Annotated in this window: 52 protein-coding genes and 1 pseudogene (1 of these 53 only partly in view); 32 read left to right on the plus strand and 21 right to left on the minus strand. The window is 31.0% G+C overall.

The features are described from left to right. From BUC09_RS04785 to BUC09_RS04810, 6 genes are all read right to left on the minus strand, one after another. Positions 1-190 carry the 5' end (the start) of a DUF5606 family protein gene (locus BUC09_RS04785; RefSeq protein ID WP_073309224.1) on the minus strand. The gene continues 296 nt to the left of window position 1, outside the view, so only the first 190 of its 486 coding nucleotides appear in the window; its start codon is at positions 188-190; its stop codon lies beyond the left edge, outside the window. A 24-nt stretch (positions 191-214) separates the two neighbouring features. After that, complete coding sequence (gene def / locus BUC09_RS04790) at positions 215-805, minus strand: peptide deformylase (protein WP_073309227.1); 591 nt, start codon at positions 803-805, stop codon at positions 215-217. A 117-nt stretch (positions 806-922) separates the two neighbouring features. Next, positions 923-2,419: a malate:quinone oxidoreductase gene (locus BUC09_RS04795; protein WP_073309229.1), complete on the minus strand. Its 1,497-nt coding sequence runs from the start codon at positions 2,417-2,419 to the stop codon at positions 923-925. A 95-nt stretch (positions 2,420-2,514) separates the two neighbouring features. Continuing rightward, the gene (ruvX, locus tag BUC09_RS04800) at positions 2,515-2,931 is read right to left on the minus strand and encodes a Holliday junction resolvase RuvX (RefSeq protein WP_073309231.1); all 417 of its coding nucleotides are present in this window, start codon (positions 2,929-2,931) and stop codon (positions 2,515-2,517) included. A gap of 196 nt (positions 2,932-3,127) precedes the next feature. Further along, complete coding sequence (locus tag BUC09_RS04805) at positions 3,128-3,409, minus strand: hypothetical protein (RefSeq protein WP_073309233.1); 282 nt, start codon at positions 3,407-3,409, stop codon at positions 3,128-3,130. A gap of 187 nt (positions 3,410-3,596) precedes the next feature. Beyond that, positions 3,597-4,049: an Hsp20/alpha crystallin family protein gene (locus tag BUC09_RS04810; RefSeq protein ID WP_073309235.1), complete on the minus strand. Its 453-nt coding sequence runs from the start codon at positions 4,047-4,049 to the stop codon at positions 3,597-3,599. Positions 4,050-4,549: 500 nt separating this feature from the next. Between BUC09_RS04810 and BUC09_RS04815 the strand changes: the two genes are divergently transcribed. The 3 genes from BUC09_RS04815 to BUC09_RS04830 all read left to right on the plus strand — a co-directional run bounded on the left by BUC09_RS04815 (position 4,550) and on the right by BUC09_RS04830 (position 6,665). Continuing rightward, on the plus strand, positions 4,550-5,251 hold the full coding sequence (locus BUC09_RS04815; RefSeq protein WP_073309237.1) for a gasdermin: 702 nt from the start codon (positions 4,550-4,552) through the stop codon (positions 5,249-5,251). A gap of 327 nt (positions 5,252-5,578) precedes the next feature. Continuing rightward, on the plus strand, positions 5,579-5,758 hold the full coding sequence (locus BUC09_RS14625) for an META domain-containing protein (RefSeq protein ID WP_159432936.1): 180 nt from the start codon (positions 5,579-5,581) through the stop codon (positions 5,756-5,758). A 91-nt stretch (positions 5,759-5,849) separates the two neighbouring features. Beyond that, a complete protein-coding gene (locus BUC09_RS04830) occupies positions 5,850-6,665 on the plus strand; it encodes a 2,3,4,5-tetrahydropyridine-2,6-dicarboxylate N-succinyltransferase (protein WP_073309241.1) in 816 nt (271 codons plus the stop codon). A gap of 33 nt (positions 6,666-6,698) precedes the next feature. Here the strand turns inward: BUC09_RS04830 and BUC09_RS04835 are convergent, their stop codons facing one another. Next, positions 6,699-7,463, minus strand: coding sequence for a glycosyltransferase family 2 protein (locus BUC09_RS04835; RefSeq protein ID WP_073309243.1), 765 nt, complete (start codon positions 7,461-7,463; stop codon positions 6,699-6,701). Positions 7,464-7,545: 82 nt separating this feature from the next. On the opposite strand from BUC09_RS04835, the gene BUC09_RS04840 reads away from it, so the two are divergent. Continuing rightward, positions 7,546-8,610: a glycosyltransferase family 9 protein gene (locus BUC09_RS04840; RefSeq protein ID WP_073309246.1), complete on the plus strand. Its 1,065-nt coding sequence runs from the start codon at positions 7,546-7,548 to the stop codon at positions 8,608-8,610. A gap of 3 nt (positions 8,611-8,613) precedes the next feature. Here the strand turns inward: BUC09_RS04840 and BUC09_RS04845 are convergent, their stop codons facing one another. Then, positions 8,614-9,375, minus strand: coding sequence for a Kdo domain containing protein (locus BUC09_RS04845; RefSeq protein ID WP_073309248.1), 762 nt, complete (start codon positions 9,373-9,375; stop codon positions 8,614-8,616). A 72-nt stretch (positions 9,376-9,447) separates the two neighbouring features. On the opposite strand from BUC09_RS04845, the gene BUC09_RS04850 reads away from it, so the two are divergent. After that, entirely contained in the window at positions 9,448-10,506 is a 1,059-nt protein-coding gene (locus BUC09_RS04850) for a glycosyltransferase family 4 protein (RefSeq protein ID WP_073310368.1), read from the plus strand. Here the strand turns inward: BUC09_RS04850 and BUC09_RS04855 are convergent. After that, entirely contained in the window at positions 10,499-11,404 is a 906-nt protein-coding gene (locus tag BUC09_RS04855) for a hypothetical protein (protein ID WP_073309250.1), read from the minus strand. The two genes, BUC09_RS04850 and BUC09_RS04855, sit on opposite strands and share 8 nt — an antisense overlap. A 44-nt stretch (positions 11,405-11,448) precedes the next feature. Here BUC09_RS04855 and BUC09_RS04860 point away from each other — a divergent pair, with 44 nt between their 5' ends. The 9 genes from BUC09_RS04860 to BUC09_RS04900 all read left to right on the plus strand — a co-directional run bounded on the left by BUC09_RS04860 (position 11,449) and on the right by BUC09_RS04900 (position 20,237). Beyond that, complete coding sequence (locus tag BUC09_RS04860) at positions 11,449-12,390, plus strand: WaaS/CpsH family glycosyltransferase (protein ID WP_073309252.1); 942 nt, start codon at positions 11,449-11,451, stop codon at positions 12,388-12,390. 1 nt (position 12,391) lies between these two features. Beyond that, on the plus strand, positions 12,392-13,360 hold the full coding sequence (locus BUC09_RS04865; protein ID WP_073309254.1) for a glycosyltransferase family 2 protein: 969 nt from the start codon (positions 12,392-12,394) through the stop codon (positions 13,358-13,360). A 20-nt stretch (positions 13,361-13,380) separates the two neighbouring features. Continuing rightward, positions 13,381-14,202: a glycosyltransferase family 2 protein gene (locus tag BUC09_RS04870; RefSeq protein ID WP_073309256.1), complete on the plus strand. Its 822-nt coding sequence runs from the start codon at positions 13,381-13,383 to the stop codon at positions 14,200-14,202. A gap of 18 nt (positions 14,203-14,220) precedes the next feature. Then, complete coding sequence (locus tag BUC09_RS04875) at positions 14,221-15,393, plus strand: glycosyltransferase family protein (protein WP_073309258.1); 1,173 nt, start codon at positions 14,221-14,223, stop codon at positions 15,391-15,393. Further along, positions 15,390-16,466: a DegT/DnrJ/EryC1/StrS family aminotransferase gene (locus tag BUC09_RS04880; RefSeq protein WP_073309260.1), complete on the plus strand. Its 1,077-nt coding sequence runs from the start codon at positions 15,390-15,392 to the stop codon at positions 16,464-16,466. The genes BUC09_RS04875 and BUC09_RS04880 overlap by 4 nt, the downstream gene beginning before the upstream one ends. Continuing rightward, entirely contained in the window at positions 16,460-17,107 is a 648-nt protein-coding gene (locus tag BUC09_RS04885) for an acetyltransferase (RefSeq protein ID WP_073309262.1), read from the plus strand. The genes BUC09_RS04880 and BUC09_RS04885 overlap by 7 nt, the downstream gene beginning before the upstream one ends. 1 nt (position 17,108) lies before the next feature. Continuing rightward, positions 17,109-17,681: an L-threonylcarbamoyladenylate synthase gene (locus tag BUC09_RS04890; protein WP_073309264.1), complete on the plus strand. Its 573-nt coding sequence runs from the start codon at positions 17,109-17,111 to the stop codon at positions 17,679-17,681. 55 nt (positions 17,682-17,736) lie between these two features. Further along, complete coding sequence (locus tag BUC09_RS04895) at positions 17,737-19,155, plus strand: CCA tRNA nucleotidyltransferase (RefSeq protein ID WP_073309266.1); 1,419 nt, start codon at positions 17,737-17,739, stop codon at positions 19,153-19,155. 74 nt (positions 19,156-19,229) lie between these two features. After that, positions 19,230-20,237, plus strand: coding sequence for a COX15/CtaA family protein (locus tag BUC09_RS04900; RefSeq protein WP_073309268.1), 1,008 nt, complete (start codon positions 19,230-19,232; stop codon positions 20,235-20,237). Positions 20,238-20,243: 6 nt separating this feature from the next. Here BUC09_RS04900 and BUC09_RS04905 read toward each other — a convergent pair whose 3' ends face one another. The 8 genes from BUC09_RS04905 to BUC09_RS04940 form a co-directional block, all read right to left on the minus strand. Continuing rightward, a complete protein-coding gene (locus tag BUC09_RS04905; RefSeq protein WP_073309270.1) occupies positions 20,244-20,996 on the minus strand; it encodes a LytR/AlgR family response regulator transcription factor in 753 nt (250 codons plus the stop codon). A gap of 21 nt (positions 20,997-21,017) precedes the next feature. After that, a complete protein-coding gene (locus tag BUC09_RS04910; RefSeq protein WP_084127109.1) occupies positions 21,018-21,404 on the minus strand; it encodes a 2TM domain-containing protein in 387 nt (128 codons plus the stop codon). Between the two features lie 2 nt (positions 21,405-21,406). After that, complete coding sequence (locus tag BUC09_RS04915; protein ID WP_073309272.1) at positions 21,407-21,709, minus strand: 2TM domain-containing protein; 303 nt, start codon at positions 21,707-21,709, stop codon at positions 21,407-21,409. After that, positions 21,709-22,041 (minus strand): 2TM domain-containing protein, encoded by a 333-nt coding sequence (locus BUC09_RS04920; protein ID WP_073309274.1) that lies wholly within the window; start codon positions 22,039-22,041, stop codon positions 21,709-21,711. The genes BUC09_RS04915 and BUC09_RS04920 overlap by 1 nt, the downstream gene beginning before the upstream one ends. Further along, positions 22,032-23,369, minus strand: coding sequence for a 2TM domain-containing protein (locus BUC09_RS04925; RefSeq protein WP_073309276.1), 1,338 nt, complete (start codon positions 23,367-23,369; stop codon positions 22,032-22,034). Before BUC09_RS04925 ends, BUC09_RS04920 begins: the two co-directional genes overlap by 10 nt. Positions 23,370-23,394: 25 nt before the next feature. Next, positions 23,395-24,018, minus strand: a complete 624-nt coding sequence (locus BUC09_RS04930; protein WP_073310372.1) for a hypothetical protein — start codon at positions 24,016-24,018, stop codon at positions 23,395-23,397. A 243-nt stretch (positions 24,019-24,261) separates the two neighbouring features. Next, positions 24,262-25,950, minus strand: coding sequence for a T9SS type A sorting domain-containing protein (locus BUC09_RS04935; RefSeq protein ID WP_073309277.1), 1,689 nt, complete (start codon positions 25,948-25,950; stop codon positions 24,262-24,264). Positions 25,951-26,038: 88 nt separating this feature from the next. Next, complete coding sequence (locus BUC09_RS04940) at positions 26,039-28,180, minus strand: TonB-dependent receptor (protein WP_073309279.1); 2,142 nt, start codon at positions 28,178-28,180, stop codon at positions 26,039-26,041. Between the two features lie 160 nt (positions 28,181-28,340). Here BUC09_RS04940 and BUC09_RS04945 point away from each other — a divergent pair, with 160 nt between their 5' ends. The 9 genes from BUC09_RS04945 (at position 28,341) to BUC09_RS04985 (ending at position 34,624) form a co-directional block, all read left to right on the plus strand. Further along, the gene (locus BUC09_RS04945; RefSeq protein ID WP_073309281.1) at positions 28,341-28,799 is read left to right on the plus strand and encodes a YciI family protein; all 459 of its coding nucleotides are present in this window, start codon (positions 28,341-28,343) and stop codon (positions 28,797-28,799) included. A gap of 1 nt (position 28,800) precedes the next feature. Further along, positions 28,801-29,151 carry an MmcQ/YjbR family DNA-binding protein gene (locus BUC09_RS04950; RefSeq protein WP_073309283.1) on the plus strand — a complete coding sequence of 117 codons (351 nt, stop codon included), beginning with the start codon at positions 28,801-28,803 and terminating at the stop codon, positions 29,149-29,151. Positions 29,152-29,246: 95 nt separating this feature from the next. After that, entirely contained in the window at positions 29,247-30,524 is a 1,278-nt protein-coding gene (locus BUC09_RS04955; RefSeq protein ID WP_317041193.1) for a chloride channel protein, read from the plus strand. 3 nt (positions 30,525-30,527) lie between these two features. Next, positions 30,528-31,142, plus strand: a complete 615-nt coding sequence (locus BUC09_RS04960; RefSeq protein WP_073309286.1) for an HPP family protein — start codon at positions 30,528-30,530, stop codon at positions 31,140-31,142. Between the two features lie 16 nt (positions 31,143-31,158). After that, on the plus strand, positions 31,159-31,548 hold the full coding sequence (gene gloA2, locus BUC09_RS04965; protein ID WP_073309288.1) for an SMU1112c/YaeR family gloxylase I-like metalloprotein: 390 nt from the start codon (positions 31,159-31,161) through the stop codon (positions 31,546-31,548). Position 31,549: 1 nt separating this feature from the next. Further along, a complete protein-coding gene (locus tag BUC09_RS04970; RefSeq protein WP_073309290.1) occupies positions 31,550-32,431 on the plus strand; it encodes a tetratricopeptide repeat protein in 882 nt (293 codons plus the stop codon). A 78-nt stretch (positions 32,432-32,509) separates the two neighbouring features. Beyond that, the gene (locus BUC09_RS04975; RefSeq protein WP_073309291.1) at positions 32,510-33,046 is read left to right on the plus strand and encodes an IS1096 element passenger TnpR family protein; all 537 of its coding nucleotides are present in this window, start codon (positions 32,510-32,512) and stop codon (positions 33,044-33,046) included. A 79-nt stretch (positions 33,047-33,125) separates the two neighbouring features. Beyond that, entirely contained in the window at positions 33,126-34,184 is a 1,059-nt protein-coding gene (locus BUC09_RS04980) for a nucleoid-associated protein (protein ID WP_073309293.1), read from the plus strand. A gap of 188 nt (positions 34,185-34,372) precedes the next feature. Continuing rightward, entirely contained in the window at positions 34,373-34,624 is a 252-nt protein-coding gene (locus BUC09_RS04985) for a hypothetical protein (protein ID WP_073309295.1), read from the plus strand. Between the two features lie 104 nt (positions 34,625-34,728). On the opposite strand, the gene BUC09_RS04990 is transcribed toward BUC09_RS04985, so the two are convergent. From BUC09_RS04990 to BUC09_RS05000, 3 genes are read right to left on the minus strand one after another with little or no spacing between them, the layout of a single operon-like run. Next, positions 34,729-36,657: an OmpA family protein gene (locus tag BUC09_RS04990; RefSeq protein ID WP_073309296.1), complete on the minus strand. Its 1,929-nt coding sequence runs from the start codon at positions 36,655-36,657 to the stop codon at positions 34,729-34,731. A gap of 11 nt (positions 36,658-36,668) precedes the next feature. Then, a complete protein-coding gene (locus BUC09_RS04995; RefSeq protein WP_234972523.1) occupies positions 36,669-37,592 on the minus strand; it encodes a PorP/SprF family type IX secretion system membrane protein in 924 nt (307 codons plus the stop codon). Between the two features lie 32 nt (positions 37,593-37,624). Next, positions 37,625-43,579: a gliding motility-associated C-terminal domain-containing protein gene (locus BUC09_RS05000; protein ID WP_073309298.1), complete on the minus strand. Its 5,955-nt coding sequence runs from the start codon at positions 43,577-43,579 to the stop codon at positions 37,625-37,627. Positions 43,580-44,141: 562 nt separating this feature from the next. Between BUC09_RS05000 and BUC09_RS05005 the strand changes: the two genes are divergently transcribed. From BUC09_RS05005 to BUC09_RS05035, 8 genes and pseudogenes are all read left to right on the plus strand, one after another. Continuing rightward, positions 44,142-45,569: a sensor histidine kinase gene (locus BUC09_RS05005; RefSeq protein ID WP_073309300.1), complete on the plus strand. Its 1,428-nt coding sequence runs from the start codon at positions 44,142-44,144 to the stop codon at positions 45,567-45,569. Beyond that, positions 45,559-45,945: a response regulator gene (locus tag BUC09_RS05010; protein ID WP_073309302.1), complete on the plus strand. Its 387-nt coding sequence runs from the start codon at positions 45,559-45,561 to the stop codon at positions 45,943-45,945. The genes BUC09_RS05005 and BUC09_RS05010 overlap by 11 nt, the downstream gene beginning before the upstream one ends. An 83-nt stretch (positions 45,946-46,028) precedes the next feature. Further along, the gene (locus tag BUC09_RS05015) at positions 46,029-46,937 is read left to right on the plus strand and encodes an ABC transporter ATP-binding protein (RefSeq protein ID WP_073310376.1); all 909 of its coding nucleotides are present in this window, start codon (positions 46,029-46,031) and stop codon (positions 46,935-46,937) included. Between the two features lie 14 nt (positions 46,938-46,951). Further along, a complete protein-coding gene (locus BUC09_RS05020; RefSeq protein ID WP_073309304.1) occupies positions 46,952-47,788 on the plus strand; it encodes an ABC transporter permease in 837 nt (278 codons plus the stop codon). Positions 47,789-47,818: 30 nt separating this feature from the next. Next, a complete protein-coding gene (locus tag BUC09_RS05025) occupies positions 47,819-50,104 on the plus strand; it encodes a T9SS type B sorting domain-containing protein (RefSeq protein WP_073309306.1) in 2,286 nt (761 codons plus the stop codon). 158 nt (positions 50,105-50,262) lie between these two features. Further along, a pseudogene (locus BUC09_RS15000) lies at positions 50,263-51,459 on the plus strand (IgGFc-binding protein); the annotation flags it as partial. Positions 51,460-53,061: 1,602 nt separating this feature from the next. Further along, positions 53,062-54,513, plus strand: a complete 1,452-nt coding sequence (locus tag BUC09_RS15005) for a T9SS type B sorting domain-containing protein (RefSeq protein WP_394333001.1) — start codon at positions 53,062-53,064, stop codon at positions 54,511-54,513. A gap of 106 nt (positions 54,514-54,619) precedes the next feature. Beyond that, positions 54,620-54,868 (plus strand): GlsB/YeaQ/YmgE family stress response membrane protein, encoded by a 249-nt coding sequence (locus tag BUC09_RS05035; protein ID WP_073309310.1) that lies wholly within the window; start codon positions 54,620-54,622, stop codon positions 54,866-54,868. 54 nt (positions 54,869-54,922) lie between these two features. On the opposite strand, the gene typA is transcribed toward BUC09_RS05035, so the two are convergent. Beyond that, positions 54,923-56,722, minus strand: a complete 1,800-nt coding sequence (gene typA, locus BUC09_RS05040; protein ID WP_073309312.1) for a translational GTPase TypA — start codon at positions 56,720-56,722, stop codon at positions 54,923-54,925. Between the two features lie 187 nt (positions 56,723-56,909). Here typA and BUC09_RS05045 point away from each other — a divergent pair, with 187 nt between their 5' ends. Then, complete coding sequence (locus tag BUC09_RS05045; RefSeq protein ID WP_073309314.1) at positions 56,910-57,659, plus strand: DUF5995 family protein; 750 nt, start codon at positions 56,910-56,912, stop codon at positions 57,657-57,659. Positions 57,660-57,671 lie beyond the last annotated feature (12 nt).

Consider the following 57,671-nt stretch of genomic DNA (forward strand, 5'->3'; position numbering starts at 1 on the left):
CAACTAGCGGTTTCTCTTCATTGTAAGTATACATAGATATTTCAGACAATAAACTTACATTACTACGTAAACCTACTGTGATTTTCTTTCCATCTACTAATGATTCAGCAACAAACCCAGTTCTTGTTTGCAATTTTAATGAGTACAATCCTGGTTTACCAGAAATCGCTAAAATTCTCTCTAAATTCATTTTTTATATATCTTATTTGTTAGTTTATCTTCCTTTTTTTGGCCCAGCAAAACGCATTCTATAATCTGGTCTTGCTTTTCCGTCCATTATATTTTGAAGTTTCTTCTTAATTAACGTCTTTTTTAGTGACGATATTTTATCTGTAAACAAAACTCCTTCAATATGATCATACTCGTGCTGAATAACTCTTGCAATCAATCCGTCGTAAACATCAGTTTGCTTGTTAAAGTTTTCGTCGTAGTATTCAATAGTAATTTTTTCGTGACGATACACATCTTCTCTTACATCTGGAATACTTAAACAACCTTCGTTAAAAGCCCATTCTTCACCTTCTTCTTTAAGAATTTTGGCGTTTATGAAAGTCTTTTTAAAACCCTTTAATTGTTCTGCTTCTTCTTTAGCTAAATCATCACTATCACTAAAAGGCTCTGTATCTACAATAAATAAACGAATTGCCAAACCTACCTGAGGTGCAGCCAAACCAACACCACACGCATTGTACATCGTGTCGTACATATTAGCAATTACATCGCTTAAATTAGGATAATCTTTAGCTATATCTTCCCCTACTTTTCTTAAAACAGGATCGCCATAACCAACAATTGGATAAATCATTCTACTTCAATTTGGGCGTTCCCACGCCTGGGCGTGGTCAGGCTATTCGCGGTGCACGGCACCTTGCTTCTATCCTTAACGCATTTAATTTAGAGTGCAAAAGTAATTAAAATTGCTTTATACTTTCAATTTTAATACTTCATTTGTTTTTTTTCTTACTTGGTCACACAATTTGGTATTCTGACACAGACTTTGCCCGTATGACGGAATCATGTTTTTAAGTTTATTTTGCCAAGCTTCAGATTTCATTTTCTCAGGGAAACACTTATCCAACAACTCAATCATAATCGAAGTAGCTGTAGATGCTCCTGGCGAAGCTCCAAGCAATACTGCAAGAGAACCATCATGAGCAGCAACAACTTCGGTACCAAATTCAAGTACTCCATTTCCGTCCTTGTCTTTTTTGATTACCTGAACACGTTGTCCAGCAGTTTCTAGAACCCAATCTTCTTTTTTAGCCGAAGGAACATACTCTTTCAAAGCTTTCATTCTATCATTTGACGACTGGAAAACCTGTTCGATTAAATACTTGGTTAACGGAATATTTTTCATTCCAGCTCCCAACATTGGTTTTATATTGTCTAATTCTATTGATTTGATTAAATCGAAGTACGAACCATTTTTTAAAAACTTAGTCGAAAAACCTGCATAAGGTCCAAAAAGTAATGCTTTTTCACCATCAATCATTCTGGTATCAATATGCGGAACCGACATAGGTGGTGCTCCAACAGAAGCTTTTCCATATACTTTCGCTGCGTGTTTTTTAATAACCTCTGGATTTGTACATTTTAACCACTGACCACTTACTGGGAATCCTCCGTAACCTTCTCCTTCAGGGATATTGGCTTTTTCTAAAAGTAACAATGATCCTCCTCCTGCTCCAATAAATACGAAAGGTGTATATACTTTTTTCTTTTCACCAGAAGCTAAATCTTTCACTTTAATTCTCCAGATACCAGTATCTCTTTTCTTAAGCGAAGAAACTTCATGGTTAAAATGAACCGTAACTCCATCAAGCGTTTCTAGGTATTTAAAAATACTGCGAGTTAATGCTCCAAAATTAACATCGGTACCATATTTCATGGTCGTTGCTGCAATTTTGTCTTTGGTTTTACGACCTTCCATTACTAAAGGCGCCCATTCTTTAATTTGATTGGCATCATCAGTAAATTCCATTTCTTTAAACAAATGAAATTTTTGAAGTTCGTTAAAACGTTTTCTTAGGTATTCTACATTCTCATCACCCCAAACAAAGCTAAGATGCGGAACGCTTTTTATAAAATTTTCTGGATTTTGAAGTACGTTTTTTTCAACAAGATATGCCCAAAACTGACGAGAAACTTCAAACGATTCTGAAATTTTAACCGCCTTTTTTACATCAACAGAACCATCTTCTAGCTCAGGAGTATAATTTAACTCGCAAAAAGCGGCATGACCGGTTCCTGCATTGTTCCAAGCATCTGAACTTTCTGCAGCAGCGACATCTAATCGCTCAAATATTTCGATTTTTAAATCAGGTTGTAATTCTTTTAGAAGTAAGCCTAACGTGGCGCTCATAATTCCAGCTCCAATTAGTACTACATCTGTTTCGATTTTTTGTGTTGTTGTTGTCATTTCTTAGAATTGTGCCACAAAGATACTATCAAAAAATGCAAAATTTATCTTAATTTTCAACCCTTTAATCGAATTTTAGATATTAACAAAAAAACCTATATCATTTTTCGAGAAAGATAATCTCTTAGCATTATTGTTGCCGAAATTTCATCAATTAACGCTTTATTTTGACGTTGTTTCTTTTTTAAACCACTATCAATCATAGTTTGAACAGCTATTTTTGAAGTAAATCGCTCATCTACCCTAACTACTTGTATTTCAGGAAAATTTTCTTTAAATTTTATAACAAAAGCTTCAATGATTGGAGCACTTTCAGATGGCATACCATTCATTTGTTTTGGTTCACCAATAAGTACTTTAATTACTTGTTCTTTTGAAAAATATTCTTTCAAAAAAGGAATAAGTTTTTCTGAAGGAACCGTTTCTAAACCCGAAGCAATAATTTGCAGTTCATCAGTAACCGCAATTCCTGTGCGCTTCATTCCGTAATCTAATGCTAGTATTCTTGGCATATTATTTTGTTTTAGCAAAGGTAAATCTTATTAGTGATTTTTGTTAGATTTTTTCGAAATAGACGGTAAGCACGAATTAAACCCAAGCGAAACAAATTAACGAAGTAAATCCACACTATCTGATTATAGATGATTAATTAAGTTAAAAATTATAAAACTATTAATAATGAGTAACCATTACAAAAGTGATTAAAAGTTAAAGATTAAGATTTTTAAATATTTCACGGGTTATAACTTTAGTATTATAAACTACTTCCTGAAAGGTACAATCTAACATGGTGATAGGAAATGGGATTCCATCTCTCATTTCAGTAAAATCCATGGTCAAAACAGAATGTTCAGATATGTTAGAAGAACCCTTGAGTAGATTAAAGATGGCTATAGCCTTTTCTTTATCCTCTCCTAAACTATAAGTCGCATAGGAATCTATCCCTGAAACCGCTTTAATATTGACCGATATATAATATAAACTTTCCATTTTTTTCGTTTTTAAATATCATGTACTGGTAAACATTAAAAAATGATTATTATTTTCTCAAGCTCCGAAACAACAATGAACAGCGCATACATCTCTGAAAATAATTGCTATGAATAAAAGAATTTTTTACAATCGAAAAGCTGTCCACTTGGACAGCTTTTTATGCTTGACTGTGAAAGAACCGTGATTAAGAAATCTCAATCATTCTTGGTGGCTTCTGCTTAGCTTCCTCTTTTTTTGGAACAGTTAAAAGCAACAGGCCATTTTCATAGCGTGCAGTAATGTGCTCATCATCGACCACATTTTTAGGCAACTCAAAGCTACGTTGAAAAGATTGATAGCTAAACTCCCTACGTGTAAAGTTTAATTCCTCTGTAATTTCATTTTGTTGTTTTACAGACGAGATAGTTAATAGATTTCCGTCTAAGGTGACATTGAAATCATTTTTGTCCATCCCAGGGGCAGCTACTTCTACTTCGTAACTGTCGGCTTTTTCTTTGATGTTTACCGATGGCAAAGTAGTGCTTGTAGATGAAAAATTGGTGTTTTCCCAATTGAAAAGCTCACGGCCAAAGATGTCATCAAAAAACATACGTGGAAAGCCAGGTATTTGACTTTCGTTTCTTTTAATTAGATTCATAACTGTTTACTTTAAAATTGTTAGACATTAATTTTATGAACGTTAACTCTGTTACCAGAGACATCAAATAAAAAAACGAAAATTGTGCCAATCTATTAAAATGACATTTTTTCAGATTCAAAAATGAAAAAATGTCATTTATTATATGAGAGTAAGTTAAGACATGTTTTTAAAATTAACGGCATTCTAATATAGGGATGGAAGCAACATAACGTGTTCATCTTTTTATTTTCAATCAAAACCCTAGAAAGATAATCCAAATGTTATACTATTGAGATTAGGTTGAATAGCTTTTTAAACAAAAAATAAATTTTAGTATATACTGAGGATCATTATAGTTATAAAAAGATGTAAGTTTCAGATTAGTCATATATAAAGGCTAAACAAGATCGAATAGCTGATTGGACACTCATTAACAAAAGTATTTTCAATTTATTAATTTTATAATTCACTTTACTTTTTTATAGTCATTATATGTATATTCGTACAAAACTAAAATTATGAAACTTACCAAGTATTTAAGCGACCAAGGGTATGACTTGATTGAAGGACCAATACGCAATCACAAACCTTTACAATTGTGGGTTAAAAAAGCTTTTAGTGAAGCAGAATTGTATTATGCTACCTTAAAACATGCGTTTAAAAGTGAAGAAGTATTGACAGAAATCGAAAATCAGGCATTATCAGTTAATACATCTAACACTAACGAATATGGTTTTAATATTGGGATTACTTTACTAGAGGAAATACTGAGTTCACTAGGACTAGGAGCTGTAGAAATTTCGGCAGCGGTTAAGACTGGGAAAAAAGTGGTAATTAGTTACGACAATTCGATTACAAAAGAGTACGCCATAGGGAATATTGAAAGTTATTTATCAGCAGCAGATTTTGTACACCCCAATCCCCAATTACTAAAAAACGCTAATAAAGACAATATCTTAATTATTACTGGAACTGTTTTTGCCAAAAATCTTGTTGTAGAAATAGAAACAGATTTTACCATCGATGTCTCTTTAATTGCTAAACTTAACAACATAGCAGACGGCAAAATTGATTTTACAGCAAAAGATAGCAACACCTTAAAAATGGTTTCGGGAGGAAACAACTTTTTCCCTATTGCAGTAAAAGCAAGTCGCATAAAATTTGACCGAAGTATTTTTAAAAAACTTACCTTGGTTACAGATGATAGAAATATATTCTAAATTTAAAATTTACTATTTTCCGTATCAGACTAAAACTTCATAATTTTATTTTCAAGCTATAATCCACAATGAAGACAACCAAATACATTTCACTGTTGCTTACAGTTTTTATTTACGCTCTACTTATTAGTTGTGGTTCTCAAAAAAACATAACAAATTATAAGAGACAATGGATGTTGGTTACATTTAAAGATTATAGCAAAGAACTCCTCACTGAAAAGAAAGCAACATTAAATCTTACAAATATTCAAGGGGAGAATAATCCCGAATCAGGTTCTGCTTACATGGGCTGCAATACGATAAGATTGAAAGCTAAATTTTCTGATGATGAAAAAGTCATATTCTCTGATTTTTATAAGTACTCGTATGTTTTGTCCAGGAAATCTTGAAAATGATTTTTTAGCAACATTAAGGAAAACAACACATTATAAAATAGAAGGTCATTTTCTTTATTTATACCATGAAAAAGAGTTGCAAATGAAGTTTATTGCCGCAGATTGGGACTGATATTACTAATTTTTAACAAAAATAAGTTTTTTAGTGTATCTGTAGTTTTAGCACTTTCAAAACTTTATCTTTGCCTAAATAGATTTATTTTATGCAAAACTTACAATCAACTATAGAAGAAGCTTGGGGAAATAGAGCTTTATTACAAGAAGAAGCAACTCAAAATGCCATTAGAGAAGTTGTTAATTTATTAGATGCAGGAACACTTCGCGTTGCTGAACCAACAGCAAATGGATGGCAAGTAAACGAATGGGTTAAAAAAGCTGTTGTAATGTACTTCCCTATTCAAAAAATGGAAACATTCGAAGTGGGTATTTTTGAATATCATGATAAAATTCCTCTAAAACGTGGTTATGCCGAAAAAGGAATTCGTGTGGTTCCTCATGCAGTGGCTCGTCATGGTGCATACATTAGTAAAGGTGTTATCATGATGCCAAGTTATGTAAACATTGGTGCTTATGTTGATGAAGGCACTATGGTTGACACATGGGCAACTGTGGGTAGTTGTGCTCAAATAGGTAAAGATGTTCACTTGAGTGGAGGTGTAGGTATTGGTGGAGTTTTAGAACCTTTACAAGCGGCTCCAGTAATCGTTGAAGATGGTGCTTTTATTGGTTCACGTTGTATTGTGGTAGAAGGTGTTCGTGTAGAAAAAGAAGCCGTTCTAGGTGCTAATGTATGTTTAACAGCATCGACTAAAATTATAGACGTTACTGGTCCAGAACCGGTAGAATATAAAGGAGTTGTGCCCGCACGTTCCGTAGTGATTCCTGGAAGCTATGCTAAAAAGTTTGAAGCAGGAGAATACCAAGTACCTTGCGCTTTAATCATTGGAAAACGCAAACCTTCAACTGACTTAAAAACGTCATTAAATGATGCTTTACGTGAATATAATGTAGCTGTATAGTTATTGAAATTATATAATAATAAAAAAGGCAAGTTAATTACTTGCCTTTTTCTTTTCTTCATTTTGCAATTTTATCAATTTTGCATATTTCATATGGGAAAAGAATCCTTGAATCAAAGCGATGGTTACACCATCTATCCCATTAAAAATTCCTTTTTTAAAGAAGTAACAACGAATAAAGGCAACTAATCCGTTTAAAACTGGTTTGAAAGGCCCTACTCTTTTTCCTTGATCAAATAATTGTTGGGCATGCCAAGTTGAGTATTGATTCTTTTTAGCAATAATTTGATCGAAAGAATCCCAACCGTAATGCAATATGTGAACTGCTACCTTTTTCTCGTTAGTAGTTACAATTTTCTGATGTACTTTCGCTTCAGAAGGTGAAGCCGTTTTTTTATTAAAAAAACGCACCTTATGGTCTGGATACCAGCCCGAAAAATCAATTAATTTATCTGCTAAAAAGTTCTTTACTCTAAAAGAAAAAGCATCGTAATTTCCCTCAAGATATTTTTCTTTTAAAAGAAAATCTTCAGCATCAGTATCTAAAAACTCATCAGCATCAAGGTTCAAAATCCAATCGTTTTTACAATATGGCAATCCCACGGTACGCTGTGGTCCATCGCCCAAAAACGCTTGAGAAATAACTTTTGCTCCTTTGCTCTCAGCAATTTCAACTGTTTTATCTTTACTAAGCGAATCCACTATAATAACTTCATCACAAACTTTAAATAAAGCATCGATGCATTTACCAATATTCTTCTCTTCGTTGTAAGTAATCACTAATCCGCTAATAGGCATATTTCTTATTTTTTGACAAAATTACAGAAAAGACTTTTTAAAATTTACATTACTATGTATTTTAGCAGTCTAATACGACTTTATGAAACGAATTTTAGTGATTCAACAAAAACGAATTGGCGATGTACTTACCAGTACTATTATTAGCAACAATTTAAAAAAACACTTCCCCGAAGCTAAAATTGATTATATGTGCTATGCTAATTGTGTTGCTATTCTAGAAAACAACCCAAACATAAATGAAGTAATAGTATTAGACGAAAAAGTTAGAAAAAACTATTTTTCACTCGCTAAGTTCATCCTTTACATAAGAAAAAAGAAATATGATGTTGTAATTGATGTGTACAGCAAATTCGAAACTAATTTAATTACCTTGTTTTCAGGCGCCAAATATAAAATTTCATACGATAAAGGATACTCTAATTTGTTTTACACTCATAATGTAAAAAGAATTGAAAATGGTACTCAATCTGAAATAGGACTAGCAATATTAAACCGATTATTATTGTTAAAACCTTTGATCAAAGAAGGAATCACCGATTACAAACCAAAGATTTTCTTAACTGATATAGAAAAACAACAAGGATTGACCTTACTTGAATCTCATAACATCAAAAAAGATAAACCTATTTTAATGTTTGGTATTTTAGGTAGTGAATGGTATAAAACCTATCCATTTGAAAAAATGGCCCAGATTATTGATTTTACAGTATCAAAAACTAACGCTAGAGTACTTTTTAACTACATCCCTTCCCAAAAAGAAGATGCTCAAAAAATATATGATCTTTGCAAAAAAGAAACTCAGCAAAACATTGTTTTTGATTTGTATGCCAAAGAGCTTAGAGGTTTTTTAGGATTGTTATCACATTGTAATGCCTTAGTTGGCAATGAAGGTGGTGCTGTAAATATGGCAAAGGGATTAAATGTGCCTACATTTTCGATCTTTTCCCCTTCTGTTGATAAAGAAACTTGGCAGATTTTTGAAGATGAGAAGAATATCTCAATTCATTTAAAAGACATTAAACCTGAGATTTACCAACAGTCTACTGAAAAAGAGATCAAACAGGAGACTTTCAAATACTTTGATGAATATCCGTTTGAGTTGTTATTAGAAAAATTAGAGAGCTTTTACAAAACTGTACTTTAAAAACTATTTCTTCCAGAATTTTAGGTGTTTTTTAATTCTCTTTTTACGATAAAACCTATACTGAAAATCCGCTGTAAGTTGCCACATGGTATTAAAAACAAGTTCTTCGTTTTCACCCGAAAGCTTTGCATATTCATTACTCATTACAGCAACCATTTCTTTGTGAGGAGTAATTTTTGACAAGTTTTTCATTCGGGTTTGAAAATCAATTGATTCGTGAAATTTCATTCTGTTCAAATCAACCAAAAAGAAATCGTACTTCCCATTTCCTTTATTTTGTATTAAAGTATTCCCAGGTGAATGATCAAGAAACTCTACTCCTTTTTGATGCATATCATAGGTAAACTGTGTAAACTGTCTCAAAATATTTTCGGCATCAGGATAATCTGTTTCTACTAATTCTCTATAAGTCAAATCATATTTTAAATGCTCACAGGCGTAATAACTATCCTGAAGTGTAAAAAGACTTCTGTTTTCGAAATATCCAATTGGTTTTGGAGTCCCAATTCCTTTTTCTAAAAGATTCAAAGCAAATTCATAAGAACGTTGCGCTTTTGATTTTCTAAAAAAACGATATACAAACTTATTAATTACATTAGGTTTTTTAAAGGATTTAATGTTTAGTGTGAGACTATCTATTTCAAAAATTTTAATTTTATTCCTTTTTCCATTTGAAAGCATTTTCCCAGAAGAATAAAAATTTAAAATACAATCAAAAATAAAACTTTTGTATGAATTATAATTAGGGCTTATTATACCTATCATTTTTCTTTTTAATCAAAATTAGGCATAGTTTTATATAATTCCAATTTATTGGATAATTTTACAAAAAAAACAATGATAAAAGTATTTTTAGAATCTCATAACATAAAAAATAAAGCAGGAGGATTAGGAACCTTTAATTATGAACTAATTAAAGCGATTGCAAAACAAGATTTAAATCACTTAAAAATCACGTTAAATACACCAAATCCATCAGAATTAGAACAAGAGTTTTATAATACTTTTTCATATAAAAAATACACAAGTTTACAGCGTCATAAATTATTTAGGATTAAAACTAAATACGATGTTTGGCATAGTTTAAATCAAAACACTAAAATTGAACCTGGATTTAAGCCTAAAAAATACATTTTAACAATACACGATGTGAATTTTGTCGAAGAACATTCTTCTGATATGGATCATCCAAAAAATAAACTATTTATTGAAAAATTAAATAGAGCAGATGTTATAACTTATATTTCTAACTTCGCAAAAGAACAAACCCATCAGTATTTTAAAGTCCCAAATGTTGAGGAAAAAATAATATATAATGGAAATCCAATCGTTTCTGATTTAGACTGTAGTGGATTTGCTCCCAATGTTCCTATCGACAAGCCTTTTTTTTTCAGTTTAGGTGATTTCATTGAACGGAAAAATTTTCATTCAATCGTTAAAATGATGAAATTATTACCTGATTTTAATCTTATTATTTCTGGGAATAACAATAAAGAATACGGAAATTATATCCGAAAAGTTATAGAAAATGAAAATCTTATAAATGTTTTTTTGACTGGAAAAATTTCTGATATAGCCAAAACTTATTATATGAAAAATTGTGAAGCTTTTTTATTTCCTTCTATAAGAGAGGGATTTGGCTTACCTCCTATTGAAGCAATGTATTTCGGAAAACCTGTATTTTTATCTACAAAAACATCATTACCAGAGATAGGAGGTGATGTGGCTTTTTATTGGGATAATTTTGCTCCAGAATATATGAAAGAAACACTTCTTAATAAATTGAGCATTTATTCAAAAAACAAACAAAATTTTGATCAAAAAATAAGGGAAAGAGCTGCCTTTTTTGATTGGAATAAAGCAGCTCAAGAATATTTAAATCTATATGTTATCTAATATATTCTTCAAATTCTATTTTTTGTTTTTTTGGCTTTGTAAATTTATATTTAAACCATTGACCAAAATTTTTAAAGAACAAATAAATAGGTGTAATCTGCTGAATGTTAATGTTTTTTATATTCTTATTAACCTCAAAAAAATCTTTTGTTGGTAAGTAGCCTAAAGATTTCCATTGCTTTGGATTAAGATAAAAAACATTTTTTATTTCTTTATAATTTTCCTTGGAAGCGCGTCTCCACTTAGTTAGAAACTCATTATTTAATTCATGATTATGCCCCCAATTTTTTAATTTAGTTTGTAAATCATCTTCAGTTCTCGCTAAAGATTCATGAAAAACTAATGTATTAACATATATTACTCTTTCATAACTTTGTCTTGCCAGTTTATAGTTTGGATAATTTGTAGCTAATAATACTTTACAAGTATTTGTAATATAAAGTAATCCATCTTCTAAATATTTATAAATATCTACATGAAAGCCCGAAATTTGTACAGGAGTTTTCTTAGGATTATCTAAATAAAAATCATATTTTCTTAATTGACTAACAAAACCCTTGAAATCAGGGATATATTCATCACTATCAATTTGAATTAACCAGTTTCCAATTCCCATTTTCATAGAAAGCATATGTCTCTCACGAGTATCATTTTGTATTGCATTTAACTCTGGAATGTAGAAATTGTCTTTATAAATTTCAATTTTGCTGTCTTTATCAATTTCTTTCAACCAAATAAAAAAACTTTCATCAACATAAAAGGTATTCCCATTCCAAGTATTAAAATTTTCATCTTGAGCTATAAAAATTCTATCAGCATACTCGTACACTAATGGTATAGCCGTCTTTAATTTTTCATAATCATACGACAATAAAAACCCAACATGTATCTTTTTCATTCATCTAATTTTAGTTACTTTTGGCAAAAATATAAATTTTTTTTATGAAAGTTTGCCTTATAAGTTTTGATATCTGGGGGTATGACCAAAAAATTGTTTCAAAATTAAATGATTTGGGCCATCAAGCAATTCATATCAAATTAAGTGATTATAAATATAAATATAAAAGCAAGTTTGAAAGAGTACAAAACTTTTTATCCAAAACTTTCCTTAAAAAAAATATAAAACGTATAAATGCTGAAAAACATATAATCGAAATACTTGAAAAAGAAAGAAATTTTGATCAAATAATAGTAATTAATCCAGAATGGATTTCTGAACAAACACATCATAAAATAAAGTCTTTCACAACAAACTATACTGCCTATTTATATGATAGTTTAGCAAATTATGATGCTCGCCATTTGCTCTCTATTTTCAATAAAGTTTTTTCTTTTGATAAACATGATGTTGAAAAATATAATTTGATCTTTTTATCAAATTTTATGCATGTAGAAAAAAATGAAAATCCTGTTCAATCAAAATATAAGGTTTTTTCAATTGCATCAGTTGATGAGCGTTATTACATTTTTAAAAAAATAATTAACTTTTTAAATGATAAAGAAATTTCTCATCTAAGTATTTTTTTTGATAAAAAGAAGCCAAAGAAAGAAATTAAAAATACAATTTTTACAGACAAGCGTATCTCTCAGGAAGAAGTAAAACAAAAGATTGAGCAGAGTGAAATTATACTTGATGTACTTAAAAATAAACAAAGTGGTTTAAGTTTTAGAATTTTTGAAGCCATTGCGCTTGATAAAAAAATTATAACAACAAATCAATCTATTTCTACATACGATTTTTATAACCCTAACAATATTTTTTTGATAAACGATGAAGATATAAATATCCCTGATTCATTTTTTAATAATCCTTATCAAGAAATACCTACCGAAATTTGGAAAAAATACACATTAGAAAGTTGGATAAACACTATATTGAATTAACATGAGAGTATCGGTAGCTATTTGTACATATAACGGCGAACAATTTTTAAAAGAACAATTAGACTCTATTTTAAATCAATCAACTAAGGTAGATGAAATTGTTGTTTGTGATGATAAATCTACTGATAAAACACTTGAAATACTCAATAACTACAAAAAGCAACATCCTGATATTTTTCACATTCACAGTAATGAAATCAATTTAAGAAGCGTTAAAAATTTTGAAAAAGCAATAAAACTTTGCAAAGGAGATATTATTTTTCTCTCTGACCAAGATGATAAATGGGCTATAGATAAAGTTTCTCATTATCTCGAATATTTTTTTACTCATTCTAAAATCAATGTTCTAACTTCAAACGGTTATTGCATAAATGAGAATTCAGAAGAAGAAGAAAAATATTCGCTTTGGGATATTCCTCAATTTTTAAAAGAATCAAATGTACAAGTAAATTATCATACTATAATCTCTCATATTTCAAATATAGCAACTGGTGCATCTATGGCGTTTAGAAAAGAAATTATTAATGATATTTTACCTTTTCCATCTTCAGATATAATTCATCATGATGAATGGATTGCATTAATTTCAAGCCAACAAAATAAATTTGAACTCTTGCAAGAAAAACTTTTCTACTATCGTATTCATACTAATCAACAAGTAGGAAGTGTGTTTTTTGAGAAATCTGAGAAACTAAAACAAAGTATTACATCTATTTATAATCTTAATACTGAGAAAAATACCTTTACTGCATTAAAAAGAAGATTAAGAAAATTACTCTCTTCTTATGAAAAAAGTATTGCTTTAAGCAATATTGAAACAAAATTTAAAAAACACTTTATTTCAAATTCGGAAGACATTAAAATTGAGTATTACAAAACAATAAAAAATATGGAAAAGAGTTTTTTCTTCCAAACCACCTTATTAAAAATTAAATTAAAATTAAAAGGTCAAAAAATAAATCTCGACTAATAACTTTTTTTTGAAAAAATATGAAAGTAAGTGTTGTAATGATTACCTATAATCATGCTAAATATATCCAAAAAGCTATTGAAAGTATTCTAGATCAAGAAACTAATTTCGAAATAGAACTAATCATTTCAAACGATAATTCACCCGATGATACTGACTTGATTGTAAAAAAAATAATCAGTACGCATTCACAAGGAAATAAAATCAAATATTTTAAACATGAAGAAAACATCGGGATGATGAATAATTTTCTGTTTTCTCTCAAAAAAGGCTCTGGAGAATATATTGCTTTATGCGAAGGAGACGATTATTGGACAGATTCAAAAAAACTTCAAAAACAAATTGATTTTCTTGACAATAACAAAGACTATTCAATTTGTTTCCATAATGTGAATGTACTTGAAAAAAATATTTTAAAAGAAAATAACATCAAAACTGACTTACCTGATACAAGTACAATTATGGACTTGGCTAAAGGAAATTTCATGCATACACCTAGTGTTGTTTACAGAAACCATCTTTTCAAAAATTTCCCAGAATATTTTGCATTATCTCCAATAGGTGATTATTTTCTACATATGCTTAATGCTAAACACGGAAAAATAAAGTATTATAAAGATTATATGGCAGTATACCGCATTCACGAAACTTCGTATTGGTCATCAAAACAGCAACTTGATCGTGAAAACATATGGATTGGGTTTATTGAGAACATCAAACCAAATTTTGATAAAAAAGTTCAAAAAATATTATCTAAACAAGTTTATAATTTAAAAAAAGGCAGGCTTAAAGGTCTCAAAAGACAACTTTATAAACTTGAATATTTTTTCAAAAATTCTTAATTTTCCAAAAAATAATTCTTGAAAAAAAAAATAATTAATAGATTCAAACACTATAAAAGAGGTCAGAGCTCTGGAATTATAATTCTTGACGATATACTTCCCTCAACTCTTTCTCCTTGGCGAAGTTACGAATATTCTGAGCTTTGCAAAGCATTTGCTGATACTCGTATTTTAACCGATGTCACTACATTTAAGCACTATTCTCAAGGAAAAAGTTTTGAAGAAAACCTTAAAACATTAACAGAAAATTATCCTTCTTTAGAAGGTAAAATCAAAAAACTAAAATTTAGCAGTAACTTAAATAGTGATGTTGTTTACATGCTATTTTATAACAATTTAAAAAAGCACTTCGAAGTATTAAACCGAAATAAAAACCCTTTTAGCTTCACACTTTATCCAGGTGGTGGCTTTGGTTTTGATGACAAAGAGGTAGATGAAAATCTTAAACGTTATTTTGATTCAAAACTGTTTAAGGGAGTCATTGTAAATCAAAATATTACCAAAAAATATTTAATCGAGAAAGGATTATGTAATCCAGAACTTATTAATCTAATTCCTGGCGTTCCATTAAACCTTAACTCTACTAAAATTGAAAATTACAGCTATAAAAAGCCTGAGGATAAAACCTCAATATTGTTTTTTGCAAATAAATACACACCTGATGGTGCTGATAAAGGATTTGATATCTTCCAAAAGACTGCTGTTGCTTTGTATGATAAAAAAGATCAATTTGAATTTATTGTGATTGGAGGTTTCTCTAAAAAAGATTTAGTTGATCCAAGGTTAAAAGAGATCATCTATTTTAAAGGAATGCTAAATGAATTCGAATTTGAAACTATTTTAAAGAAAACTCATGTTTTAATATCTGCTAACAGGCCTTTCATTTTGAGTAGAAATGCATTTGATGGATTTCCGTTAGCTACTTGTGTTACGGCTTCTCTTTTTGGTAATGTCAACTTTATGACTGATTATTTTGACGAAAGTGAAACTCTTGAACTTAAAGATGGAATACATTACATCAAAATAAATACAGACATTGAAGAAATAACAAACAAGATTCTTGAATTACATAATAACCGTGATCTGATGAAAAAAATTGCAGAAAACGGGAGGAATAAAATGCTACATTTGTACAGTTTTGAGAAACAAATCAAAACCAGAATAGAACATTTTAAAAAGATAATGCTTTGATAAACGTTACAAAAACATTTTTACCTACTTTAGAAGAATACAATTCCTATGTTAAACGTGCTTGGGACAAAGTTTGGCTTACCAATCGTGGTGAACTTACTCTTGAACTTGAAGATAAATTAAAAAATCATCTTGCAGTTAATCATATCATTATTACTAATAATGGTACAATTCCCATACAGATTGCATTGAAATTATTCGGAAATGGTGGTGAAATTATTACAACTCCTTTTTCTTATGTTGCCACTTCTGCTGCAATAGTTTGGGAAAATTGCAAGCCAGTTTTTGTAGACATCCATCCGGAGTATTTAACCATTGACGAAACAAAGATTGAAGAAGCAATAACATCAAAAACGACTGCTATCTTAGCAACACATGTATTTGGAAATCCATGTCATATCACTGCTATTGAATCTATTGCGAGTAAGTACAATTTAAAAGTCATTTACGACGCTGCACACTGTTTTGGGGTTAACTACAACAATCAATCCATTTTTAACTATGGAGATGTAAGCACATGTAGTTTTCATGCTACCAAAATTTTTCATACCGGTGAAGGTGGAGCGCTTTTCTGCAATGATCAAAATATTTACGATAAATTATACTACAGTCATAACTTTGGACATAACGGACCACTTGATTTTCATGGTTTAGGAATTAATGCTAAAGTTTCTGAACTGCAATCTGCAATCGGATTAGCAGTTTTTGATCATATTGACACTATCTTCTCAGAGCGAAAAAAAGTGGTAGAATTCTATAACAGTCAGTTGAATTTTACCAATCTGAAACCACTGAAAATAAGAGAAAATACCGAATGGAATTACAGCTATTATCCAGTAGTTTTTGATTCGGAAGCAACATTACTGGAGATTCAGAAAGAATTACAGAGTGAGAACATTTTTCCTAGACGTTATTTTTATCCATCACTGAATACTATCAATTACATAAAAGGTGCTAAAATGCCAATTTCTGAATCTGTTGCTTCAAGAATTTTGTGCTTACCTCTATATGTTGGATTACCAACCTCTGATTTAAAACGAATTACATCTATTATAAATAAAATCATATGCTAATAATTGGAGCTAAAGGATTCGCAAAAGAAGTTCTGGAAATTTTCCAAGAAACTGGTAATATCGATAATTTAGCTTTTTATGATGATATAAGTCCTGACATTGACAGATTGATGTTTGATAAATTCCCAATTCTGAGAAATGATACAGAAGCAAAGGCTTTTTTCGAAAATAATGGAAATGAATTCACTCTTGGTATTGGAAACCCACACATTAGAAAAAAACTTTCTGAAAAATTCGATAAACTTGGTGGAAAACTTGTTTCTATTATAAGTCCATCGGCAATTCTTGGAAGTTATGACGTACAAATTGGAGAAGGATCAAATGTTTTGCCTAATGCTACTTTTTCAAATTCCACTAAAATAGGAAAAGGAACCATCGTTTATTATAATGTCATTATAACACACGATTGTATTGTTGGTGATTTTGTAGAATTATCTCCAAGTGCCACTTTATTGGGTCATGTACAAGTGGGAGATTATTCACAAGTTGGAGCATCTGCAGTAATACTTCCTAAAATAAAAGTAGGAAAAAATGTGACTATTGGTGCTGGAGCAGTTGTTACTAAAGATGTTCCTGATAATGCAATAGTAACTGGAGTTCCTGCAAAAATTATAAAATTCAAAGAACCTTTAATTTTTTAAAATGAGTGAGGTTATCAATACAGAAGTTCACAACGCATTCGAAGTTATTAAAAATGGTGGAATCATCCTGTATCCTACTGATACGGTTTGGGGAATAGGATGCGATGCAACAAATCCTGAAGCAATTAAAAAGATATTTGCTATAAAACAACGAGAAGAAACTAAAAGTATGATTGTGCTGACTAATGGTGAACGCATGATGTACAACGTATTTAATGAAATTCCAGAAGTAGCTTGGCAAATATTAGATCTTTCTGAAAAACCAACCACTTTGATACTTGACAATCCTAGAAATGTGGCTGAAAATGTCATAGCTGAAGACAAAACTCTAGGTGTTAGAATGGTAAAAGAACCCTTTTGTTACAAATTAATGGAACGAATGAAAAAACCTTTGGTTTCTACATCAGCAAATATTTCGGGTGAACCAACTCCAAAATCTTTTAAAGAAATATCGCCTGAAATTATTAAAGGTGTTGACTATGTAGTAAATTTGCACCACGATAAAATTTGCGACAAACCTTCTACTATCATTAAATTAACAAATGATAGCCAGGTAAAAATTATTCGCAAGTAAATTTTATTTCTAGTTTAAAGTCTCTCAAATAGACTTTAAACCTTAGACTTTTATAATGAACTACAAACAGCATTTAGAACATAAAATATTTGATATTGTATCACAAGCAGCTAAATCACTCAACGTTGATTGTTACGTTATTGGTGGTTTTGTTCGTGATATTTTATTGGAAAGAGAACACAAAAAAGACATCGACATTGTAGCTGTTGGAAGCGGAATTGATTTGGCTTTAAAAGTATCAGAATTAATTCCTCATAATCCTAAAGTACAAGTATTCAAGAACTACGGAACTGCTATGCTTCGCTATGAAGATATGGACATCGAATTTGTAGGTGCCCGCAAAGAAAGTTACAATTTTGACAGCCGAAAACCATTAGTTGAAAACGGTACTCTAAAGGACGATCAAGATCGAAGGGATTTTACCATTAATGCCATGGCTTTTTCTTTAAATGCAGACAATTTTGGAGATTTAGTAGATCCATTTGATGGAGTTACAGATTTAAAGAATAAAATTATTTGTACTCCTCTCGATCCAGACATTACATATTCTGATGATCCGTTACGTATGATGCGAGCAATTCGTTTTGCTTCTCAATTGCATTTTGAGATAGAAAGTGAATCTCTAGAAGCTATTACTCGAAATAAAGAACGTATCAAAATTATATCCGGAGAAAGAATTGTTGATGAACTAAACAAAATATTACTTTCTTCAAAACCTTCAATTGGTTTTCTGTTATTACATCAAACTGGTTTATTAGATATAATTTTACCCGAATTAACTGCTTTGAATAATGTTGAAGAGGTAGAGGGTCACACACATAAAAATAACTTTTACCATACTCTTGAAGTAGTTGATAATATTTGTCCCAATACTGATGATTTATGGTTGCGTTGGTCAGCTTTATTACATGATATTGGTAAAGCGCCAACAAAGAAATTCCACAAAAAACAAGGTTGGACATTTCATGGTCATGAATTTTTGGGTGGAAAAATGGTCAAAAAAATATTTGAGCGTTTACACATGCCATTAAACCATAAGATGAAATTTGTTCAAAAAATGGTTATGATGAGTTCACGACCAATCGTTTTATCACAAGATATAGTTACTGACAGCGCTGTACGTAGATTAGTTTTTGATGCAGGAGAAGATGTAGAGAATTTGATGACTTTGTGTGAGGCTGATATCACTACTAAAAACCCTAAGAAATTTCAAAAATATCATAACAACTTTAAGATTGTTAGAGAGAAAATTGTGGAAGTTGAAGAACGTGATCGTGTTCGTGAGTTTCAACCTCCTATTTCGGGAGAAGAAATCATGGAAATTTTTGATTTAAAACCATCACGTGAAATTGGGGTTTTAAAAGAAGCTGTTAAAGAGGCTATTTTAGAAGGAGAAATTCCAAATGAATACCAAGCCGCTTATGATTTTGTAATGAAAAGGGCAGAAAAGATGGGGTTGAAACCAGTTAAATAATTTTAAAACCTAATATTTATCATATATTTAATAGCCAGAACTTTGTAACTCTGCAACTTTAAACTTAAAAAGAAATGAACTTCAATAAAATTGCCAAAACAGCCTTAGTTTTAGTTTATTTAGTAATTATTGCAGGAGCACTAGTTCGTATGACAGGTTCCGGAATGGGTTGTCCTGATTGGCCAAAATGTTTTGGCTACTATATTCCCCCAACAGACGTTAAAGAGTTGACTTGGGCTGAAAACAGAGTTTTCAAAAAAGGTATGGTAATCATTAAAGATGAAAAACTATTAGTAGCCAAAGAAGACTGCTTGACTGGAAAAACTTTTGAAGCTTCACAATGGGAACCTTACACTAAGCACGATTATGCTATTTTTAATCCAACACATACTTGGGTGGAATACATTAATAGATTAGTAGGTGCTTTAGCTGGATTGGCTTGCTTTGCAATGGCAATTGCTTCATTTTCTCTATGGCGAAAAAATAAAAAAATTACATTACTATCTTGGTTAGTTGTTTTCTTAATGGGATTCCAGGGATGGCTTGGTGCAACGGTAGTTTATAGCGTATTAAATCCATTAAAAATAACCATACACATGGTAATGGCGCTTATTATTGTTGCCGTTATCTTGTATATCATCCATTTAGCAAATCCTAAAACAAGCAATACAGTCTTTAATTCAATGTTTAGAAATGTATTGTGGTTGGCCTTATTTATGACATTGATTCAAGTCGTTTTAGGGACTCAAGTTCGTCAATTTGTAGATGAACAAGTTAAATCAGGAATTGAAGATCAGTCACTCTGGTTAAGTAATCCCGAAATTAGCTTTTACTTTCACAGAAGTTTTTCTATTGTAGTTTTATTAGCCAATTTATATTTATATCTACGCAATAAACGTTTTAATTTAGGATTTACTAAAATGAATTGGGTAATGATTTTATTATCTATTGAAATTATTTCAGGAATGATGATGTATTATGTTCATTTCCCTTTTGGAAGCCAAACAATTCACTTAGTTTTAGCCTCAATTCTTTTTGGTATACAATTCTATATGATTTTAGAAGCTAGAAAGAAAGGTTAATAAACATTAACCTATCCATTCTTTAAAATCTCCTACTCTTTCACGAGCTACAATTACCTCGTCGTCTTGATAAGTGGGTAAAACTAGTTTTAAACGAGAATTTGAATGCATTTGAATTTCCTTGATAGCTTTCATAGGGACGATGAATTTTCGAGAAACACGATAAAAATCTTCTGGATTGAGTTCTGTTTCTAATTGTTCCAATGTGCCATCAAGTAAATAATCACGATTGTCCAAGGTATGTAAATAAGTTCCTTTATCTTGACTAAAAAAGCATTCTACTTCCTGAATATCTATTAACTTTAATTGTTGACCAATTTTAACCGTAAAACGCTTTTTAAATTCCTTTTCTACTGGATTAACCAACATTCTTTTTATCATCTCAAAATCTAATGATAAGTTTTGTGGTTGGTTGCGCTGTTTGAATTTATTGATAGCAACTTCTAAATCATCCTCATCAATAGGTTTTAACAAATAATCAATACTATTTAATTTGAAAGCACGTAAAGCATATTCATCATAAGCAGTTGTAAAAATTACTGCACTTTTAATATCTATAGTTTCGAAAATTTCAAACGATAAACCATCTGAAAGTTGAATGTCTAGAAATATTAAATCTGGATGTGAGTTGTTTTGGAACCAATTAATTGATTCTTCAACAGAGTGCAACATGTTATTTACCTGTAGTCCTAATTTTTCAACTTTTCTTTGTAATAAACGTGCCGCTGGCTTTTCGTCTTCTATGATGATGATATTCATTATTCTTAGCTTATAACTAAATTACTTCCATTTGTTTTGATTGCCTTTCTCCTTCTCCATCAACTCCTGAATTTTTCTTTCTTCCCAATTAGAACCTAGAATGATATTAGGTAAAAATACAGACAAACCATGAGCCAATAAACCTAATCCCCAGAAAATAGCTGTAAAAAAGTTATGCATTTGAAAATAGGATTCCCCTGGGTCTAAGTCTTGAATGTTTGCAATAACAATCATAATATTTATAACTACATAAACTATTGCATGTGTATAAAACCCTTTTACTTTTTTTACTCGTTTATAAGCTTCGAAATATTTAGCTTCCTCTTCATTAGAAGGTATAAAATTTTTCATATTTCTGCGTTCCATCCTGCGTTCTACACGACGGTCAATTCTATCTTGAATGCTCATAATTATTCGAATTTATTTTGATTTTTCTTTTCATTTTCCATATACTCACGAATTTTTCTTTCTTCCCAATCTTTACTTACAAAAGAAACTTCAAAAGCCTTTAGTCCGTGGAAAAGTAGTCCTATACCCCAACCTAACATGGGCCAGTAAAACCACAAATGATCTTCTGAGTATTTTAAATTGATAAATAGCAAAAAAGAAATCACACATACATATGTAAAAAGATGTATGTAAAAACCTTTTATCTCTTTGACACGCTCTTTAGCGCATTCATATCTTTTATAGTCTTCATTAAAATTTTCCATTATTCCCAACGATTTTTTGATTGATTTTCTTTCTCTAAAATTTCATTAATTTTTCTTTGTTCCCAATTGTTATCAAACAATTTCTCTGCAAATAAAATTTGTAAGGTTTGAACAACAATAAAAAAAGTCCAACACCACATTATAAAACCAGTTAAAAACTTTAGTGGAAAAAAGTTTAAAGGTGCTCCTAAATAGGTTTTTAAAAGATAAACTAATATTCCTAATGCGTAAATAAAAAGATGAACGTAATATCTTTTAATCTTTTGAACTCTTACTCTTGCAAATTCAAGTCTTCTTTCTTCAGGTGTTTTATAAGGTTCCATTAATTCCATTTATTATTTTGTTGTTCTTCCTTTTTAAGTATCTCTTGAATTTTACGATCCTCCCAGTTTTTCCCATAACCAAATACTTCTACAGCATGAAAAATCAATCCTAATCCCCAGCCTAGCACAGGAAACCAAAACCACTGAAAATCAGTCGTATTAATATTAATTATAATTAAAATTGGGATCACACAACAATAGGAAATTAAATTTGCATAAAACCCTTTAAGCTGATCTACTCTTTCTTTGGCTTTAACATAAGCCATATTTTCGTTATATATATTTTGACTCTCCATATACGCAATTTGTTTTGTTAAAATTGGAATCATTACTCTAAAAAATGATTCATTTTGTTCTATTAATACTTTCCTTTCAGAAATTAATCCATAACGATTCACAATATTTTGAAGTCCCACTCCCCTTCTATCTTGAAGTACTTCTTTTTTTTGCAAATTATTTTGAACTATCAAATAATTATTTTCGACATAAATCTTAATATGAAGTGGTTTCTTTTCACTAACCACATTATGCTTGATTGTATTTTCTAAAAGCAACTGTAATGATAATGGAACTACTTTAGCTTCATTATTATTAAAATCTGATGGTAATTCAAATGTTATGCTGTTCTCGAATCTCATTTTCAACAAATTCATATAAGTCTTTGCAAAAGATAATTCTTCTTCTACCGAAATCAATTCTTTATCTTTCTGTTCCAAAACGTATCTATAAATCTTAGAAAGCGATGTTGTGAACTTTTGGGCTTGATCTGGGTTTTCTTCTATCAAAGAACTTAACACATTTAAACTATTGAATAAGAAATGTGGATCAATTTGATTTTTTAATGTTTCAAACTTTGCTGATGCCGTTCCTGCTATTACTTTTTGTTCTTTTAATTTATTTTCTTGATACGCTCTGTAAAAATGAAACGCATACAACGATACAGAAACAATAAAAGTAATTACTATAGCAAAAACATAGTTTGCAGCACTTTCATGAGCAATAAAATCAGTAAAAGTTTTCTTTTCTATGATTACATCTTCTGTAATTCGAAGAAGAAAAATAACTAATAATGAAACTATAAATGATGCAAAAAAACCTATTATAATTCTTTTTAACGAAAATCTATTTTCTTCAAAAACGCTATCCAAAAAGACAAATAAAGCTTTGTTTGCATAACCTAGCGAGAAAGTGTAAAGCATGTTATAAATAAAACTTATCAAAAGATGATTGTCAAATTTTATTGCTCCTCCATATCCTAAATTGATTAATTGAATAATAATAAAAACAATTATGCCAAAAGTGAAAACTTTACCAATTTCTTTACTACTTACTCCCATTAGGTTCTTTTGTTTTTATTTTTTATTATTTATTGCAACTTTCTAAAGTTTGTTTTGCTCTATCTAATCCCCAATTTGGATGAAAAGTAGTTTCAGGCTTAAAATTAGCAAAAAGTTCGATTGATTTTTCTACTTGAGCACAGATTGGTTTTGTATCAGCTCCTGACCATTTGGCTCCGCCTAATTCAAATTCTGCCTTACAAAAAACTACCCTAGGATTATTTGGAGCGATAGCTAGGGCTTTATAATATTGCTCCATAGTTTTTCCTGAATATTTCATTCCGTTTGTCATTGGATCTTCAACAATCCATGCCGTGTAAATCATAGCTTGCATTACCATCAACTCTGGGTTATTTGGACTTTGTAAAAAAGCTTCATCTGTAGCTTTTTGAGCTTTTTCCAATAAAACTGAAACTTTTTCTTTGTTTTCTGGTTTGAAAGCATCAACTGTGTTTACCATTGCCACATAATAATTTGGTAACCAATTTGTTTTTTCAACAGATGCAATTCTTTCAAATAATGCGGTAGCTTCTGTAGATTTTCCTTCTTTCCACATTCCAAGAGCTTGCCCCATTCCTTGTTCGTATTTTGATTGTCCAAAAATTGCCGAACTAATTAATAATACTGATAAAGTGATAATTCGTAACATAGTTTTAAAAATTTTGTTTGTTAGTAATTTTAATTTGTTAATTGATGATTGAAACCTTTGTTTTAATTTCTGATTCAAAATTACTTCTGTGATTCTTCCTATAAAATTTATACTTACCGAACTGTAGTTTTTTGAGGATGAATTGTAACTCTGTAAATAATATCTATTTATTTCTCTATAAAAAGAGCATAAAAAAACCCGAAGCTGTTAACTTCAGGTTTGATTTTTAATTTTTATAAAACATTATTTTTCAACAGCAAATTTGATATTACTTACTTGATTATCATTATTTACTTTTAAGAAATAAACTCCTTTTGTCAAAGAGCTAACATTAAGGTCAAACTCATTTGAATTTATTTTTTGAGATGGAATTACAACTTGACCAATTGCATTATAGACCTCTAAATTTGCATTAACTCCAAGGGATTTTAATCTAACGTTTAAATTTGTACTTGCTGGATTAGGAAAAATATTTAACCTCTCTCCAATTCCATCAACAGAATCCACTCCTAAAGCACATGAACCCGTAAGATTTAGTTCGATACCCATTTGACCTAAGTTTGCCGTTAAAAGCGTTGGAGCTCCACCTACAAGTGCGGTGGTATAATATGAAGTACTTAAATAAGTGTTAGTATAAGTACCTATTGGATAATAAGCTGTAGCATTTGCAGTTTGAGCTAACCCAAAATATACTAATTGATTTGCTGAAACTGCAACAGAAGGACTAAAATTGAATGTCTTCATTGTACTTAAATCGCCATTAGCAATAGTTAAAGTGTTAGTACTAGTTGCTATAATTGTACCTGAACTATTCAAAATGACTCCATATACATTTCTACCAACAGATGCTGTATTATTAGAAATAAAAACATTAACACCAGTAACTGTGGTAGCTACCGATTCTTGAAAAGGCGTGCATAGAATTCCAGAACCAGTACCAAATCCAACTGCACCAGTATAACTTATTGGGTTCTGAGATGCTCCAAAAGTATTACAGGTCACTAAATTGTTAAAGGTAGCAGAATTGTTAGTATTAACTTGATCAGCAGGCACAGTCACACTTAATGTATTTGCTCCCAAAGCTGTAGGTGTCCAAGCATTAAAATTCACCGTTTGAGTTGCTCCAGCTGCCAATGTAGCGACCATTTTAGTATCCGAATAAGTATTACTACCAGTCATATTAGCACTAACAGATATATTATTTAAAGTTGTATTACTTTTATTTCTTACGATAGCGCTTATTGCAACAGGTAAACCTAAAACATTAGCTACATTCCCCAAAGTATTAATACTTTCAACAGAGACATCATTAGTATTTGTATTAGGGAATCCAAAACGCATAACAGGTCTAAAACTTGTTGAAGCTAAAGTCGCAGGAGCAGAAGTAGCACTAGCTGCTGAAACACAACCTCCAGTTAATCCTGAAGAATTGGCAGCATAAGTAGCTGCTGTAGTTGCAAAAGGACCAGTTGTTGAAAAATCATAAGCCACATAAACAGAACCTCCTGTGTAAGTTAATGGTGTACCTAAAGTTACATCAATATTTGTAGCACTTGCAGGTATAGTAATCGGTCCTGAATAAACTTGTGTCATACCAGTAATGATTGTACTCCAATTTGTACCTAAAGTAAAAGAAGTATCTGTACTATTCTTCATGTAAATGGTTATTGTTCCTGTTACTGCTATATTAGCACCAGCTGTCGTGACAAATCCAAATGAATTCAACGAAGTACTTACTGGTATAGAAGTAAGTTCAGAAGCTAAAACAAGTGATGAACCCCTCATAAATGAATGCCCACTAGTCCCATTTGGAGCACGTTGCTGTGTTGTAGAATTATCAAATACAGGTGCCAAGGTAATATTTGTCACCTGTGCTGAGACAAAACCAGCATTGAGTAATAAAAAGACAAAAATTAAAGTAATTTTTTTCATAGAATAGTTTTTTAGTTTCTACCAAAATAACCATTTTTAACTACAAAAAAAAGTTTTTGAATTTATATCACAACTTCATTAAAAAACTTTACAAATTATCTAACTGGTTCGTTTTCTTGTCATTACTAATGGTCCAAAAGAATCCTACAAAGAAAAATCTGTCGGCAGTAGGTGTAATTGCTCTTCTATTATAAATACCGTTTACATCAGGAGTATTTGCATATTCATAACCAAATATATTTTGTGTTCCCAATACATTTGAAATCGAGAAATACAATATTTTTTGTTGTGTTACTAGATAGGCCCAGTTAAAACTTAAATTATTATACGTTTTCGTTTTTCCATTCATAAAGGCACTTTCATTTGGATTGTTATATGGTCTACCAGAATTGAAAGTATGCGAAAAACCTACTTGAGATTTCCATTCTTCAATAAAATATTTAGTCACTAATGAGGCGTTGTGTGTAGCCACAAAACTTGGTGTTACTTGAGATGAATAGTTTTTATAATTTCTTTCAGTATCGATGTAAGAATATGACAGCCAATATTCTAGATATTTAATTGATTTTCCATCTCTCCAAAAAACATCTAATCCTTTTGCGTAACCAATTCCATCGTTATTAAAGTTTGAGTTAAACATTGGCATTGCGCTATTATATTTAACCAAATTGTCATAATCTTTATAATAAAGTTCAGTTCTTAAAGTTCTTTTGTTTTTAGCATATTGATAATTTAAAATATAATGTGACGCTCTTTCGTTTTGCAAAGACTGATTGTATTTTAAATAGTTTTGATTTGGTGCTTGATCAAACATTCCATAAGCAAAAGAGAACTGACTTCCATCGCTAACTTTATACGCTAAAGATGCTCTTGGAGAAATTGATGTTTCATTAAGCAAATTATCATTCGCTAAACGTACACCTACTTTTGCAGCAAACTCCTTAGAGAAGAAGATGTCAGCTTCAGCATATGTTGCTACAATATTTTGGTTGTAATTAACTTTTGCATTCACATTAAAACTTTCGTCAAATTTTGTGATAAAATAATCGGCCCCAAATGACAATTTTACACGATCTGAAAAACTCTTTTTCAATTTTATTTTTAGATGAGATGCATGTTCATTATTTTCTATTTGGTCGGAGTTTAATGAAGTATCTGTACCTCCATAACCATAACTTAGTCCAGTTGTTAACTGCCAATTACTTCCAAATTTACCTTTATACGATGAATTAAAATAAAAATTATTGTTTTTAAGATTTACACGAGTTGGAACTATTGTATTAATAGATTCTTGATTTACATCAAAACGAGAAGCATCAAAAGTCGCATACATTTTAAACATCCCAGAATTGAACTTATAACGATAAACTGTTTCTCCCGAAAGCGATTGAAAAGCTCTATTCCAACTCACATTTTGAGGAGCAACAGCTTGGTATGGAGCCAAATCTATATAAGCTGTGTTTACACTTACAGAGCTTTTCTCCCATTTTTTGGTATGTCCTAAACCTAATCCAACTGTCATTAGTGAAATATCGGTTTGTTCTTGCGTTGGTTCTTCAATGGTGTTTAACTGTAAAATACTAGAAAGTGCACCTCCATACTCAGCTGAATAACCACCTGTTGAAAATGAAATTCCGCTAAACAAGAATGGTGAAAAACGTCCTCTTGTTGGCAAATTATTGGTAGAAGCTCCATAAGGTTGTGAAACTCGTAAACCATCAACATACGTTTGAGCTTCATCTGCTTCACCTCCACGAACAAACAATCTTCCACTCTCTCCTACTGTTTGAGTTCCTGGTAAAGTTTGCAAAGCACCTACAATATCCCCTGCAGAACCAGCCGTTGTCACAATGTCAAGAGGTTTTAATACCGAAACTCTTGCTTTATCCCCAGCCTCAAGAGTTCCAGCCGTTATCACAACTGCATCTAAAACATTTACACTTGGGCGCATTTTTAGAATTAATCCTTGAGATTTTTCAATTTCTATAGGTAGTTTTAAATCATCAAAAGCTAGAAATGTAGCTACTAAAATTTGTGAACCTTTTTCATTAGTAGTGAACACAAACTCTCCATTTGAATTTGTCATTATACCATCGTATGTACCTTCGATATATATATTAACTCCTTCGAGTGGTTTGTTTTTGTTATCGAATACTTTTCCAGAAACTGTTGTTTGAGAAAAGCTAAGAGCCGAAAATAAAGTTAGAATAATTGTGGTTGCAGTTTTCATGGCTTTGTTTATTTGATGAAGCAAAATTGCAATCTCAATCACAAAAATTAAATTAATAATTACCGAATTGTAGAATTTTGATACCGAATTGTAGCTTTTAGGATATATATAATTCAAAATAGATAGAAGACATTTAATATCTTTGAATAAAATCAATCAGATGAAAAAAATATTAATCTTACTATTTACAATTAGCAGCATAACAATTGCTGCTGCTCAAGAAAAACTTGAACCTTATGACGAAAAATTAGCTAAAGAATTAGGAGCGGATGAATATGGAATGAAAAGCTATGTTTTTTGTATTTTAAAAACTGGAAGCAATACTACTTCAACTGTAGAAGAGAAAAAGAAATACTTTGAAGGGCATATGGAAAATATAAATCGTCTAGCAAAAGAAGGTAAATTAGTTGTTGCAGGGCCATTCATGAAAAATGACAGGAATTATAGAGGTATTTTTATTTTTAATTGTAAAACTGTTGAAGAAGCTCAAAAATTAGTCGAAACAGATCCAGCAGTTCAGGCAAAAATATTTGAAGCAGAATTAACTCCTTGGTATAGTAGCGCTGCATTAATGCAAGTTTCTAGCAATCATGAGAAACTTGCTAAAACAAAGCTTTAGTATGAATATTGAAGAGTTACAACAAATCTGTAAATCATTACCGCATGTTACTGAAGATATAAAATGGGGAAATGACTTGTGCTTTTGTATAGCAGCCAAAATGTTTTGTGTTGTGGGATTAAATCAATCCCCAACATCAGCTTCTTTTAAAGTTTTAGATGAAGAATTTGAAGTACTTTCTACCAGAAAAGGGTTTATTCCTGCTCCCTATGTAGCTCGTTACAAATGGGTTTTGGTCGAAGACATCAACAGACTTTCAACACGCGAATGGAAACATTATGTTACACAATCGTATAACCTGATAAAAGATAAATTACCCGCAAAAATTAAGAAAGAACTTAGCCAAATTTAGTTTTAAGCTAATTATTTTCAATTTTTAACTTTTTTTAAAATACTTTTTGAGGTTGAGTACCTACTTTTGTAAAACTTACATTGGTAGAATCAATTATGATGAACAAAACAACTCAACTCAGAAAAGATCATAAAAAAATTACTTTACAAAAACTGATTATAGCTTCGGTATTAATTGGATTTTCAGCAGCTTTTTTGGCGGTTTCTTTAAAAAAATTGACTGAACATTACGAAGAAATATTATTTCATAAAGCAAATGCCAATTGGCTATTATTTTTAATCTTTCCTTTTTTCGGATTGTCAATAATATATTTTTTGCGTGAGTATCTCTTCAAAAAGAAAGAGAACAAAGGTATTAAGGAAATTTTTGAAAGTACAGGTTCTCCAACCAAAAGACTTCCTGGATATAAAATCCCATCTCACTTTTTTAACGGATTACTGACTGTAATTTTTGGAGGTTCAACCGGAATAGAAGTTTCTACAGTAGTAGCTTCAGCTGCTATTGGATCAGTTGCTCAAAAAAAAGAAAATGTTTTTAAACGCCATAAAACAGAATTGGTCTGCGCAGGAATTGCAGCAGGAATTACAGCTTTATTTAATAGTCCAATTGCAGGTATATTATTTTCTTTTGAAGTAATTTCAAGAAAAATATCACGTTTTTACTTAATTACAATAGCTATCGCAGTGTCTGTTTCTTATGGGTTTATTCTACTCCTTGATGAAAAACCACTGTTTGAAGTAGCAATAACAACTTGGTATCTAAAAGCATTTCCCTATTTTATATTATTAGGATTATTAGCAGGTGTAAACTCGGTTTATCTTACTAAATGCGTCATCTACATAAAATCAAAATTTGCAGAAATAGAAAAACATACTACTAAAATTATCATTGGTTCATTAATTATTAGTTTTTCACTTCTATTATTACCTCAATTGTATGGTGAAGGATATCATGCTGTAAAAGAGATTTTTTTTAATGCTGAAAACATAACATTGACCTATTCCTTTGGTCTAACTGTATTAGGCATTTTACTTTTAAAGCCAATTATCACATCAGTAACATTAGCTTCTGGAGGAGACGGTGGTGTATTTGCTCCAAGTATGTTTTTAGGTGCTTTCTTAGGGTTATTATTAGCAGTAATTTTAAATACGTTTTTTAAAGCTGATGTTATTCCCATCAATTTTATGGTCATAGGTATGGCCGCAACGCTTAGCGCTAGTATACATGCTCCTTTTACTGCTTTATTTTTGATATGCGGATTAATTAATGACTATACACTTTTTGTTCCAATTTTAGTTGTTTGCTTGATATCTAAAACTACTGCACAATTAATTTATCCTTATACTGTTTACTCTTATCAACCTAAAAATTAGTTAATGCCCACAAAACATATTAAAAAAGGTTATCAAAAGACAAAATACATTCTTTACAAAGAAACTTTAGTTGATTTTCAAGAACATTTTTGGGCCTTTACAGGTGCTTTCATTGGTATGGGTATTATTGCTTATTTACAATATAATGCTTTTCCAAAAGAAGATTTTGTATTTCTTATTGGTTCCTTCGGAGCTTCTTGTGTTTTGGTTTATGGAGTAATTCAAAGTCCATTGGCACAGCCAAGAAATTTAATTGGTGGCCATGTCATATCTGCAATTGTAGGGGTTACAATGGCTAAAATTTTCCCTGACACTATTTGGTTAGCTTCTTCGCTAGCAGTGGCAGCAGCCATTGTTTTAATGCAAATAACAAAAACATTACATCCACCAGGTGGTGCCACAGCTTTAATAGCAGTAACAGGATCCCCAGCTATTTTAAAATTAGGTTATTGGTATGTTTTAACACCCGTATTATCAGGAGCTATAATACTACTATTAGTTGCTCTTATCTTTAATAACATGACAAGTAATAGACAATATCCAACTAACAAAAAGTTTACAAAATTTAAAAAAAGAATTAGCAATCGTATAAGTTTAAACAAAAAGAATATTCATTAATATTTATAATCTAAAGATGCTGAAAATTAACAAAATACATCACATAGCTATAATTTGTTCAGATTACGAAAAATCAAAACATTTTTATACTCAGATTTTAGGTTTGAATATAATTCAAGAGGTGTATAGAACCGAAAGACAATCTTATAAACTGGATTTAGCAATTGACGATAATTATGTAATCGAGTTGTTTTCTTTCCCTAATCCTCCAAAAAGAATTTCCAGACCAGAAGCAAGTGGATTAAGACACTTAGCTTTTGAAGTAAACAATGTAGAGGAAGCTAGAAATTATTTACTTTCGCATTCAATAGAATCAGAAACAATAAGAGTTGATGAGTTTACCAATAAGGAGTTCTTTTTTATTGCTGACCCTGATAATTTACCAATCGAATTTTACCAAAAATAAAATGAAAAAATTATTTTTTACAATTACTATTCTGTGTAGCCTAGCATCACAAAGTCAAAGTTTTAATGACCGATTTAAAATTTTAATGCAATTAGGTTCAGATGCTAAATCAATGGATAATCTATTTAAGGAGTGGAAACAAAAAGAACCTTCAAATCCTGATTTATATATTGGCGGATTTAATTTTTATTACCAAGAAGCAACTAAAGAAATACTTAGCTTATCTCCATCACCTACAAGCAATCCTCAACTTGAATTAAAAGATTCAACAAACAATACTGCCGCTTACTTAGGAGGTCAGAAAACTCAAAACGATTCTTTATTCAATATTTCTCAAAACTTTTTAGTTGAAGGACTTAAAAAAAATCCAAAAAGATTAGATATGAGATTTGGCAAAATATATGCCCTGGGAACATTCAATAGATTTAATGATTTTACCAGAGATTTACTTGAGACTTTAGAATACTCAAAAAAAATAAATCACAAGTGGTTATGGTCAAATAATGAACCTGTAAAAGATGAAATTAATTTTCTAAAAGCTGCTGTTCAAGATTATCAAAATACATTGTATAAAAATAAAGAAGACGGGAACATGCTTGAAATAGCAGAAAAAATGAATACTATTTTCCCTAATGATGCTATTATTTTATGTACTCTTGGGTCAACTTATTTAATGGACAATAAGCTTGAAAAAGCATTGCCTATATTTGAAAAGGCTTATAGTTTAAAACCAGACGATAACATAATTATCAATAATCTTGCGTTATCCTATTTTAATTCAAAAGATTATAAAAAAGCAAAACGCTTGTTTACTATTTTACTTGAAAAAGGAGATGAAAATCAAAAAACACTTGCTAAAGAGAAACTTAAACTCATAGAGTAAATGTTATTAACAAAACCAAAAACAGAAAAATAAAATCTAAAATTATAATTAACTTTGCCCTTTCAATAATACAATCTTATGATTTACAAATTTAGAGTCATATTAGACGCAGAGGAGGATATTTTTAGAGATATCGCCATAGATGAAAATGATACTTTAGAGGATTTACACAATTCGATAGTAAATTCTTTTGATTTTGACGGCATGGAAATGGCTGCGTTTTATACTTGTGATGACAAATGGAATCAAGATGAAGAAATTCCTCTATTTGACACAGGTGACAATCCAGGCGAAGGACTAACAATGGCTGACTACCTTCTTTCAAGTACATTTGATAAAGAAAATACAAAAATGATTTATGTATATGATTTTTTCAATATGTGGACATTCTTTGTTGAACTTGCTGCCATTGAAGAAGCAGAAGCTGGTGTTAGTTACCCTGACTTATTATTTTCTCATGGTATTATGCCAGTGACAGCTCCAGACAAAGAATTTGCTTCCGAAAAAGATGATTTTGGAAACGAATTTGAAGACGATTATGATGAAGAAGACTTCGACATGTTTGAAGGAGATGATTCTTTCGAAGATTATGGATTCGAAGATAATTGGAACTAAAAAAATAAAAAATTATTCTAGAACCAAGATTTAAGATTATTCTTTTTTCTTGGTTCTTTTATCTAAAACAATATCAAAAATGATAAATCTTTTTAACACACATATTGATAATCTTTCAATTCACAGAGTTGGAAATAAAAGCCGAAATGAAGCTATTTTTATTTCTGAGCAACCTTACGGATTAAATGATGAGATAATGCCTTTACTAAAAGAGTTTTTCTTTAAACCTTTTAGAAGTGGTGAAGAAAACTACTATCAATTTGCACATGATGTTGATTTAGAATACAACGAAATGTACAACTTGGCTTCAGAGATTTTCAACAATCCAAGTAATGTACATGAAGTTTCTAAAAAAATTACAAAACATTTATTTGAGCAGTCAAACCATCCACATATTAAAAATGGTGAAGTATACGTAGCTTACTTAACAAATGTAAGCATAGATAATAAAACTGTTGATGCAATAGGTGTTTTTAAAAGTGAAATTAAATCTGATTTCCTTCAATTTGAAGAGAAAGAAACTAACCTTGAAATGATTTTGCAACAAGGAATCAATTTGCAAAAACTAGATAAAGGCTGTTTAATTTTTAACTACAAAAAAGAAGAAGGTTACAAAATCCTAACCGTAGATAGCAATCGATACGATGCTCGTTATTGGTTAGAGCATTTCCTTTCGGTTGATGCATTTCAGGATGAAAACTTCATGACTAAAAAATATTTAAAATTTTGTCAGGATTTTGCTAAAGATGTTGTTTTACCAGCCGAAGATAAAAAAGAAGAAGTTTTATTCATGAATCGCGCGGTAAATCACTTTGCTAAAAATGATAATTTTGAAGAAACTAATTTCTTAAACGAAGTAATTGACAATCCTGACTTAATATCGGAATTTAAAAATTACAAAGTAGATAAAGGTGAAAAATATAGTATTGAAGATTTAACAACATTCCCAATTGCTAATGCTGCAGTTACAGATGCTCGCCGAAAAATGAAAAATGTTATTGAACTTGATACAAATATTCAAATTAAACTAGACTTTGTTAATCCAGAAAGTGCCGAGAAGTTTGTAGAAAAAGGCTGGGACGAAGAAAAACAAATGTACTATTACTTGGTATATTTCAACAAAGAACAAAAAAGTTAATTCTATTTCCTAATTAATCTTAATAATCTAATCCTCAACACTTAACGTTGAGGATTTTTTTTTAATAATTTGTATTTATTTAAAGAATTTTCTTATATTTGATTCATTAAAGTGTATTTTATCGATTTTATTATACACTTTGTCGAAATTTGTATACTTTTACATAACTAAGCTGTAATACACTAATTATGAGCAAGATAAACATAAAAGAAAATTGGTTTACTAAAAAAGTTTTCTGTCAACTTTTTGGTCATAAATTAGTAACAACTAGAAAAGTAACAAATCATTTTAGTGAATATAAATGTGTTCACTGCCAGTTGGAGCTCACAAACGATATTAAAGGAAGTAAAACATTTTTAACTCCTGAATTGAGAGAAATAAATGAAACTTTATTTCAATTTTACAAAAGAAAGCACCAACACCAACATTTATCAACTTAGTATTATATTCTGTTCAAAATACCTATTTGCCCCACAAATACCTCAAATCAAAAATCCCCTTTCTCATACCAAGAAAGGGGATTTTATTTAAAATAGTATGAAACTTATTTTTCGACAATTATAAAATCTGATCTACGATTAACAAAATGTTCATCTTCAGAACACTTTACTCCGTTTTTACACTTATTTCTTAATCTTGTTTCACCAAAACCAACTGCGCTTTCAATTCTATCAGATGAAATTCCTTTTGATAGAATATAGGTTTGTGTTGATTTTGCTCTATTGTCTGACAATTTTAAATTATAAAGATCTTTACCTCTTGAGTCGGTATGTGATTCTATTCTAATTTTAACTTTAGGGAAAGTCATCATTACATAAACAACTTTATCTAGTTCTACAGCAGCTTGTGGTGTAATATCCCATTTATCATAATTAAAGAATATTGGGTTTATATCGATTTTCTCGTTTCCGTTATCTTTTACAACAAAATCTTCAAGATTTGCTAAATCGAAATCTAAATTTACAATCTCACCATTCTTGTCTCCTAGAGTTATTTCCTTCTCTTGACTGGTATGATTAGACTTTGATGCAATTACTTTATAAAAGCCTTTACAAGGTACTTTCATTTCAAATTGTCCCATAGCATTTGTGATAGTTTCAAACTTTAAATCATTAAAAGAGTCATAAAATTTTATTGATGCCCCTTCAATTGCATTTTTATTTTTAGAATTCAAAACTTTACCCATAACTGTTTGAAAGCACTCTGGATCTTTCTTTCTGAAAAAATAAATATCATCATCACCTTTACCTCCTCCTCTATTAGAGGATAAATAACCATATTTAGATTCTAAATCAATAATAAAAGAAAAATCATCTTTGTTAGAATTTATTGGTTCTCCTAAATTTTTAGGGTCAGAGAACTTTTTGCCTATGTACTTACTTTCAAAAACATCTAATCCTCCGTATCCATAATGACCCTCAGATGAAAAATACAATACGCCATTACTATAAAAAGGGAACATTTCTCTACCAATAGTATTAATTTTTGGGCCCAAATTTATTGGCGAATTCATTGACCCATCAGGAAATACCTCAGCCATGTAAATATCTGTTTCCCCATAACCTCCTGGCATGTCAGAAACAAAGAAAAATAATTTTCCATCAGGACTAAGTGAAGGATGACCAACACTATAATCAACGCTATTAAAAAAAACACCTTCTGATTTTGATATTACATCATCATTTAAACTTGCTTTAATGATTTGAAAGTTATTATTTCCCTTTCTATCATTTTTAAGTTTATTTCTTTTAAGTGTATTGGTTGTATAATAAAATGTCTTTAAATCGTTAGAAAATGTTATTGTTGCATCATGATATTTTGATGCTAATTCATTTAAAAATGGCTGCTCATTTATAAGACTTCCATTCGTTAAATTTCTATCTGCAACAAACATTGATAAAAAAGGCTGCTGATTCCATGAATAAATTTTCTTATTTATATCTCCAACTGATTTTGTAGATGAATAAACTAGTTTATTCCCATAAAAAGCAGCACCAAAATCTGAATTTGAGGTATTAATATCTAGATTGGTTACTTGATAAGCAGATTCTTTTGTTGCTAAACTATCAAGAATTTTTTGATGGTGCATGAACCGTTTAGCCTCAGTATTATCATTTTTCTTTCTTAAAAATTCTTTCGAAATTGTATTCGCTTTATCATAATCCCTTACACCTCTTAAAGATTGGGTATATCTTAAAACATACAAATCTGTTAAACCTTGACCTTGCAAATCATATAATTTTTGATACCATGTTAAAGCATTTCTAGTATCGTTAATAAAATAATAAGAATCTGCAATGTTCATTATAGTTTCTATTGACAAATCTGAATTACTCTGAGCATATTCCTCATAAAGTTTAACCGCATCAACGTATGCCATTTCATCAAATAATTTATCTGCTGATTTTAATTTTTGTTGTCCATGAAATTTGGTTACAAAAAAAATAAGGCTTAATATAATTAGTTTTCTCATGGTGCAAATGTTTAAAAGAATCTTGGTGATTTAATAGTCGTCGATCTTTGAGAAGGCTGGTAGCGAAGTATAATTTCATGAGAACCATTATTATACTTATTTAGTCTTGTCAATGTATAGTCGAAAGAATATCCTAAGAAAAAGTCTTTCAAAAATTGAATTCCAACCAGAGCACTTACTGAATCATCCCATCTATAGGATGCTCCTAAAGTAACTTTTTCATTGAGTAAAAAGTTGGCCGAAGCATCAGTTGACAGCGGTGCCCCATCTACAGCTTTTACTAAAACTGATGGCTTAAATTTTACTTCTTTGGATAAATCAAAAACATAGCCTCCTATTAAATAATAGTGTAATTTATCAGAAACTACAGATTCTTTTATATCATCATAATAGTCTGATCTTAAAAAATTTGGAACTGACAAACCTACATACCATTTATCAGAATACAAATATGCTCCAGACCCTAGAACACCCATGAACTTATTATCAACATTACTATTTAGCAGAATATCGCTACTATCATAAAATCTTCCTTTAGTCCAATCTACATTTAGCATTCTTGCTCCTGCCTTCATACCTAAAGCAAATTTAGTTTCTCCACCTAAACTTATTGAATAAGAAACATTAGCTGCAACAGTCTGTTCGCTTGATGGACCAAGTTTATCATTGATAAAGTTTAAACCTAAACCTATATTCTTATTACTTAGGGGTGTATGAATACCAAAAGTCCCTGTATTAGGTGCGCCATTAAGTCCTACCCATTGTGATCTAAATAATAAATTTGCTTCAAACACACCAACTGAACCTGTATATCCTGGATTCACCATCATGGTATTGTACATATACTGAGTATATTCTGGGTTTTGTTGAGCATTAATTTTTAGAATCAAAAATGTGCTAAACAAAAAGCTATATAATATTTTATTTTTTCTCATACGCATTGTTTTAATTAAAATGAAAGAATCATTTATCTCATTATGTACAACCAACCAGATTTAGAAGAACTTGAACTTTCGCCAGTATCAAAAATGTAATAGTATGTACCAGTTGGTAATACATTTCCATTAAAAGTACCGCTAACATTTGCGTCTCCTTTCCAGTCATTTTTATATCCTGTTGTTTGATAAACTAGGTTTCCATATCTATTGTATATCTCTAATTTGTTGTTAGGAAAACTTTCTGCACATTTGATATTGAAAAAATCGTTTGAACCATCTCCGTTAGGGGTAAATTCATTATAGACAGTAAAACATTCATCTCCAGAAACGCTTAACACACATTTTTCAACTAATAAATCCATAGACTGGGAACTAGTCAAATTACAAATAGCAGTATTTGTATAACTCACTGTTATGGTATTTGTCCCTAGTTGTGTCCAAGCAACAGTTATTGAAGAATCATTAGCACCACCACCACTAATAATTTGAGCATTATTACTCACAGTCCATTGATAATTACTCATACCAGTTTCAGTATTGTAAGTAATCTCATCAAATGCACAAGTTGAATTAGAAGTCGTATTTATTGAAGCAGGTTGCGTTGTCAAGAAACTTACTGTTACCATTAAACGATTAATAGTTGAACATCCAGTTACAGAATCTGTAACACCTGCATAATAAGTCATTCCATCAACTAAAGGAGTTGAAGATGCTAAAGGATTCCCTCCTGAAGCAGCATCATACCAAATAACATTAGGTTCATTAACTTGTAATGAGGCAATTGTTGGATTTGAAGATTCACAAAAATCTTGAGTTGTATCGTTAGTAGTAGGTGTTGGAGCTGCATCCAAATTAGCTGTCACCGCCAAACGATTTGTTGTCGTACATCCTGTTACTGGATCAACAATTCCCGCATAGTAAATTTCACCATCTACTAGTAAAGTACTTGATGGTAATGCGTTTCCTCCAGTAGCTGCATCATACCAAACTACATTAGGTTCATTTGCTTGTAATAAAGCAACTGTTGGATTAGATGATTGACAGAAATTTTGAGTGGTATCATTTGTAGTTGGAGTTGGTGCACTATCTAAATTTGCAGTCACGGCTAAACGCACAACACTAGAACATCCAGTACTAGGATTAGTAATACTAGCATAATAAATCATACCATCTATCAATAAAGTACCAGGAGAAAGTATATTACCTCCCGTCGCCGCATCATACCAAACAACATTAGGTTCGTTAACTTGTAAAGAAGAAACTGTTGGTGGTGTAGGTTGACAAAAGTCTTGAGTAGTATCATTTGTAGTTGGTGTTTGACCATTGTCTAGGTTAACTGAAACTGCTAATCTTATTATTGATTCACATCCTGTTGAAGGATTAACTATTCCAGCATAATAAATCATCCCATCAATTAAAGGAGTGCTAGATACTAAAACATTTCCGCCATTTGCAGCATCGTACCAAACAACATTAGGTTCATTTACTTGCAATGACGCAACTGTTGGATTTGTTGATTGACAGAAATCTTGTGATGTATTATTTGTCGTAGGTGTATTTGCAGGATCTAAATTAACTGTTACAGCTAAACGTACATCACTAGAACAACCAGTTACAGGATTTGTAATACTTCCATAATAAATCATACCATTAATCAAAGGAGTATTTGTTGCTAAAACATTTCCGCCATTTATAGCATCATACCAAACAACATTTGGTTCATTCACTTGTAGAGATGCAACTGTAGGATTTGATGATTGACAAAAATCTTGAGTAGTATTATTAGTTGTTGGAGTCGGAGCATTATTTAAATTAGCTGTAACTGCCAAACGATTTATACTAGTACAACCTGTCGATGAATTTGTAAGACTAGCATAGTAAATCATACCATTAATCAAAGGAGTATTTGCTGCTAAAACATTTCCTCCATTTGGAGCATCATACCAAACAACATTAGGCTCATTTACTTGTAATGATGAAACAGTTGGGTTTGATAATTGACAAAAATCTTGAGTCGTATCATTAGTTGTTGGAGTAAGTGTCTCATTAACCTGAACTGATACTGCTTTTAAGTTTCCTGAAAGATTTGGACAGCTCACATCACTGCTCATTGAAATATAATAAGTATAAGGACTTCCAATAGTACTTAATCCTGAAATCGTTAATTGCCCAGCAGAATTAATTGTATAGGTTGCTCCTCCAAATGTTCCATTTATAATAGGCTGAGAATAATCATTTGTAAAATACCAACTGAAGACTGGGTTACTTAAAGCTGATACAGGCTGAATTACTGCGTTAGATCCTAAACAAATTTGTATATCGTTTGCATTAATATCATTCGCTACTGAAAAAGGTAATATCGTAAAAGTAATTGAAGCTATATCTGGCTGAGTTGATTCACAAAACTGAGTTGAACTTATACCCACAAAATAAGTATATGTTCCAGGTACTAATCCTGTTAATTGAAGAGTATTGGAATTTTGACCTGGAATTAAAATCTGATTTGTTCCATCGAAACTGTACCAGTAATATACAGGATTTGTAATAGGTGGAGTGCTATTAAGCTGTGCAGTCAACAAAACATCTCCACTTGTGCTACAAATTGTAGTATCTGTATCTGAGTTAATTAATATATTTGAGATTAATCCACTAGGAGAAGTTCCTAGAACTATCACTGTTATTTTTGTTCTAGAAAGTACTTCACAACCTCCTCTAATTGGCTGTACATAATACACATATGTTCCTGCAGGTAAATTTGAAGGCAATGTATATGAATTACCATTGGCTAAAATTGTTCCTCCAAATTCACTATCATACCATCTGAATGATGTACACGCATCTCCAGAAATCGATACTGTACCTCCCTGACAAATTTCAATGGTTGTTTCATTACCTCCCACAACACTAATATTAGCTTCACGTTTTACATAATTAACCTGTAAAAAATCAAGCATGTTTGCAGCACCACCTAATCGTATTTGAACTCGATCGTAAGTAGGCAATTGTGTATTAGAGATAAAAATAATTTCATCATTATCAATAACTTGTATTGTTGCTGCTGAGCTACCTGCCACCATTAAATTTCCCACAGGAGTATTACCCATATAACATTGTACTGTAAAACCTGATAAAGCTGAAACTGTAAGTGCAGTGCCTGGTTTTGTTAATTTAATTTTTAAAACATCAGTAGGTTGTGAAGCCGTTCTAAATTTTACAGTTAAATCTGAAGCTGATAGAATACCTACTCCATTATACATTGTTGCGTAACTGTCATCATCATTATCTACTGCATTCCATGGATTAACAACACTTGTTGTACTTGTTAGAGCTCCAACACCTAAATCATAAGTCCCATAAAATATATCTTCAACATCGCCAGTATTGCAAATCAGAGGATTAGCCACTCTTGTATAATAAGCTTCATAAACTCTTGCATTTTGAACAACACCTGCTGCAGATCCTACAATAATTCTGACCCCATCATAAATTTTTGGCCCTGTATTGTCTGAAGGAACAAATGTGTATTCAAAACTATTTTCTCCAGATAATAAATCAACTAATGTACCTGATAATGGCTGGCTTGTCCCTATAATTTGTGGAACTCCACCTCCATCTCTTTTGGTTGCTACAACTGAAATAGCTCCAATTAAAGCTAAACCACTGTATTCTGTTCCTAATTTTACCGAAAGTGGTGTCCCTGCTGCAATAGAATTGTTCCATTGTAGTGTTTGCCATGTTGTACCCACACCAAGTACTCCCAAGCCACTACTAATTGTTGAATGAGTTTGCGGATTATGATCAACTGCTAGTGCATCATTCAAAACGGTTCCAGTAACAATTGAGGCTGAACTTTGTGTATCGGCATATACTCTTTCTGTAAAAGTGGTACAATTTGCAGGATTATTAACGACAATAGTTACTATCGCACTAACACTACAGAGTCCATTGCTTGCTACTGCTGTAAAAGTATATACTCCTGCTTGAGAAAAAGGGCCAACAGTTGAAGAGGCAAGAGCTACACCATTAGCATCATACCAAGTAACTGTTGCATTTGAAGTAGCTTGTAATGTTACACTATCACCAACATTAATTACATAACTATTAGGATTAACTGTTAATTGTGGTACAGAATTTATGGTAACAACAACAGTTTCCTCTGATGATGCACAAGGTACTCCTACCACCACTGCTTGTATATAATAAGTTCCGCTAATCTGAATATTATCTACCTGATCTAGGGGTATTACATTATGATTACTATCTAAAAAAACATAAGTCGTATTACCTGATGAATCAAAATTAAGTATAGCATCTCTCAAATTCACAACTCCACATCCTGTTAGAGTTGCAGACACATCTAAATCAACTTGAGAAGGAAAAATTACATCAACAGGTAATAATGTATTTACAAGATTTTCACACATGCCATTAACTTCAATAGAGATATAATAAGTTCTAGGTGTGTTTGTTGCATTTAACCCACTAATGGTAAGTGAACCCGTTGAAGAATCTTTAACATAAGTAATTCCTGCATGACCTGAAAATCCTGTAGTTATTTCGGTAGTTTTATTTTGATCTGTATAATAATGAAATTCACTATTAGCAATAAGAGTAGTTGGACTTAATACCGCAACACCTGAGCAACTTGCAGTTACTGGACTAGGAATACTAATATCACTGGCAACTGGAAGAGTAGTGAAAGTAACTGTTACTGCTGTTCGTGATGAAATTGCTGGACATCCAATTTTTCTTGCCGCTACATAATATGTAGTTGTTGCATTTAAAAATGGAGTAGTAAAACCAACATTGTAAGCCGTTGTAGCTATAGGAGTTGTACTATTAGGACTATCATACCACAACAATTCATTTCCGCTATCTGTTTGGGCATATAAAGTTACTGATTGAGGACCACAAATTGAAACATTCTGTGAGCCAATAGCAATTGTAGGTGGTCCAACCGACTTATATACATCATATATTCGTAATCCTTTAGCTATATTTAATTGAACTAATGATGACAAAGTAACTTTTATTCTATCGAAAGATTGACCTGGAGTAATAGGAATAGTTACGGTTTGTCCATTACTTAATAATCCTAATAAATCTAGATCAAGTATTGTTCCAACATCTAAAGTATAAACTACATTAGTTCCATTTAAAGCTTCTATTTTAAGGCCATCTGACAATCCTAAATTTAAAATACTAGGATTATCAAGTCTCATTTTTATATGAACTTGATCTGTAGGTAAAGAAACATCATTGAAATAAACCGTTTGACTTAATGTACCTGCAGCGGCTAGGATTCCTAAACTTAGGTGGGAATAAGTATTAACATCAGGATCGATGGCCCATTCTGGATGATCTACCTCAGCCCCTCCTAAACCAATCAAATCTAAAGTTCCACCAGTTCCATCAAAAGATGTAGCAAATGCAGGAGAACAGCTATCGGTTCCAGTAGTATAAAAAGCATAATATACTCTCATACTGTTTGAAGTTCCCAACAAAACTGCATTAGTATTATCTGTTATTTCTATTCTATTATAAGGTAGATTAGGAGTAATCGCAAAATAGAAGTTTCCACTGGCATCTCTAATTAATCTACCTGATTCATTTGAAAAATTGTTTTGACTAGAATAGGTACTTATTACTGTCGTATTATTTTTGGCACTTACAGTAAAAAAATGATTTCCTAAAACTAAAGTCCCCAATAAATCTGCCAAACTACTTCCAAGATTTCCACCTATTAGAGAATTTAAAAGATCTTGATCAAAATCAATTCTTACATAAGTTGTTTTTCCTGCTGGTATTACAGTTGGAAATTGTAACTCTATTTTTCCACTATAGCCACCAATTCCTACAGCAACTCCTCCGTATGAATTTAATGTAGCGAATGAATTGTCGTAGAGTGTTGCGTTAGTCGGATTTGTAACATGATCTGAGGTGACCAGTGAACTTGCATTTATGTAATTGATTTGTGCTTTCAAATCTGTTTGCAGAAACAGAAAGACTGAAAGACAAAAAACGAGGATAAAGTTATCCTTATTGGTAAATCTCCTATTCATAAGCAATAATTTAAATGTTCAACTTTATATATTGTGTAAAAACACGTGTTGGTACTTTGCTTAAAAAAGTTTGATAAATACTATTTACATTTCAATACTATCCCAAAAAATAATTTGAGAAATTAGAACGTCAAATTGAGTTCAATAAATAGATTTATACATTTAGAAAAAAGAAGAGAAATTAAATTTTTGTAGCCTTTTTCTTAAATAAATTTAACTCAATATTTAAGAAAAATTTTACGGAAAAACCGTAATCTCGACAAAAAGAATAATAAAAACGACAAAACAATGCAATGGGAAGTGTTATTTTCATTGGCATCACTAAAATTGGTGAGGGAAATTTTAACTTTTTTAAAGCAAAATGCGATTAATTAATTTTGATCATTTAAAGTAAAAAACTAATCAATTTTTTTCTTAAATTAGTATAAATTTTCCTACTTTTTAAGAAAAGGAATCTTGTGAATAATTTAACCAATTATAACACATGGAAGAAAATGCCACTAATAAAAAGCTTAAACATTCACCAAACGCTTTCATACTGCTTTTTGTGATTTTTCTCTCGTGTGCCTCCTTGATATTTCTTAATTATTATACTATTAAAATTTTATCATCAAGTAGAGCTTATGTTAATGGAGAATCACATTATTCTAAAGCTCAAAAAGATGCTGTACGACATCTTATCATTTATTTATATACCTACAATTCAAAACACTGGCAACTGTTTTTAGAAGAAATGAAAGTTCCTCAAGGTGATGGAAAAGCTAGAATAGGCTTACTAGACAACGCAAGCGAGATAAGTATTAAAGAATCATTTACAATAGGTCGCAATAGTCATAAAGATTTAGATGATATTATTTGGCTCTTTAATAATTTTAATTCAATCCCTTTTTTTGCTACAGCAATAAAAGAATGGGAACAAGGAGATTACTTAATTGAAAAGCTTTTCCAAACTGGAAAAAAAGTAAACCAAAAAATTACAACTCATAGTTTAAAAAATGAAGACAGACAAACGATTCTGATGGAAATAAACGAGATCAGTGACAAATTAACTATTAACGAACGTAATTTCTCAAATACTCTTGGAGAAGGCACTCACATGATTAAAAATTATTTAGTCTACACTAATATATTTTTCATTCTAATAATTATAAGTACGGTAAGTATTTATTATTATTCTATGATAAAGAGATTAATTATATCTAATAAAAAAATTGAACAAAAAAACTCAGAGCTTATAATTGTTAATAAGGAGCTTGACAAATTTGTATACAGTGCTTCACACGATTTAAGATCACCTATAACATCTTTGAAAGGATTAATTGAAATAGCCATTGACGAAGACAATATTGATGAAATTAAAAACTATTTGAATTTAATGAATACAAGTTTAACTAGACAAGATCAATTCATTAGTGATATAATTGATTATTCAAGGAATAAGCGTTTAGAATCTCATAATGAGGCAGTAAATCTAAACGAAACTATAACTGAAATCATTGATCAACATAGACATATTAAAGAAGTAAAAGAGATAGAGATCAATAAACAAATTGATTTGAATGAAGTGTATTCAGATCGTTTACGATTAAAAATTATCTTGAGTAATTTAGTATCTAATGCAATTAAATACTCAGACAAAGAGAAAAAATCAAAATTTATAAATATAAAAACAACAAAAGAAGGTAACCAGCTTAAAATTGAAGTAACAGACAATGGTATAGGAATTAAAAATGACTTACTGCATAAAGTATTTGATATGTTTTTTGCAACCAATAGTAATTTGGGTTCTGGATTAGGTTTGTACATCACTAAAGAAGCTGTAGAAAATTTAAAAGGGTCTATTTCTGTAGACTCTACTATCGAAAAAGGAACAACATTTTTTGTCAAAATACCATTACGATATGAAAAGTGATTATGTATTTTTATTAATTGATGACAATTCAATTGATCAATTGGTAACTTCCCAACTTTTAAAAAAAGCTGTAGGAACTGCAGAAATAAACATTGTAAATAATGGTTTAGAAGGTCTTAATTGGTTAAACACAAATTACAACAAATTAGAAAAAACATTAATTATTCTTTTAGACATTAACATGCCTATTATGAATGGTTTTGAGTTTTTGGCACAATACAACTCATTCCCTGAAAGTCTAAAAAACAAAACTCAAGTCTTTATGCTTTCATCTACATTAAACAACAATGATATAGAACAAATAAGATGCAATCATAGTGTAAAAACTTTACTTAGTAAGCCTCTTTCTGTAAAAAACTTTGAAGAGTTCATATAAATTAATTAATTGAATATTTTAAAAATACTGTAACAAAACAATTGTTAAATCGTCATATTTTAATCAATCGAAAAACAATTATTTTGGAAACAATCTTAACAATCACAAACCTAAATAAGGTTTACAATAAGTACGTTCATGCTGTTAAAAATTTATCGCTAGAAATCCATAAAGGCAATGTATATGGCATCCTTGGACCAAATGGATCAGGAAAATCAACTACTTTGGGAATTGTTCTTAATGTTGTCAATAAAACTTCTGGTGACTATCAATGGTTTGGGGGTACAATGCAAACTCATGATGCATTAAAAAAAGTTGGAGCAATTATCGAACGCCCTAATTTTTACCCTTACATGACTGCCAAAGAAAATTTAGAGTTAGTCTGTAAAATAAAAAATATTCCTTTTACTAAAGTTCAGGAAAAATTAGAAATTGTTAGATTAACCGAACGAATGAATAGCAAATTCAGCACGTTTTCTTTAGGAATGAAACAGCGTTTAGCAATAGCTTCTGCCCTACTTAATGACCCAGAAATTTTAATTCTTGATGAACCTACAAATGGTTTAGACCCACAAGGAATCCATCAAATTAGAGACATCATACGATTAATCGCTTCTCAAGGAACAACAATTCTATTGGCTTCACATTTGTTAGACGAAGTTGAAAAAGTTTGTTCACATGTTTTGGTTTTAAGAAAAGGTGAAATGTTATATTCTGGTACAGTAGATGGTATGACCAATAAACAAGGATTCTTTGAATTAAAAGCTAAAGACAATATCCAACTAGAATCTGTTCTAGAAAATCACCCATCTGTTGAAAAAATTACTGAAGATGATGGAAAACTATTGGTTTATCTAAAATCTGATCTTGCTTCAGAAGAACTAAATCAATTTTTATTTCAAAAAAATATTGTTCTACAACATTTAGTGAAACGCAAACATAGTTTAGAAGCCCAGTTTTTAGAATTAACAAACAATCATCAATCAAATTAACATCATCAATCAAAATGAAACGATTACTCTCAATAGAATTTCAAAAAATCTGGAAAAACAAAGCCAGTAGAGTCTTAAGTATAGCATACTTTGTCATATTATCATTAATAGCTCTTATAGCTTCGATAAAATTTGACCTTGGTCCTATCAAAATAGACTTGGCCGAAACTGGAATTTTTAATTTTCCTTTTATTTGGCACTTTAACACTTATATAGCTGCTATTTTAAAGTTTTTTCTCGCTGTTGTTATTGTATCGATGATGGCAAATGAATACAGTTATGGTACATTAAAACAAAACCTTATTGATGGAATGAGTAAGGAAGAGTTTATAAAATCAAAATTCCTTACAGTTTTAGCATTTGCTGGTATATCGACAATTTTTGTTTTTGTTATGTCACTAATATTAGGACTTTCATTTTCATCTTATAATGAATTTTCAATCATTTTTTCCGATTTAGATTATCTCCTAGCCTATTTTGTTAAGCTCGTTGGTTTCTTCTCATTCTGTTTATTTTTAGGGATTTTAGTAAAAAGATCTGCATTTGCTTTAGGGTTTTTATTGATTTGGAGCATTTTTGAAAATATTGCTTATGGATTATTAAAATTCAAATTATTTGACGGAAGCGAAAAAGTGGATACAGCTTTTCAGTTTTTTCCATTGGAGTCTATGTCTAGTTTAATTGTTGAACCTTTTACCAGATTGTCATTTGTAAAAACGATTGAAAATCAAATTGGTGTAGACAATTTGAAAAATTACAGTGTTGATTACCTTTCAATATTCATAGTATTAGGATGGACAGTTATTTTTATATTTTTATCATATAAAATTCTGAAAAGAAGAGATTTGTAGTATCTTTGCACGCCCAAATGATAAAACTACATGGAATCATTTTTAAAGTTGATTACTCTATTAAGCTTTGCTATTAGCAATGCACAATACATTCAAGTTGATGATACATATACTGCACAACAACTTATTCAAAATGTTTTTGCCAGTAATGGTTGTGGTAATGTTTCTAATATAGTCGTTTCTGGAGGTAATTTTGGTACAGAACAAAGCTATGGTTATTTTAGCCAAGGAACGAGTAGTTTTCCTTTTGCAAATGGAATAGTATTGAGTACCGGAAAAGCTGTTTCTGCTATTGGACCAAATACTGGGAACTCAAGTGAAGGAGCAACATCTTGGGGAGGAGATGCTGATTTAGAACAAGCAATTGGTGTCAATAATACAATCAATGCAACAGTAATCGAGTTTGATTTTATTCCTTTTACAAATAACATAAGTTTCGATTATATTTTTTCATCAGAACAATATTTATCAAATCCATCAGCAAATCAATGTGGTTATACTGATGGATTTGCTTTTTTATTAAAACCTGTTGGTTCATCCTCTTATCAAAATTTAGCACTAGTTCCAGGAACAAATACCCCTGTAAGCGTAAATACAATTAGAGGTGCTGGTACAATTTGTCCTCCAGCAAACGAAGCTTATTTTGACGCTTTTAACGGTTTCAATAACCCAACAACATTCAATGGTCAAACAAAGATTTTAAAAGCAACATCAGTCGTTACGCCAGGAACCACATATCATATTAAATTAGTTATAGCAGATCAAGGAAATAATTTATATGATTCAGCAATATTTCTTGGAGGAGGCTCATTTCAAAGTAGTACAGATTTAGGTCCAGATCACTTAATTGCAACTAATAACCCATATTGTGCTGGAGAAAACATAACACTTAATGCCACTCAACCGGGAACAAATACTTATAAATGGTTTAAAGATGGTGTTGATACAGGTATCACTACCCCAACATTTATAATAACTGACAATAACAATTCAAACGAGGTAATTTATTCAGTAGAAGTATTAATTAATGGAGCTTGTCTTTCAACTGGCGAAGTTAAAATACAATTTGCTTCACTTCCTAATATAAACAATCAAACATTAGTTCAATGTGATGATGACAATAATGGAAATGCAACTTTTAATCTGACTAAATTAGATGACTTAATTAAAAATGGAGATACGTCATTAGGAAATGTGACTTACTATGAGACAATTGGTGGAAGTGCAATAACTAATCCTATTTCTTATCTGAGTATTCCAAAAACTATCTATGCTGAAGTAGCTAACTCTAACGGATGTAAATCGACTTGTCAAGTAAATTTACAAATCGCAAACAACCCTGTTAACTCTCCTATTACTTATGAAAAATGTGATGAAGATGGCACTAAAGATGGAAAAACTACTTTTGACTTAAATACCGAAGTAACTCCCGTTGTTCTTAATGGATTACCTTCTGGTTTAACTTTACAATACTATTCATCAGAAGTTGATTTGGCTGATGAGAATAATGCTCTTCAAAACAATTTTATAAATACTACAGCAAATACTCAAACTATCTTTGCTAGAATCATAAATGGTCCTGATTGTTATGGTTTAGTTGAAATAAATTTAGTAGTTAACTATTTATCCCCAACAAACTTTGAAACCGAAACAATTGGAATTTGTCAAGGAATTCCTTTGACTTTAAGTGTGCCAAATATATACAGTGCATATTTGTGGTCCAATGGAGATACATTAAATGAAATAACCATTTCTACATCTGGTAATTATTCCGTTGAAGTTACTGATGCTAATGGATGCAGAGCAACCAAAACTTTTATTGTCACATCATCTGCTCCCGCCAGCAATATCGATGCTCAAATTATTGAGTTTACTGGTAATGAAAATAATTCCATTTTAATTACTTACACCGATAATGGTGGAGATTATGTTTTTTCAATCGATGGTATTAATTATCAAACAAGTCCTCAATTTAGTAATCTGCCAGCTGGAGAATACAACATTTCTGTTAAAGATTTAAATGGATGTCTTCCAACTCCTACTAAAACAATTTACGTGCTTGATTATCCAAGTTTTTTTACTCCAAACGGAGATGGTTACAATGATACTTGGGTAATTAAAAATATAAAATTAAAACCCAACACCGTAATTAGCATTTTTGATAGATTTGGAAAACTACTAAAACAATTCAACTCAAATTCAGAGGGTTGGAATGGTACTTTTAACGGACAAAATCTACCTGCAACTGATTATTGGTTTACTTTGACACTTGCAAACGGAAATATAATTAGAGGTCATTTTACCCTTAAAAGATAAATAACTACCTTTGGGATTTTTGTTACAAAACCCATATGAAATCAAAGTTACTTTTATTAGTTTTATTTACGTCAATCAAATGTTTTTCTCAATTTAGTAAAACACATTATATACCGCCATTATCTAACACTGAAGCCTATGAAACACTAGGTCAGTATATGTATATTTCAACACCTAGTTTAACAGATATTAATTATAGAATTATAGCAATAGGGGGAGCTGTTACAACAGGAACTGTTAGAAGAGATAACCCTAAAACTGTTTTTATTGGAACAGATTCTGACACTCAACTATTAGCAAATGGCCCAAAAGTAAGTACCATTTTAAATAACAAAGGTTATATAGTAGAAGCTGACGATCTAATTTACGTTACAGTAAGATTAACCGCTGCAAGTAACAATCACGCAGGCGGACTAGTATCAAAAGGATTGGCTGCATTAGGAACTCAGTTTCGTATTGGAGCAATGACAAACACTAATGTTGCAACAGATTCAAGACACTACACTTTTGCTGCTATATTAGCTACTGAAAATAATACAGTTGTTTCTTTTAGTGATATAAAACCTGGAGTGATATTAACAAACGATAACACATCAGGTAACACACCTGCAAGCGTAACTTTAAATGCTGGTCAAAGTTATATAATAGCCGCAGAGGGACCTAATCCAGCAAATGCAGATGGTCTTATAGGTGCACTTATTACAGCGTCTAAACCAGTAGCTGTAAATTGTGGATCATATGGTGGTTCTAATGGAACTGTTAATAGCAATTCTGATATTGGATTTGATCAAATTGTTTCTGCTGAAAGAACAGGAACAGAGTATATATTTATTAGAGGTGATGGTGAAAATATTATTGAAAGACCTACAATTATAGCACATGAAGATAATACAGAAGTATTTTTAAATGGTACCTCAACACCTTTTACCATATTAAATGCTGGTCAATACGTAGCTTTAAATGGATCTCAATTTTCTGCTCAAGGTAATTTATATGTCAAAACATCCAAAAAAGTATTTGCCTATCAAGGAATTGGAGGAAGCTCCCAAGCAAATCAAAATATGCATTTTTTACCTCCTTTAAGTTGTGAAACTCCAAAAGCAATAAACAATATTCCTTTTATCAATTCAGTTGGACAAAATCCAAATTTTGCCGGAACAGTATGCTTAGTAACTGAGACAGGTGCTACTCTAGATTTTACAATCAATGGAACTAATTATTCACTAACAAATCTTCCAACAGGTATTGTAGCAAATGGACCTTTTAATGTAAATGGAAATACATTATACCAAACCTATACTATTAACGGACTAACAGGAAATGTTTCTGTTTTCTCAAGTAAATCTGTATATTTATCTTATTACGGATCTTCTGGGGCTGCAACATATGGAGGATTTTATTCTGGGTTTACTTTCAAACCAGAAATCTCTTTCAACAAAATAGCTCTAACGTCTTCTAATTGTATTCCAAATGTTAAATTAGGAGTAAATAGCGTTACTTCATTCGATACTTTTGAATGGTTTTTCAATGGAGCAATAATTCCAGGTGCAAATACAAATGAATATACCCCAACTCAGCCCGGATATTACAAGGTAAGAGCTAGTATTTCAGGTTGTGGGTTACCGTTTGAGTCTGACGAAATACCGGTGAGTTCTTGTCCTACAAATATTGACGGAGATTTAGCTAATGATAACATTGATATAGATAATGACAACAACGGTATTTTAAACTGCGTTGAATCTTATGAGAATCAAGACATTAACATTTCAAATCCAAACACAGGAATTGTTTCTGTTGGGACTTACAACAACACTTTTAGTGGAGTAATTACAAATTCATTACCCAATTCCACAACTCCATTTGTTGGGAATTCAAACGGTAGTTTTGTAACAGAAATATTAGCTGGTAAAGGATATTATGTTTCTTATAAACAAACATTTTCTCAACCTATTAATATAACTTTAGAATATCCATTAACTGCTAATGCAAATGATCTATTAAATGCAAATGCTGAATACATTGTAAATGTAGATACTAACAAAACTGTTACTGTTTTAAACCCAACAAATCAATTATTAATTGACACTAATTATGACGGTATTTATGAAAGTGGTGTAACAGAATTCTCTTCTTTTGAAATTAGATTTAGATTAAATGGCAATATTCCTTTAGCTGCAGGCACTGGAACTTTCAAATTTCAATCTTACCAAACGAATACTTTTAAGATAACACATAAAAATCTTCTAGATACACAAGGAAATAAGTCAACATTTAAATTAACTGCTACATGTGTTCCTAATGATACAGATGGAGATGGAATTCCAGATCAAATTGACCCAGATAATGATAATGATGGAATTTTAGATATCATTGAAGTTCAAGGAAATAACTCACTTACTTTATCTAATGCTGACACTAATGCAAATGGTTTAGACAACGTTTTTGAGCCTGGTCTAACACCTATGGATACTGATTTAGACTTAATTCCTGATTATTTAGATCTTGACTCAGACAATGATGGAGTTACAGATTCAAACGAAGGTCAAATAGACACAGATAATGATGGAATAAAAAATTATAGAGACCTTGACTCTGATGGTGATTTATGTAATGATGTAATAGAAGCTGGATTCTTAGATGGAAATAATGACGGAATATTAGGCTCGATAACACCACCTATTGTAAATCAAAATGGTTTAGTTACTAGCGGTGTTGGATATTTTGTTCCAAATCCAAATTATATAAATTCAGCCCCTATTGAAATTACCCAACAACCTCAGACAAATCCAGCTTGTGAATTACAAACAGCTACAATAACAATTGCTGACAATGGAGGAAATACTTATCAATGGCAATTGTCTACTGATAATGGAACTACATGGAATAATTTAGCAAATAATGCTACATATACAAATGTAACTACTAATACATTATCAGTAAACAATATTACCAATGTAATGAGTAGCTACTTATATCGAGTTCGTTTAGATAAAATAGGAAATTCTTGTGGATTATTATCTAATGAAGTTTCATTAGATATTCTTCCTTTACCAGTAGTGAATTCTCCTATTTCAATAGTACAGTGTGATGATGATCTTGACGGAATTACAACAGTTAATTTAACTGTTAATAATTCTCAAATTTCAGCAAATTCAGCCACTCAAACCTTCGAATATTATTATACACAAGCTGATGCTCAAAATGAAATTACTGCTTCAAAAATTACAAATCCTACGGCTTATGTTAATAGTAGTTCACCAGGAGCATTTACTTTATGGGCAACCGTAAAAAATGCTAATGGATGTTTTGAAGTAGTTCAAATTAATGTGCAGATTGTTACAACACAAATTCCTGCTTCTTACACAAAGACTTTCAATCTTTGTGATGATTATATTGATGCAACAATTAATGTCACTGATGGTTCTGATGGATTTACAAAATTTGATGTATCCTCTGTAACAGATGATTTACAAACTAATGTACTACCAGCAGGAACCTATACAATTAAATATTACAGAAATGTTGCTGATAGAGACTCTCAATTAAATGAAATTGTAGATCCATCAAACTTTAGAAATGATATTCCAAATGTACAAGTAATTTGGGCTCGTGTAGATAGCTCAGTAAGTAATGCATGTTTTGGTTATGCTAAAATTAATTTAGTAGTTAATCCTTTACCAAGTATTGACTTAACTGCTCAAGAGTATATATGTTCAGATAATCCATCAATCATTAAAATACTAACAGCAGGAATAAACGATGGAAGTTCTACAGCAAATTACACTTACAAATGGGTTAAAGACACTGTTGAAATAATTGATCAAACAGGTCCGACACTACAAACAAATCAAGAAGGGATATATACAGTTGAAGTAAAAACAAGTTTTGGCTGTCCAAGAACTAGAACTATAACTGTAACAAAATCTAATTCGGCTGTTTTTCTTGAAACAACTGTCATAGATTTACAAGAGGAAAATACAGTAACAATTAATGTTACTGGAGATGGTAATTATGTATATAGTTTAGATAATGAACTAGGACCTTACCAAGAAAGCAATACCTTCTACGATGTTTCTCCTGACATTCACACAGTTTATGTAAAAGATTTATACGGATGTCCTACTTCTGAAAAAACTGTCAATGTTGTAGGAGCTCCTAAATTCTTTACACCTAATGGTGATGGGTATCATGATCATTGGAATATTATTGGGCTTAGTAAAATCTATAATTCAAATGCTAAGATTTATATTTATAATAGATTTGGTAAATTATTAAAACAAATTAGCGCCACAGATCAAGGCTGGAATGGAACTTTTAACGGAATACCGCAACCAGCTGATGATTATTGGTATACTTTAGAATTAGAAAATGGACGTACTGCAAAAGGACATTTTGCTCTTAAACGATAAAAAAAATCCCGAACAATGTTCGGGATTTTTTTATTTAAAACATCAAACATAATTTTTTGAAAGAAAAAACGTATTTTTATTAAAACGTTTAACCAAAAAATAAATTATGGAAATTATCGTAACATTAATTATTGGCGCTATTGCAGGTTGGCTCGGCAGTCAGGTTTTCAGAGGAAGTAGTTTAGGACTAATTGGTAACATTGTAGTTGGAATACTAGGAAGCTTTGTTGGTTCATGGATATTAGGCAAACTTGGCGTTAGCATTGGCGGGGGATTAGTAGGGTCAATTATCACAGGTGCTTTTGGAGCAATCGTAATTCTAGCTGTTCTTAATTTAATATTTAAATCCAAATAACTAATAATAAAAAAGCCACTCGATTGAGTGGCTTTTTTATCATATATAAACAGCTTAAGCTATTTTAAAACGCTTTCTATCATTTTCATTTAAGTAGATTTTACGTAAACGTAATGATTTTGGAGTAACCTCAACATACTCATCTTTTTGAATATATTCTAAAGCTTCCTCTAGAGTGAACTTGATAGCAGGAACGATTCTAGTCTTGTCATCAGCACCAGCAGAACGGAAGTTAGTTAACTGCTTAGTTTTAGTGATATTAACAACCATATCATCTCCTCTAGAGTTCTCACCAATTACTTGTCCTTCGTATACATCTTCGTTTGGATCTACAAAGAATTTACCACGATCTTGTAATTTATTGATTGAATAAGGAATCGCTTTACCATTTTCCATTGAAATTAATGAACCGTTGATACGTCCAGCAATTTCTCCTTTATATGGTTGATATTCTAAGAAACGGTGTGCCATGATAGCCTCACCTGCTGTAGCAGTTAATAATTGGTTACGTAAACCAATAATACCACGAGAAGGAATGATAAATTTAATAATCATACGCTCTCCTCTTGGCTCCATACTTAACATTTCACCTTTACGAACTGTTACGAATTCAACCGCTTTTCCAGAAACATTTTCTGGTAAGTCGATAGTTAATTCTTCGATTGGCTCACATTTAACACCGTCAATTTCTTTGATGATTACTTGTGGCTGACCAATTTGTAACTCATAACCTTCACGACGCATAGTTTCAATTAAAACTGATAAGTGTAATACACCACGTCCGAAAACCATGAATTTATCTGCAGAATCAGTTTCATTAACTCTTAAAGCTAAATTTTTCTCTAATTCTTTAGTTAATCTATCTTTTACGTGTCTAGAAGTAACAAATTTACCTTCTTTACCAAAGAAAGGTGAATCGTTAATTGTAAACAACATACTCATTGTAGGCTCATCAATAGCAATTGAAGCTAAAGCTTCTGGATTTTCAAAATCAGCAACAGTATCACCAATTTCGAATCCTTCTAAACCAACAATAGCACAAATATCACCTGCAACTACTTCAGCAACTTTTTTACGTCCTAAACCTTCAAAAGTATGTAGCTCTTTAATTTTTGATTTAGAAATTGTTCCATCACGTTTCACTAATGAAACATTCATTCCTTCTTTCAAAACACCTCTTTGTAAACGACCAATAGCGATACGTCCTGTAAAAGAAGAGAAATCTAATGATGTGATTAACATTTGAGGAGTTCCTTCAGAAACTTTAGGAGCTGGTACATTGTTTAATACCATATCTAATAAAGGCTCGATATTTTCAGTCTGGTTTTTCCAGTCGTCACTCATCCAGTTGTTTTTAGCAGAACCATAAACAGTAGGGAAATCTAACTGCTCTTCTGTTGCACCTAATTCAAACATTAAGTCAAAAACTTTTTCGTGAACTTCTTCAGGAGTACAATTTTCTTTATCAACCTTGTTGATTACCACACATGGTTTTAATCCTAAATCGATAGCTTTTTGTAATACGAAACGTGTTTGTGGCATAGGCCCTTCAAAAGCATCTACTAACAAACAAACACCATCAGCCATATTCAATACACGCTCTACTTCCCCACCAAAATCGGCGTGACCTGGAGTATCGATAATGTTGATTTTAGTTCCTTTATAAGTTACCGAAACGTTCTTAGATGTAATTGTAATTCCGCGCTCGCGTTCAAGGTCATTGTTATCCAAAATTAAATCACCTGTGTTCTCGTTTTCACGAAACAACTGACAGTGATACATGATTTTATCAACCAAAGTAGTCTTACCGTGGTCAACGTGCGCAATAATCGCAATATTTCTAATTGATTCCATGTGTTTTTTTTTGTGGTGCAAAAGTACGATTATTTTTTACATAAAAAACATTTTTAATTCAAGAGCTAAATACTTAACAATTAAGACATAATAATTAAACAAAAAGACTACCAATATGGAGCATAAATAATACTTAATCAAATGATTTTATTTTTACTTTTATAAAAAATTAGAAGAATTAACTTACATGCAAGCCAATAACATAACCGAAGTTATTAAAATCCTTGACATCATTGTTGAAGAATGCAAAATCACAAATAGTCCTTTAGGGTATTTTGCAGTACTATACAGAAAAGTTACCATTAATGTAAAAGATGGTATTATAAATAATCGATTTGAAGATAATAACAGAATGGAAAAGCTTGATGTACTTTTTGCTAATCGTTATTTCAAAGCGTATTTTGACTACAAGAAAAACAAAACAATTTCTAAATGCTGGAGAATTTCATTCAAAGCTATCGAAAAGAATCATTTAGTTTTACAACATTTACTCACAGGAATAAATGCACACATAAACTTAGATTTAAGCATTGCAACAGTTGAAACGGTTGACAACTTACCTATTCAGAGCATCAAAAAAGATTTTGATCAGATTAACCAACTTTTATCAGACATGGTTGATGAAGTAAAACAAAACATGGGAGCTATATCTCCTATTTTTAAGTTACTAATGCCTCTTGCAAAACAATGGGATGATAAACTAATTCAATTCAGTATTGAAACCGCTAGAGATGGAGCATGGTTATTTGCAACTGATTTAAGCCAGAATCTAGACAAAAGAGAGGAATTATTTATACAAAGAGATTTAATAATAGAAAATCTTGGCTTTAAACTCTTAAATCCTAAAAAAACATTACAATGGCTACTTAATGTGATACTATTTTTTGAAAGCGGTTCGGTAAAGTCAAAAATTGAAACTTTAGAAAAGAAAATATGACATTATAAAACA

The sequence above is a fragment of the Flavobacterium terrae genome (assembly GCF_900142035.1).
GTDB classification, from domain to species: domain Bacteria; phylum Bacteroidota; class Bacteroidia; order Flavobacteriales; family Flavobacteriaceae; genus Flavobacterium; species Flavobacterium terrae.

Coding starts and splice junctions, on each gene's coding strand:
- def (WP_073309227.1), bottom strand. CDS start 805: ATGATTTATCCAATTGTTGGTTATGGCGATCCTGTTTTAAGAAAAGTA.
- BUC09_RS04795 (WP_073309229.1), bottom strand. CDS start 2,419: ATGACAACAACAACACAAAAAATCGAAACAGATGTAGTACTAATTGGA.
- ruvX (WP_073309231.1), bottom strand. CDS start 2,931: ATGCCAAGAATACTAGCATTAGATTACGGAATGAAGCGCACAGGAATT.
- BUC09_RS04805 (WP_073309233.1), bottom strand. CDS start 3,409: ATGGAAAGTTTATATTATATATCGGTCAATATTAAAGCGGTTTCAGGG.
- BUC09_RS04810 (WP_073309235.1), bottom strand. CDS start 4,049: ATGAATCTAATTAAAAGAAACGAAAGTCAAATACCTGGCTTTCCACGT.
- BUC09_RS04815 (WP_073309237.1), top strand. CDS start 4,550: ATGAAACTTACCAAGTATTTAAGCGACCAAGGGTATGACTTGATTGAA.
- BUC09_RS14625 (WP_159432936.1), top strand. CDS start 5,579: ATGAAAAAGTCATATTCTCTGATTTTTATAAGTACTCGTATGTTTTGT.
- BUC09_RS04830 (WP_073309241.1), top strand. CDS start 5,850: ATGCAAAACTTACAATCAACTATAGAAGAAGCTTGGGGAAATAGAGCT.
- BUC09_RS04835 (WP_073309243.1), bottom strand. CDS start 7,463: ATGCCTATTAGCGGATTAGTGATTACTTACAACGAAGAGAAGAATATT.
- BUC09_RS04840 (WP_073309246.1), top strand. CDS start 7,546: ATGAAACGAATTTTAGTGATTCAACAAAAACGAATTGGCGATGTACTT.
- BUC09_RS04845 (WP_073309248.1), bottom strand. CDS start 9,375: ATGATAGGTATAATAAGCCCTAATTATAATTCATACAAAAGTTTTATT.
- BUC09_RS04850 (WP_073310368.1), top strand. CDS start 9,448: ATGATAAAAGTATTTTTAGAATCTCATAACATAAAAAATAAAGCAGGA.
- BUC09_RS04855 (WP_073309250.1), bottom strand. CDS start 11,404: ATGAAAAAGATACATGTTGGGTTTTTATTGTCGTATGATTATGAAAAA.
- BUC09_RS04860 (WP_073309252.1), top strand. CDS start 11,449: ATGAAAGTTTGCCTTATAAGTTTTGATATCTGGGGGTATGACCAAAAA.
- BUC09_RS04865 (WP_073309254.1), top strand. CDS start 12,392: ATGAGAGTATCGGTAGCTATTTGTACATATAACGGCGAACAATTTTTA.
- BUC09_RS04870 (WP_073309256.1), top strand. CDS start 13,381: ATGAAAGTAAGTGTTGTAATGATTACCTATAATCATGCTAAATATATC.
- BUC09_RS04885 (WP_073309262.1), top strand. CDS start 16,460: ATGCTAATAATTGGAGCTAAAGGATTCGCAAAAGAAGTTCTGGAAATT.
- BUC09_RS04890 (WP_073309264.1), top strand. CDS start 17,109: ATGAGTGAGGTTATCAATACAGAAGTTCACAACGCATTCGAAGTTATT.
- BUC09_RS04895 (WP_073309266.1), top strand. CDS start 17,737: ATGAACTACAAACAGCATTTAGAACATAAAATATTTGATATTGTATCA.
- BUC09_RS04900 (WP_073309268.1), top strand. CDS start 19,230: ATGAACTTCAATAAAATTGCCAAAACAGCCTTAGTTTTAGTTTATTTA.
- BUC09_RS04905 (WP_073309270.1), bottom strand. CDS start 20,996: ATGAATATCATCATCATAGAAGACGAAAAGCCAGCGGCACGTTTATTA.
- BUC09_RS04910 (WP_084127109.1), bottom strand. CDS start 21,404: ATGAGCATTCAAGATAGAATTGACCGTCGTGTAGAACGCAGGATGGAA.
- BUC09_RS04915 (WP_073309272.1), bottom strand. CDS start 21,709: ATGGAAAATTTTAATGAAGACTATAAAAGATATGAATGCGCTAAAGAG.
- BUC09_RS04920 (WP_073309274.1), bottom strand. CDS start 22,041: ATGGAATTAATGGAACCTTATAAAACACCTGAAGAAAGAAGACTTGAA.
- BUC09_RS04925 (WP_073309276.1), bottom strand. CDS start 23,369: ATGGGAGTAAGTAGTAAAGAAATTGGTAAAGTTTTCACTTTTGGCATA.
- BUC09_RS04930 (WP_073310372.1), bottom strand. CDS start 24,018: ATGTTACGAATTATCACTTTATCAGTATTATTAATTAGTTCGGCAATT.
- BUC09_RS04935 (WP_073309277.1), bottom strand. CDS start 25,950: ATGAAAAAAATTACTTTAATTTTTGTCTTTTTATTACTCAATGCTGGT.
- BUC09_RS04940 (WP_073309279.1), bottom strand. CDS start 28,180: ATGAAAACTGCAACCACAATTATTCTAACTTTATTTTCGGCTCTTAGC.
- BUC09_RS04945 (WP_073309281.1), top strand. CDS start 28,341: ATGAAAAAAATATTAATCTTACTATTTACAATTAGCAGCATAACAATT.
- BUC09_RS04950 (WP_073309283.1), top strand. CDS start 28,801: ATGAATATTGAAGAGTTACAACAAATCTGTAAATCATTACCGCATGTT.
- BUC09_RS04955 (WP_317041193.1), top strand. CDS start 29,247: ATGATGAACAAAACAACTCAACTCAGAAAAGATCATAAAAAAATTACT.
- BUC09_RS04960 (WP_073309286.1), top strand. CDS start 30,528: ATGCCCACAAAACATATTAAAAAAGGTTATCAAAAGACAAAATACATT.
- gloA2 (WP_073309288.1), top strand. CDS start 31,159: ATGCTGAAAATTAACAAAATACATCACATAGCTATAATTTGTTCAGAT.
- BUC09_RS04970 (WP_073309290.1), top strand. CDS start 31,550: ATGAAAAAATTATTTTTTACAATTACTATTCTGTGTAGCCTAGCATCA.
- BUC09_RS04975 (WP_073309291.1), top strand. CDS start 32,510: ATGATTTACAAATTTAGAGTCATATTAGACGCAGAGGAGGATATTTTT.
- BUC09_RS04980 (WP_073309293.1), top strand. CDS start 33,126: ATGATAAATCTTTTTAACACACATATTGATAATCTTTCAATTCACAGA.
- BUC09_RS04985 (WP_073309295.1), top strand. CDS start 34,373: ATGAGCAAGATAAACATAAAAGAAAATTGGTTTACTAAAAAAGTTTTC.
- BUC09_RS04990 (WP_073309296.1), bottom strand. CDS start 36,657: ATGAGAAAACTAATTATATTAAGCCTTATTTTTTTTGTAACCAAATTT.
- BUC09_RS04995 (WP_234972523.1), bottom strand. CDS start 37,592: ATGAGAAAAAATAAAATATTATATAGCTTTTTGTTTAGCACATTTTTG.
- BUC09_RS05005 (WP_073309300.1), top strand. CDS start 44,142: ATGGAAGAAAATGCCACTAATAAAAAGCTTAAACATTCACCAAACGCT.
- BUC09_RS05010 (WP_073309302.1), top strand. CDS start 45,559: ATGAAAAGTGATTATGTATTTTTATTAATTGATGACAATTCAATTGAT.
- BUC09_RS05020 (WP_073309304.1), top strand. CDS start 46,952: ATGAAACGATTACTCTCAATAGAATTTCAAAAAATCTGGAAAAACAAA.
- BUC09_RS05025 (WP_073309306.1), top strand. CDS start 47,819: ATGGAATCATTTTTAAAGTTGATTACTCTATTAAGCTTTGCTATTAGC.
- BUC09_RS15005 (WP_394333001.1), top strand. CDS start 53,062: ATGAGTAGCTACTTATATCGAGTTCGTTTAGATAAAATAGGAAATTCT.
- BUC09_RS05035 (WP_073309310.1), top strand. CDS start 54,620: ATGGAAATTATCGTAACATTAATTATTGGCGCTATTGCAGGTTGGCTC.
- typA (WP_073309312.1), bottom strand. CDS start 56,722: ATGGAATCAATTAGAAATATTGCGATTATTGCGCACGTTGACCACGGT.
- BUC09_RS05045 (WP_073309314.1), top strand. CDS start 56,910: ATGCAAGCCAATAACATAACCGAAGTTATTAAAATCCTTGACATCATT.